The following is a 57671-nucleotide window of genomic DNA, read 5'->3' on the forward strand; positions in this document are numbered from 1 at the left end:
TTCCCCACTGCTGCCTCCCGTAGGAGTCTGGGCCGTGTCTCAGTCCCAGTGTGGCCGGTCGCCCTCTCAGGCCGGCTACCCGTCGTCGCCTTGGTAGGCCATCACCCCACCAACAAGCTGATAGGCCGCGGGCCCATCCCGAGCCGATAAATCTTTCCACACCACCAGATGCCCGGCAATGTCATATCCGGCATTAGCCCCGGTTTCCCGAGGTTATTCCAGAGCTCGGGGCAGGTTGCCCACGTGTTACTCACCCGTTCGCCGCTGAGAGCCGAAGCTCCCCGCTCGACTTGCATGTGTTAAGCACGCCGCCAGCGTTCGTCCTGAGCCAGGATCAAACTCTCCATCAATGCATTGAGAGCGCCGATRCAAAAACATCGACAGACCCCGACATCGACAGCAGACCCTCACAGGCCCACCACCGTGTCCAAAGGAAYCCCTCACAACCCAACCAGACAGCCACCCCACCACGTGGGACACCACCCAGCCAGGCCATGAACGGGGTAAAACAATTGGCACTGACAATCGGCACGCTGTTGAGTTCTCAAGGAGCAGGCGCTACTGAGTAGACGTCGCAAGACGTCGCCCTCAGGCGGCTTGCTGGCTTCTTACAAAATTCTGGAGGATGCTCGTCAGTTACTCCCCAGACGGGGGCTGCCGTACATCTGCCACACGCGCCCCTCGGGGGGGCAGTCACCGACCGCATCCGTGGTACTCGGCGGATCCGGTGTCTCGCTGACAGAGAGAACATTACGGGTGGATGACGGGGGACGTCAAATCAATCCCTTACCAAGATATGTGATGTACGTCACACCTTCTCAAGACCAGTTCGTTGTGATCTTCTGATATGGGACGCTTGATGGTCTGGGCCGGAAGACTGACACCCGGAACACGGGCCAGAGCATCACCGGGTCGACTCACCTGGGTCGACGCGGCGGCCGCGGGCCGCTGACCGTCGCCTCGCCAGCGAGCCAGAATCGCCAGGGCCATTCGGTCGCCACCCGAATCCCCGCCCGGGGGCCGCGGCGGACCCGGCCGCCGGAGATACCGGGCGGGCCGGGAGGACGGATCCCCCGGCCCCCGGCCAGTGCCACCGTGACCGGCCCCGGGCCGGTGATCGTGGTTCCGCTCAATGCGCCGGTCACGGCGAGCGCCCGTCCCAACCGGCCGGGGCCACGCGCCAGGTCCGCCTCGACCAGGCGCGGGAAACGGCCCGCCACGAGGTCACGACCCGCCACGACCTCTCCGGAGCGCAGGAGCACGGCCGACGCCGAACCGACCGGTCCGCACACTACGTTCAGACACCAGTGGACGCCGTAACTGAGGTAGACGTAGGCCCGTCCCGGCGGTCCGAACATGACGGCCGCGCGCGGCGTCGGGCCGCGGTAGGCGTGCGAGGCGGGATCGTCCAGCCCCCCGTACGCCTCGACCTCGGTGATCCGAACGGCGACCGGCCCGTGCCAGACCGTCGCACCAAGAAGAGCCGGTGCGACGGCCAGAACGGGCCGGTCATAGAAGTCCACCCCGTCCGGCGCGGCACCGTCCGTCGGTGCCATGCCGGGCGAGGATTCGGGTAGTGCCGTCAGCCCACCGCCCAGGCCTGGTCCCGGTCCAGCACCGGACGCAACGCGGCGATCTGCTCGCGGACCCGGTCGGGAGCGGTCCCGCCGGGGGCCGAGCGGGCCTCCAGCGCTCCCCGCACCGACAGCACCTCGCGCACGTCCGGGGTGAGCAGGGGGTTGATCATACCGAGATCGTCGTCCGACACCTCGTCGAGATCGACGTCGTGGGCCACGCACCACGACACGAACTGGCCGACCGCCTCGTGCGCCTGACGAAACGGCACCCCTCGGCGCACCAGGTACTCGGCGACATCCGTGGCCAGCGCGAAGCCGTCGGGCGCCGCGGCGACGAGCCGCTCGCGACGGACCCGCATGGTCGCAACCGTGCCGGTCAGCGCGGGCAACACCAGCAGCAGGGTGTCGACCGCGTCGAAGACCGGCTCCTTGTCCTCCTGCAGATCGCGGTCGTAGGCGAGCGGCAGTCCCTTGAGGGTGGCCAGGAAACCGGTCAGATCCCCGATGAGCCGGCCGGACTTCCCCCGGGCCAGCTCCGCGACGTCCGGGTTCTTCTTCTGCGGCATGATCGAGCTACCGGTCGCGAAGGCGTCGTCCAGTTCGACCCAGCCGAACTCCCTCGTCGTCCAGAGCACGATCTCCTCGCCGAGCCGCGACAGGTGCACCCCGATCAGGGCCGCCACGAACAGGAACTCGGCGGCGAAGTCCCGGTCGGAGACCGCGTCGAGGGAGTTGGCGAACGCCCGGTCGAACCCCAGCTCCGCGGCCACCCCCTGCGGGTCGAGCGGCAGCGAGGAACCGGCCAGTGCCCCGGCCCCCAGGGCGCTCACCGACGCCCGGACGTCCCAGTCGCGCAACCGGTCGATGTCCCGGACGAACGCCTGCACGTGTGCCAGCAGCTGATGACCGAAGGAGATCGGCTGGGCGTGCTGCAGGTGGGTCATCCCGGGGGCCGGGGTGTCGACGTGCTGCTCGGCAAGCACGACCAGCGCGTGGGACAACTCGGTCAGCCGCGCGGCCACCTCGCGGGCCGAGTCCCGCAGGTAGAGCCGCAGGTCGGTGGCGACCTGGTCGTTGCGGCTCCGGCCGGCCCGCAGCTTTCCGCCCAGCGTTCCGAGCCGTTCGAGCAGACCACGTTCGAGGGCGGTGTGGACGTCCTCGTCCTCGACGGTCGGGCGGAACCGGCCCTGGGCGACCGCGTCGGAGAGCTCGTCCAGGGCGGCGAGCATCGCCGCGAGCTCGTCGGCGTCGAGCAACCCGGCCCGGTGCAGGACCCGGGCGTGCGACTTCGACGCGAGCAGATCGTAGGGCGCCAGCCGCCAGTCGAACTGGACGCTTATCGACAGCCGGGCGAGCGCCTCCGCCGGGCCGCCGGCGAAGCGCCCGCCCCACAGCCGCATCGGCGCCCCGTCACCGGGCGCCCCGTCACCGGGCCCTCTGCGCGTCGTGTCGTTCCCGCCGGGCGGGTGCGTCGCGGTCACGGGTTCAGCCGCTGCTCGCGCGCCGCCCAGACCTTCGTCGGCAGACCCCAGAGCTCGATGAACCCGCGGGCGTCGCGCTGGTCGAACTGGTCGCCGGCGTCGTAGGTGGCCAGTGCGTGGTCGTACAGACTGGCCGGGCTGCGCCGGCCGACGACCTGGGCGACGCCACCCACGAGCCGGATCCGCACCTCCCCGGACACTCCGGCGCTGGCGGAGTCGACGAAGGCGTCCAACGCGCTCTTCAGCGGCGAGTACCACAGACCGTCGTAGACGATCTCACCCCACCGCTGGTCGAYGCCCCGCTTGAACCGGGCGACGTCCCGCTCAAGCGTGAGGTCCTCGAGGTCCCGGTGGGCCGTTAGCAGSGTGATCGCCGCCGGGCACTCGTAGATCTCCCGGCTCTTGATGCCGACGAGCCGGTCCTCGATCAGGTCGATCCGGCCCACGCCGTGGGCGCCCGCCCGGACGTTGAGCTCGGCGACGAGATCGGCGAGCGGGAGGGAGCGCCCGTCCAACCCCACCGGGACACCGTCGATGAACGAGATGGTCACCTCGTCGGGGATCCGCGCGACGGTGGGGTCCGCGGAGTAGACGAAGACATCCTCCGGCGGCTGGGCCCACGGGTCCTCGAGGACGCCGCACTCGGCGGTGCGGCCCCACAGGTTCTGGTCGATGGAATACGGCGATTTCTTCGACACGTCGATCGRCAGGCCGCGTTCCTCCGCGAAGGCGATCGCCTTGTCCCGGGTCATCCCCGAGTCGCGCACCGGGGCGAGCACGCTCAGCCCGGGGGCGAGCGCCGCCACCCCGACCTCGAAGCGCACCTGGTCGTTGCCCTTGCCGGTGCAGCCGTGCGCGATGGCGTCCGCCCCGTGCTCGCGGGCCGCGGCGACCAGATGCCTGACGATGACGGGTCGCGACAGGGACGAGATCAACGGATACCGGTCCATGTAGAGCGCATTGCTCTTAATCGCCGGAGCGACGAAGGACTCGGCGAACTCCTCACGGGCGTCGACGACGATCGACTCGACCGCGCCACAGGTGAGGGCGCGCTGCCGGATGGCCTCGAGGTCCTCGCCGCCCTGGCCGACGTCAACCGCCAGCGCGACGACGTCGGCGCCGGTCTCGGCGCCGATCCAACCGATGGCCACGGACGTGTCGAGGCCGCCCGAGTAGGCAAGCACGACGCGTTCGGTCACAGTACTTATCTCCTTATGTCGTTTTATATCAGAATCATGTTGAATTATTGAAAATCACGCCAGGCTGGTTAAAGAAAAACCGATGAGTGCTATTTTTAGCAAAAATTAGCGCTATGTTCATCAAGGATGCCGGGAAGGCCGGTTCACGGCGTCGCCGGCGCACCGCTACGCATCCTGGTCTGGCACGGCGGACGATCCCGTCGACGCTCCCCGCGCCCGGCCGTCGGCGAGCCACAGGAGATGAGCGGCGAGTGCCGGACCCCTCGGACCAGCATGCCCTCCCTGACCAGCGGGATCTCCCGGACCGACCGAACTCTCCGGACGGACCGAGCTCTCCGGACGGACCAGGGCCTCGGCTGCGGGAGCCGACCGGCAGACGACGAGCACCGTGTCATCCCCCGCGATCGTGCCCATGACCCCCGGAAGCGCCTCCCGGTCGAGCACCGAGGCGAACAGCTGCGCGGCGCCCGACGGTGTGCGCAGCACGACCAGGTCGCCGTTGGCCTCCGCGGAGACCAGCAGTTCCTCGCAGAGCCGGGTGAGCGACAACCGGACGATCTCCGCCGGCGCGAGGTTCGCCTCGACCGCGTAGACCAAGCCGCCGTCCGGACCGCGCACCTTGGTCGCCCCGATGTCCTCCAGATCACGGGACAGGGTTGCCTGGGTAACCTGGACGCCCTCGGCGGCCAGCAGACGCGCGAGCTCGGTCTGTGAACGCACGCCGCGCTGACCGATCAACGCCGCCAGCCGAGCCTGGCGGGCGTGCTTGGTCAACGGCGCGGCACGCGCGGCCTCCGCGCCTGCTTCCGAGGTCATCGCCCGGTGCCCCCCACCGACGATGCGCCCCCCACCGACGATGCGCCCCCCACCCCGGACGCGCTTCCGGCGGTGCCGGTCGGACCGACGCCCTCGGACAGCAGGATCGACAGCAGGGCCTTCTGGGCGTGCAGCCGGTTCTCGGCCTGGTCGAACACGACCGAACGGGGTCCGTCGATCACCGACGTGGTGATCTCGAGCTCCCGATGCGCGGGCAGGCAGTGCATGACGATCACGTCGGGCGAAGCGGCCTCGACGGCCTTCTCGTCGAGGCGGTACGGCTGGAACACCAACGCGCGGCTGTCCGACTCACTCTCCTGACCCATCGACGCCCACACGTCGGTGTAAAGCACGTCTGCCCCGGCGGCGGCCTCCAGCGCGTCGTGCATCACCAGCGCCTCCCCCCCGGTCACCATGCCGATCTCATTGGCGTGCCGCACCACCTGCTCGAACGGCTCATAGCCGGGCGGCGAGGCCACGTGCACCCGCATGCCGGCCGACGCGCCGGCGAGCAGCAGCGAGTGCGCGACGTTGTTGCCGTCGCCCAGGTAGGTCAGGGTCAGCCCGGCCAGGCGGCCCCGCCGCTCCCGGATCGTCTGCAGGTCGGCCAGGGCCTGGCAGGGATGGGCGTGGTCGGACAGCGCATTGATCACCGGAACGGTGGCCGCCGCCGCCAGCCGCTCCAGCCGCTCCWGCGCGAAGGTACGCACGACGATCGCGTCGACGTACCGGCTCAGCACGGCGGCGGTGTCCTCGATGGTCTCCCCCCGGCCAAGCTGCGCGCTCGCCGCGTCGATCACCACCGGGTGGCCGCCGAGCTCAGCGACGCCCACGTCGAACGACAGTCGGGTGCGCGTCGACGGCTTCTCGAACAGCAGCGCCACCGAGCGCCCGGCGAGCGGACGCTCCGTCAGCCGGGTGACGCGGCGGCGTGCCTTGAACCCGTCGGCGAGGTCGAGCAGAGCGGTCTGCTCCGCGGGGGTCAGGTCGGTGTCGAGAAGGAAGTGTCGGACCGTCATGCGCTGACCCTAGAGCCCGGGGCTGACGCGGACTGCGCCGACGCGGACTGCGCCGACGGAACCCGGGCGGCGAGCGCGTCGCCGACGATGCCGGGCAGGGCCGCGACGAAGGCGTCCACCTCGGCGGCGGTGAGGATCAGCGGTGGGGCGAGCCGGATGGCGTCGGGGGCGACGGCGTTCACCAGGTAACCGGCCTCGCGGGCGGCCTTCTCCACCGCCGGCGCGAACGGGCCGTCGAGCTCGATCGCCCGCCACAGCCCCTGTCCCCGGACCCCCGCCACGCCGGGCACGCCCGCCGCCCGGATCGCCGCGSCCAGCCGCTCCCCGAGCCGCGACGCGTGTTCAAGCAGGCCCTCGGCGGCGATCGTGTCGAGCACCGCGAGCGCCGCCGCGCAGACGATCGGGCCGCCGCCGAAGGTGCTGCCATGATCCCCCGGGCGCAACAGCGTCCCCGCCGCGCCGATGCCGACGCAGGCGCCGACGGGCAGGCCACCGCCGAGTCCCTTGGCCAGGGTGATCACGTCGGGCAGCACGCCCTCGGCCTGGTGAGCGAACCACGAGCCGGTCCGGCCGATGCCGCTCTGTACCTCGTCCAGGACCAGCAGCGCGCCGGCGGAGTCACAGACAGCCCGCGCGGCGGCGAGGTAGCCGGTCGGCGGCGGCACGACACCGCCTTCACCGAGGGTCGGTTCCAGGAACACCGCCGCGGTCGCCTCGCTGACGGCGGCGCGCAGGGCCGCGCCGTCTCCATAGGGCACGAACCGGACGCCGGGCAGCAGTGGCTCGAACGGTGCCCGCTTGGCCGGCTGACCGGTAATGGACAGCGCGCCCAGGGTCCGACCGTGGAACGAGCCCTCGGTGGCGATAATCTCCGGACGGCCGGTCCGGCGGGCGATCTTGATTGCTGCCTCGTTGGCCTCCGCCCCCGAGTTGCAGAAAAAGACCTTCGCCCCCTCGGGCGGAAGCCCGGGGCTCGGCGCGCCGACCCGCAGCAGCTCGACGAGCCGTTCGGCCAGCAGCACCTGAGGCTCGTTGGCATAGAGGTTCGACACGTGGCCGAGAGCGCCGAGCTGGCCGACGACGGCGTCCCGGACCGCCGGGTGGCAGTGACCGAGCACGCTGACGGCTACCCCGCCGACCAGGTCGAGATATTCGCGGCCGTCATGGTCCCACACCCGGCTGCCGGCCCCCCGGGCCAGGGAGATCGCGGGTCGGCCGTAGGTCGCCATCACGACGGCGTCCCGCCGGGCGATCAGATCGGCGTCCTTAGCGATCTCGGCGTTCACTGGGTTCACTGGGTTCACTGGGTTCTCAGCGATCTCGGCGTTCATGGCGTTCCTCCGGTCGGTTCGCCGGCCGGAACGATCCCGGCCGGGCGCGCGGCGGGTGCGGGGGGCGTACCCGGCTCAGGCGAGGTGCCCGACTCGGCCATGATCAAGGTGCCGATGCYATCGTCGGTGAAGATCTCCAGGAGCACCGCGTGCGGCACCCGTCCGTCGAGCACGTGCGCCTGCGGAACACCGCCACGCACCGCCCGCCGGCAGGCCTCCATCTTGGGAATCATGCCGGCGGTGAGCGAGGGGAGGAGCTGTTCGAGCTCGGTGATGCTCAGCTCACTGATCACCTCGTCGCTCGCCGGCCAGTCCGCGTAGAGGCCCTCGACGTCGGTCAGGACGACGAGCTTCGTAGCCCCGAGCGCGACGGCGAGTTCGGCGGCGGCRGTGTCGGCGTTGACGTTGTAGACCCCGCCGTCGACGCCGCGGGCGACCGACGCGACCACCGGCACCTTCCCGGAGCCGAGCAGGGCGTTGATCGTCTCCGGTCGGACCTCGACGATGTCGCCGACCAGGCCGACGTCGACCTCCCGGCCATCGACGATCGCCGGGYGGCGCCGCGCGGTGAAGAGGTTGGCGTCCTCACCGGACAGCCCKACGGCGAACGGGCCGTGGTCGTTGACGAGCCCCACGACGTCCCGATTGACCTGGCCGAGCAGGACCATCCGCACGACGTCCATGGTCTGTGGGGTGGTGACCCGCAGGCCGCCGACGAACGTTGAGGGGACACCGAGGCGCTCCAGATGCGCGGTGATCTGCGGACCGCCGCCGTGCACGACGACCACCCGCAGCCCCGAGTGGCGCAGGAACACGACGTCGGCGGCGAAGGCCTCGCGCAGCGCCGGCTCCGTCATCGCGTTGCCGCCGTACTTGACGACGATGGTCGCGCCCTGGAACCGCGACAGCCACGGGAGCGCCTCGATGAGGACCTGGGTCTTCGCGAGCGCCGCATGGCCGCGGGCGGTGGCGGCCGGGCCCCGCCCGGTGCCCCCGCCCGGGGCGGCGTCGCYGGTGCTGCCGGTGCTGCCGGTGCTGCCGTGCCCACCGTTCGAAGGCGGCGGCGTCCGGGTCGGGGCGTTCATGTCGAGTACGCCGAGTTCTCGTAGACGTACCCGTCGGTCAGGTCGTTCGTCCAGACGGTGACCTCGGCATCGCCGGCGTGCAGATCGACGCCGATGCGCACCTCACGGCCGGACAGGTCGACGAGGTCGCGGTCCTCGCCGGGGGCCCCGGCCCGGCAGACCCGCACCTCGTTGATGGACACGTCCAGCGCGTCGGGCTCGAAGACGGCCTTCGTGGTGCCGATCGCGGCGAGCACCCGTCCCCAGTTCGGGTCCTTGCCGTACAGAGCGCACTTGAGCAGGTTGTTGCGGGCGACGGCCCGGCCGACCTCCAGCCCGTCGTCCTCGGTCGCGGCTCCGGTCACGGTGATGGCGATGGTCTTCGTCGAACCCTCGGCATCGCCGAGCATCTGCTGGGCGAGGTCGATGCACACCTCGGTGACCAGCCCCGTCAGCTCCGCCTCGGGCAGGCTCACCCCGGCGGCGCCCGAGGYCAGCAGCAGCACGGTGTCGTTGGTGGACAGGCAGCCGTCGGAATCGACCCGCTCGAAGCTGACCCGCGAGGACGCCCGGATCACCCGATCGAGGGTGGCGGCGTCCGCGACGGCGTCGGTGGTGACCACCACGAGCATCGTCGCGAGCGACGGCGCCAGCATCGCCGCGCCCTTACCCATCCCGCCGATGGTGACACCCGGGGTCGTTGACGAGGTGCGGACCGCGGCCTTCGCGACGGTGTCGGTGGTGCGGATCGCCTCCGCAGCCGCGGCGCCGGCGGTGTCGGTGTCAGCGAGGTCCGCCACCGCCTTGGTGGCGCCGGCGAGCAGGTTGTCCATGGGCAGGCGGACGCCGATGAGACCGGTCGAGCAGACCGCGACGTCGCCGGCACCGAGGCCGAGCGCCCCGGCGACGTGCTCGGCCGTGGCATGGGTATCGGCGAATCCGGCCGGACCGGTGCAGGCGTTCGCCCCGCCGGAGTTGAGGATGACGGCGCKCAGCCGGCCGTCGGCGAGGACCTGGYGGGTCCAGAGCACCGGAGCCGCCTGAACCCGGTTGGCGGTGAAGATCCCGGCGGCGGCGTCGGACGGCCCGTCGTTGACGACGAGCGCCACGTCCGGACGGCCGGACGGCTTCAACCCGGCCGCCACTCCGGCGGCGCGGAAGCCCCGTGGGGCGGTAACGCTCAACTCAACCCTCTCCTGTCTCCTGGCCGCGTTGCTGATCGATGTTGCTGATCGATGCTCCCGCGTCCTTACCGACCTACCGATCTACCGACCGATCTACCGACCTACCGATCTACCGGGCCGAAAACGGTCAGGGGGCGATGCCCTGAGCGGTCAGCCCGGCGGTCTCGGGCAGGCCGAGCATCAGGTTGGCGCACTGCAGCGCCTGGCCGGCCGCGCCCTTGCCGAGGTTGTCGATCGCGGTGACGACGATCGCCCGGCCGGTCTCCGGGTCGAAGGTCCCTTGCACATGAACGGCGTTCCCGCCGAGCGTCGCCGCGGTGTGCGGCCAGCGCCCCGGCGGCAGCACCCGGACGAACGGCTCCCCCGCGTAGGCGGCCCGCAGCGTCTCGTACACGGCGTCCGCGTCGGTGCCCGGGGTGGCCCGGCCGGTGCTGGTCGCGAGGATGCCGCGGGGAAGCGGGGCGAGCACCGGGGTGAAGGACACCGTCACGGTCATACCGGCGGCCCGGGAGAGGGTCTGCGTGATCTCGGGTCTGTGCTGGTGGGTGCCCACCTTGTAGGCGGTCAGGTCACCCATCACCTCGCTGCCGAGCAGGTTCACCGTGGCCGAGCGCCCCGCGCCGGACGTGCCGCTCGCCGCGACAACGACCAGGTCGGCGGGCTCCACGAGGCCGCCGACCAGCAGCGGCACGAGCCCGAGAGAGGTCGCCGTGGGATAGCAGCCCGGAATCGCCACTCGCCGGCTCGCGGCGATCTCCGCCCGTGCCCAGGGGAGCTCGGGCAGGCCGTAGGTCCAGGTCCCGGCGTGCTCCCCCCCGTAGGCGCGCCGCCACGCCTCCGGGTCGACGAGCCGATGATCGGCACCCAGATCGGCGACCCGCACGGTGTCGGGCAGGGTGGCCGCCACCGCGGCCGACTGACCGTGCGGCAGCGCCAGGAAAACGATGTCCGCGTCGGTCCCGGCCAGCGCGGCCGCGTCCGTGAACACCCGGCCCTCCAGGTCGGGCAGGTGGGGATGCACCTCCGTCACCGGCAGGCCGGCGGACGCGTTCGCGGCCAGCGCACCGATCTTGATTTCGGGATGGGCGAGGAGCAGGCGCAGCAGCTCTCCGCCGCCGTACCCACTCGCCCCCGCAACTGCTACCGTCACACCCATGATTGCAATTTTATACACGCCAACTCATGATCATGCAATGATGCTGGCGTAACCCGTCTCGGCCTCAGGCGCGCAGGGACGCGCCGGTAAGCTCCGCCGCCCGGGCGACCGCCGCGTCCCGCACCGCGTTCGCCTCGGCGGCCGTCAGCGTCCGGTCCCCGGCGCGCAGCCGCAGGCCGAAGGCCAGCGAGCGCTGACCGACCCCGACCTGGGCGCCCTCGAAGACGTCGAAGAGGGTCAGGGACTCCAGCAGGTCACCGGCTCCGGCCCGCAGTGCCGCCGTCACATCGGCGACCGGCACCTCGATCGGCACGACGAGCGCCACATCCCGGTCGGCGGGCGGATAGGTGGAGATCGTCGGCGCGATCATCGGCGGCGCCGCCGACGCGACCTCGATCAGGGCATCGAGGTCCAGTTCCATCGCGCCGGCCCGAGGCGGAAGCCCGACGTCGCTGAGCACCCGGGGGTGCAGCTCACCCGCGTGGCCCACGACCCGGCCGTCGATCGAGAGCTCCGCGAGGCGGCCCGGGTGCCAGGGCATGACATTGCCGGCTCTGACCGTGAGGGTCACGCCCACCGCCTCGGCGACCACGTGCGCGGCGTCCACCGCGTCCGCCCAGTCCGCGTCCCGGGCCGGCGTGGACCAGCCACCTGGCTCACGGCGCCCGGTGAGGAGCGCGGCGACGTGGCGGGGCTGGCCGGGCAGGGTCGAGTCCAGAGCGGCGATCTCCGCGGCGGAGGGCCGACGATCCACCGGCGGGGTGACGACGTCCGTCGGGATCCGTTCGCGTTCCCGGAACACCAGACCGCTCTCGAACAGGGCGAGATCGCGCTGCCCCCGGCCGATGTTGCGCACGGCCGCCGCGATCAGTCCGGGTAGCAGGGTCGTCCGCAGGTAGCCGGCGTCCTCGGCGATCGGGTTCGCGATCCGGACCGCCGCACGCCGCGGGTCGGCCGCGGCCAGGCTGAGCGCGTCGGCGGCGTCCTCGGGTACGAACGGCAGGGTAAGCACCTCGGCGAACCCCGCATGGGCCAGCGCCCGGCCCACCGCGCGGTGCATCCGCTGCGCGGCGGTGAGCCCGCGCCCCGCGGGCAGCGACGGCAGGGTCACCGGGATGGTGTCGTACCCCTCCAGCCGCATGATCTCCTCGACGAGATCGGCGGGCCGGGTCAGGTCGGGACGCCAGGACGGCGGCGTCGCGATCAGAACACCGGGCAGGTCCYCGGTCGCCGACCCGTCAGCCACCGCGCAGCCGACGTCGACGAGCCGGCGCCGCACCACCTCGGCGGGGTAGGGCCGGCCGGCGAGGCGTTCCGGTTCCGTCAGCGGCAGGGTCACCGGCGCCGGGGCGGGGCGGTGGTCCAGGTCGGTCACGCCGGGCTCGGGACGGGCGGCGGCGAGCTCGGCGAGCAGGTCGACGGCCAGCGCCGCGGCGACCGGCGCGAGTGCCGGGTCGACGCCGCGTTCGAAACGCCGCGACGCCTCCGAGGACAGCCGGTGCCGGCGGGCGGTGCGGGCCACCGTGATCGGGTCGAAGTGCGCAGCCTCGAGGACGATGTCGGTGGTCGTCGCGGACACCTCCGTGCTGGCCCCGCCCATCACCCCGGCGAGCGCGATCGGACCGGTGTCGTCGGCGATGACCAGATCCTCGGGGTCGAGAGTGCGGTCGACCCCGTCGAGGGTGCGCAGCGTCTCTCCGGCGACGGCCCGGCGCACAATGATCGCGCCGGCCAGCTTCGCCCGGTCGAAGGCGTGCAACGGCTGGCCGAGGCCCAGCAGCACGGCGTTGGTGACGTCGACCGGCACCGAGATTGACCGCATCCCGGACAGCGACAGCCGCCGCTGCCACCCCAGCGGGGTGGTGGYCCGCGAGTCGACCCCGGTCACCACCCGGGCGACGTAGCGGTCACACGCCGCGGTGTCCTCGACGACGACCGGATAGGCCTCCCTGGCGGGCCCCGGGACGGCTGCCGGGTCCGCCGGCGCGCCCGGGTCCGTGAACGGCAGCGCGAAGGCGGTCGCCGCCTCCCGGGCGATCCCCCGCACCGACAGACCGTAGCCCCGGTCCGGGGTGACCGCGATGTCAAGCACCTCGTCGGCGAGATCGAGCAGCTCGGCGACGTCGGCGCCGATCGGCGCCCGCGGCGCGAGCACCAGGATGCCGTCGGACTCCTCGCCGAGGCCCAGTTCCCGGGCCGAGCAGATCATCCCCTCGCTGACATGGCCGTAGGTCCTCCGCGCGGTGATCTCGAACCCGCCGGGCAGCACGGCGCCGGGCAGCGCGACCGCCACCCGGTCGCCGACGGCGAAGTTGTGCGCCCCGCAGATGACGCCGCGCACGCCCTCGCCCCTGGATCCGGCGCTCTCGGCTCCGGCATCCTCGGCTCCGGCGCTCTCGGCGACCCGGACCTGGCACCAGCGGACGGCCTTCTTCTTCGTCTCGACGATCTCGAAGTCGACGATCTCCCCGACGACCACGCCGGAGAACTCGCCCCCGACGCTACGCAGTCCCTCGACCTCGAAACCGGCCCGGATCAACGCGTCGGCGACGGCCCGCGTGGGCGGCAGCCCCGCCACATACTCCCGCAGCCAGGACATCACGATCAGCATGGGTCAGTCCTCGATTCCGAACGGCAGGCTGAACCGGACGTCACCGTCGACGAAATCGCGGATCTCCCGGATGCCATGGCGGACCATCGCGGCCCGTTCCAGCCCCATCCCGAACGCGAAACCGCTGTACCGGGTCGGGTCGACCCCCGCGGCCCGCAGGACGTGCGGGTCGACCATGCCGCAGCCGCCGGCCTCGATCCAGCCCTCGTCCGAACAGACCCGACAGGGCTGGCGGGCCGCCTCCCCGCGGCAGGCGAAGCACTGCACGTCCAGTTCCGCGGACGGCTCGGTGAACGGGAAGAACGACGGGCGCAGCCGCGTCGACAGGCCCGCCCCGAACAACGCCTGGGCGAAGACCTCCAGGGTGCCGCGCAGGTCCGCCATGGTGATGCCCCTGTCCACGGCCAGACCTTCGAGCTGGCCGAAGACCGGCGAGTGCGTCGCATCGATGGTGTCGTTGCGGTATGTCCGCCCCGGGCACACGACGTACACGGGCAGCGGGCGGTTCAGCAGGGAGCGGATCTGCACCGGGGAGGTGTGGGTACGCAGCACCCGGCCCGCCCCGGTCGGCGCGACGTAGAGCGTGTCGTGCTCGCTGYGGGCCGGGTGATCGGGCGCCATGTTCAGGGCCTCGAAGTTGAACCAGTCGTGTTCGACCTCGGGTCCCTCGGCGACCTCGTAGCCCATCGCCACGAACACGTCGGCAAGCCGGTCGGACAGGGCGGTCAGCGGGTGGCGGGCACCACGGCGGCGGCGGTCGACGGGCAGGGTCACGTCGACCCGTTCCTCGCGCAGCACCCGGGCGTCGCGTTCGGCGGTGAGTTCGGCCAGCCGGGCGTCGTAGGCGGCCTGTACGGCCGTGCGGGCGGCGTTGTGCCGGCGACCGGCGTCGGCACGCTCCGCACGGGGCAGGGCACCGAGCTCCCGGCGGGCCAGCACCAGCGGTGCGGAGGCACCCTGGATGTGGGCGGTACGGACGGCTGCCAGCGCGTCGAGATCGGCGGCGGCGCGGATCGACTCCCGCGCCGCGTTGACGGCCGCGTCGAGCTGATCGGGGTCGAGGGCGTGGACCCGGGACGGGTCGACAGTCTCTCCAGGGGCGGGCACGATGCTCATCCTCGTCATCGGGTGAAAAGCAGGGTCATCCCGGCGGGAAGCCGGGGTCGTCCGGCCTGCGGCGGGGTTCGTCCGGTCCTGGGGTGTCCGGTCCTGGGGCGGCGGCGCGCGCCTGGCCGCCCGGGGCGCCCACCGGTCGGTTCGCGGTGCTCGGCGTCAGCCGAACACCGGGCCACCGGCGGGCACGAAAAATCGGAACTCGGCGCCGCCACCCGGGGCCCGGCCGACCGAGATGGTGCCGCCGTGCGCCTCGATCAGCGCCTTGGCGATGTAGAGCCCGAGGCCGGTGCCGTTCCCGCGGCTGGCGCCCCGCCAGAACTTCGTGAACACGCGCGCGGCGTTCGATTCGGACACGCCTTCACCCTCGTCGGCCACGCTTACCTCCGTGCCGCTGTCCCTGCCACGCAGCAGTACCGTCACAGTACCCGCACCATGCCGCAGGGCGTTGTCGACGAGGTTGTGCAGTACCTGTTCAATCTTGTCCGGATCGACCCACATCTCGGGCAGTTCGCCCTCCTCGCGGATGAAGAACCGGTCGGCGCCCGCCGCGCCCGAGGCCACCTTGCCGTCCACCACCGAACGCACCCGGGCGGGCAGGTCGACGATCTGCTTGCGGACCTGGATGCGTCCGGAGTCGATCCGAKAGACGTCCAGCACCTCGGTGAGCAGGCGCGTGACCCGGTCGGCGTCGGTGTTGACCGTGTTCAGCATGAGCTTCTTCTGCTCGTCGGTGAACCGGTCCCACTTGGCGAGCAGCGTCGCGGTGAATCCCTTCACACTGGTCAGCGGCGAGCGCAGCTCGTGCGCCACGGTCGCGACCAGGTCCGCCCGGTTGCGTTCCAGCCGCTCGCGGCTGAGGGTGTCGCGCAGGGACAGCGACACCCGCACCAGCCGACCGGCGACCCGGTTGAACCGCACCGTGACGTGGAAGTCACGGTCGTGGACTGGACCCGCGTAGGTCAGGCGCCGCTCCGGCTGCCCGGTGACCCGCGGCAGGTTCCGGCTGGCTGTAGAGCACTCCCACCAGTCGTTGCCCCGCTCGTCCAGCAACGGGAGGACCTCGGTCAGATGCCGGCCGATCGCGGACGGTCCATCCACCCCGGTGAGCTTCGCCGCCGCCCGGTTGAACACCTCGACGACGCCGGCGGCGTCGGTCACGATCACCGAATCCGGTAGCAGGTCGAAGGCGGCGGCAGGCAGTGGGCCGTCCTGCGCGGCCGACACGGCTGAATCGGTGGCATCGGGCGCGCAGCCGGGGCCGGAGGGCGGCACCTGCCCGGATGGCGACGTGACAATGTTCATCACCGTCGACCACCTCCTCCGGTGCCGTCAGTACCGGACCTGCCCGTTCTCTGCGCCCGCGCCGACGCGTAAAGGCACAGGGCGGACGCAACCGCAAGATTCAGGGACTCGGCCTGACCGTACACCGGTACCCGCAGAACCGCGTCCGCGGCGGCCAGAGTAGCCGAAGCCAGCCCATGTGCCTCGTTACCGAACAGCCACGCCGTCGGYCCGTCGAGCTCACCGGCCGCGACGGCGGTGTCAATGTCGCGATCCGCGGCTCCGGACGTCGCCACGATGCGGCAACCCCGGGCCCGCAGCCGGTCCAGCACCCCGRCCAAGGCTGGTTCCACGATCACCGGGAGGTGAAAGTGGCTGCCGGCCGAGGAGCGCACGCACTTGCCCCCGAAGGGGTCGACACCGCTCCCGGTGAAGACGACGGCGTCCGCTCCGGCCGCGTCCGCGCTGCGGATCACCGTGCCGGCGTTACCCGGATCGCCCGCGCCGATGCACACCGCGACCAGCCGGGGGGCGTGCAGGTCGGCGAGCCGATGAGCGGGCAGGGCCGCGACCGCGACGAGGCCCTGGGGGGTCACCGTCTCCGACAGCGACGCCACGGCCTCGTCCGTCACGACCCGGACCGGCACCCGGACCGCCCTCAGCAACTCCTCGTGCCGGGGAGTCGCAGAGACTCCGACGAACACCTCAAGCAGCTCGCCGACGGCCAATGCCGCGCCCACCGCCTGCACCCCCTCGACCAGGAACCTGCCCTGCTCGCGCCGGGCCGCGGGCCGCTTGAGGCGACGCGCGGCGCCGACCCGCCCGGAGCGCGCTCCGGCGATCGGCGCCGGCCCCGGCGAAGGGGCGTCCGGCGAAGGGGCGTCGGTCGTGGAGGACACGCGGGAGGCGGGCACGGGCCGACGTCGCGACGGGCTCAGGCGGCGGTGGGCTCCGGCGCCGCCGCCAGCGCGGCCCGTGCCACCTCGACCAGGGCGGTGAACGCGACCGCGTCGTTGACCGCGAGGTCGGCCAGGATCTTGCGGTCGACTTCGACGCCGGACAGCTTCAGACCCTGCACGAAGCGGTTGTAGGTCAGACCGTTCGCCCGCGCCGCCGCGTTGATCCGAGTGATCCACAGCTGCCGGAAGTCGCCCTTGCGCGCGCGGCGGTCCCGGTAGGAGTAGGTCATCGAGTGGAGCATCTGCTCCTTGGCCTTGCGGTAGAGCCGCGAGCGCTGGCCCCGGTAGCCGCTGGCCTGCTCGAGGACCGTACGGCGCTTCTTCTGGGCGTTGACCGCCCGCTTCACGCGTGCCATGAGGGCACCTGTCTCCTTCGTTCGGGTGCGTCCGGCGGCCCGGGCCGGAGTCGGCCGCCAACGGCGGGCCGACCGCGACCGGCGGGCCCGCCGCAGTCGGGGCCGGAGTCGTCAGCGGGCCACGGTCAGCGGGCGAGCAGGCGCTTGACGCGTCGGTTGTCCGCCTTCGTCAACGGCACCACGCCATCCAGTCTGCGGGTGAGGCGGCTGGTCTTGTGCTCCAGGTAGTGGCGGCGGTTGGCCCGCTGGCGCAGCACCTTGCCGGAGCCGGTGACCCGGAACCGCTTGCTCGCACCGCTGTGGGACTTCTGTTTGGGCATGTTGACATCCTGACGGGTTACGTGGGTGATCGAACAACCGGCGTGGCGAGATCCGGAACCGGTGGCGGCGCCACCGCGCGGACTGCCCGCCCTCGAGTCAGACGTGGCCGGCCGGTTCCGGCACCCGCTGCGGCTTCGAGCCCTTGTGCGGGGCCATGACCATGGTCATGTTCCGGCCGTCCTGCTTGGGCTGAGCCTCGACATAACCAAGGTCGGCCACGTCGGCGGACAGCCGTTGGAGCAGGCGGATGCCGAGCTCGGGCCGGGACTGCTCCCGACCGCGGAACATGATCGTAATCTTGACCTTGTCGCCGGCCCGCAGGAAACGCACGACGTGACCCTTCTTGGTCTCGTAGTCGTGCGGATCGATCTTCGGCCGCAGCTTCATTTCCTTGATGACGGTCTGGACCTGGTTCTTCCGAGCCTCCCGACGCTTCTGGTCGGACTCGTACTTGAACTTTCCGTAGTCCATCAGCTTGCAGACCGGGGGACGAGCGGTCGGCGCGACCTCGACGAGGTCGAGATCGACCTCCTGCGCCATACGCATGGCCTCACCGATCGAGACGATGCCGATCTGCTCACCCTCCGCGCCGACGAGGCGAACCTCGGGGACGCGAATCCGGTCGTTGATACGGGACTCTGTGCTGATGTGTTTCCTCCGTTGCTCGACGCGCGGGCATGACCTCACCGCAGCGGAGCACCGAGCCTGGTACACCAGGCTCCCGGCCGACGACCGCGGAAACGGCTCGGCCGACCGGCGACCCGGCCACCGCGGCCCCCAGCCGGAACTCCGGCCTGAGGACCTGCTGACGTCCCGGGGTGGCGACATCAGTGCTGACATCGGGTGGAGGGCGAACCCCCGCTTGGTCCTGCCGATCAGGCTCCGCGCCGTGCCCTGGCTGCCTGGAAACGGCAACGCCAGCGGACGGAACAAAACCAGCCGGCAGGCGGTCTGCGGCCCAGCGTAGCACCAGACCGGGCGACACGACGATCACATCATCGTCCGGGCGCTCCGAAAGGGCCGGCGGCGCTCACCTCGCGAACCGCACCGGCCATCGGCGCGTCGGGCGCAGGCCCCGCCCCAGATGGCGGCGCACCGCCTCGGCCTCCCGCGCGCTCACGAGCAGCACGGCCGGGCCCGAGGCCCGCTCCTGCTCCCGCGCCGGGRCCGGGGCCGGGGCCGGATCGGTGGCGAGCAGCCGGGACAACCGCCGGGCAAGCAACTCCCCGGACCGCGCGTCCGCATCTCCGCCCTGACGTACCGCGACGGCGAGCACCGGGCGTGGGGCGCCGGCACCCGGGAGGAGCAGTTCCGCCGGCCACACCTCGACCCGCTCAGTCACGGTCCGCAACGCCTCCCGAACCCGCCGCCGGGATAACGGACCATCCGGATCGGACGGACGGCGCAGGGCGGTCACCCTCAGCTTGTCGAGGTCCGCGGCTTCGGTCACGCGCGGCGTGTCGAGGGTTCCGGACGGCGCGTCGGAGCCGGATCCGCCGGGCACCGGCGCGGGACCGCCCGGGCCGACGTCCAGACTGGCCGAGCGCGGACCGGCCACGTCRATCACCACCGCTCCGAGCCCCAGCCGGACCGCCTCCGTGCAGGCGTCCACCGCGGCGACCGGAACCGGCCGGGCCGAGGAGCGCCAGGCGGTGAGCGCGCTGACGCTGGAGAAGATCGGTAGCGCGGTCGCGCCGGACGGGGTGCGCAGGGTCGTCAGCGCCATCTCGCTGGTCTTGTCCGCACCGGTGACGGCGTCGGCGGCGGTGAGCCGAGCCTCGACTCCGACGAAGACCCGGGCCTGGCGCAGCGCGGCGGTCAGAACGGCGGGGTCGACCGGGTTGGCGGCGAGCGCTCGGGTGAGCGACTCGTCGGCGCGGCCGTCATCGCCCTGACCAGACGGAGTCAGCAGATCGCGTGCCATTCTCGCCAGCCTAGGGCCCAGGCGGCGCGGCGGGCCGGTACCGGATCGGGTCCGTGGCGTTCACCATGGCCCGGACGGGCCCGGGCCATGGTTGAGGGCCCCGACCGGGGGCTGCGATGGCGGGCCGGGCCAGCACGGTGGCCGGTTGCGACCCGGGAAGCGGGGCGGTGGCGACCGCCCCGGCGAGACGCTGGAAGGCAAACCTGGTCCGGCGACGCAGGCGGTACCAGCTGATCGGACGGCTGTCGGCGAGCGCCGCGTCGAACGGCACCGGCACCGTCATGTAGGCCCGGTCCTCGAGATGTTCGAGACGCAGCCGCGCCCCGCGGCTCAACCGGGAGGGATACGTCTCGACGACGGCCACGATGACGGTGGCAGCGAGATCTGGCCGACCGGCCGCGGTCAACGCGCTCAACGCGTCGTCCGCACCGGCGATCTCCGTCTCGCCGGCCCGGATCGTCAACACGACGAGGTCCGCCCGCGCCAGCAGGGTGGCCGGCACCGGCTGGCTCCACCCCGGTGGGGCGTCCGCGACGACGACCGGATACCAGTGTCCGAGCAGGTCGAGTGCCCACGCCAGCTCCTCGGGAAGCAACCCCGGCCCGGTAAGATCACGCAGTCCGGCCAGCACCTCCAGGCCACCGGAGCCGTCGGAGGCGACAAACCGGCGCACGTCCTCCAACGAGGACACCGGTGGCCGCGCCGTGGCCAGCTCCCGCAACCCCACGCCCGGTGACATGAGGCCGACCCGGTGCGCAAGCAGCCCGGACTGGTCCGGGGATGCGTCCACGGCCATCACCCGATGACCGTGGTGCTCCGCGATCGCCAGTCCCAGACCCGCGGCGACCGTCGTCCGGCCGCCTCCGCCACCGAATCCCCCAACCAGCACCCGCCGCCCACCGGCCCGCGCCCGCGCGACCGACGAACCGCCCGTTCCCGCGACGGCCGGGACCACCGCCCGACYACCGGACGGCGTCACCGCGGCCACCGCCGCCCGGACGGGCAGGGAAGGGGCCAAGCCGGACCGCCGCGCCGGCAGGTTCGCGGGGACCGGGATGGACCAGGCTGGCTCCAGACCAGGCGTTTCGACCGCCTGTCGGCCGACCGTGGGTCCGCCCAAGGAGTCGGCGTCGGGCCACGCCTCCGGCACCGGCCAACCCGGGTCAGCCGCCGCGGACGGGGGAAGCCGCCCGGATACGGGCCCGGCACCGGGCGAGCCGTCGGGGGGCGGCGCGGTGGCGGCCCGGGAAACGGGGACGACCGGCGTTCCATCCGGGAGGTTCACCGGCTGCCCGGCCGCGGGGACCAGCACCGCGATGTTCTCCCAGGTCTCCCCGGGCGGCGGGACGGCCGGGAGCGGTGGGGAAACCGCCGGGGGCGGCGGCGCACCGGGCGGTGGATCCGGTGGCGTCGGGTACGGGTCCACCGGGTACGGATCCGGACCGGTCGGGTCCGGGTCCGGCGGCCCGGCCGCCGACGTCGCGGCGGCGAGGTCGGGCGTCCACCCCGCTCCGCCGGACACGGTGAGCGAGGCACCGGGCCAGGCGGAGCTCGGGCCGGGCGGCGCGGTCAATGGAAGGCCCACGGGGGGCGCGCTCCGGCCCGGCGGGAGCAGTGGCGCGGGCGGCGGGAGCAGTGGCGCGGGCGGCGGGGCCGGTGGCACGGGGGTGGGCGGCGGGGCTGCCGTGCTCCCGCGCCCCCCGGAGGGGCCCCCTGTCCGACCGGTAGCGGGCTCCGAACGGGTCCCGCCCGGACGTGATCGGGCGGGACGACGGGTAACCAGCGCGTTATGGGGCGCCTGAGGCTCGGTCAGTCGTAGGCCAAGCAGCGAGATGGGGCGCGCGTCCCCGCCACCACCCGGTTCGGTCGCGTCGGGATCCCGCCGGCCGGGGCCGGCCGCGACCCGTTCCCCGGCCTCCGGATTCCCCCCGACCGGGCCGGTCGACGCCGACGCCTCGTCACCGTTCCAACTCCCACCGTGACTTACCATCCGCGCCACCCCCGCCCCCATGTGTGCCGGCCGACGGGACCTCCGCCGATCCCACCGCGAAGTATGACGCCAGAGCGCAAGGGCACCGATACGACGTGAGACCACAGTCTCGTGTAACCGGCCGTCCCGACAAGAGCACCGGACTGATCGGGACAGCCGGAATCAGAGCCACGAGCAGCGAACACACGACCGGCACACCCGATCCACTTCGAATCGCCATGTGACGGCAACACCATACCGAGAGCATGTCACGCGGACGGATCGGCCTCGCACCGTGTGTGTGAACTCCTGATGCGGAACGTTTCGGTCGGTGACGGCGTGGGAGCTCAGCCGGCGAGTTCCAGATCGCGCAGCACCGCGGCGGTGTCCAGCGCGGCCAGGGTCGCCTCCCGGCCCTTGTCCTCGCTGGACCCGGGCAGCCCGGCGCGGTCCCGGGCCTGCTCGACGGTGTCGCAGGTGAGCACGCCGAAGCCGACGGGGACGCGGGCGTCGAGGGTGACGCGGGCGAGCCCCGCGGTGACGAACTGACAGACGTAGTCGAAGTGGGGGGTGCCGCCCCGGATGACGACACCGAGGGCGACGACGGCGTCATGCCGCGCAGCCAACGCGGCGGCGATCACGGGAAGCTCGACCGCACCGGAGACCCGCACGACGGCGGGTGCCGCCGCGAGGCCCGCGTCCTTCGCGGCGCGCAGCGCGCCAGCGAGCAGCGCATCGGTGATCTCGGCGTGCCACCGGGTGGCGACCACCGCCAACCGCATGCCCGCGACGGGCGGAAGCACCTCCGCGGGAGCCCCGAGGCCGCTCACAGACCCTCCCCCTCGGCACAGTCGACCCCGGCGGACGTACCCGGGCCCGCGACGGCCGTGCAGCCGGAGGTGACGGGTACCCTCGGCGCCCTCGGCGCCMCCGGGATCCAGCGCGAGCCGGCCGGCTCGTCCTCGCCCACGGCCCTAGGCAGATCGGACAGGCCGGGTGGAMCCGGAAGGCCGGGCGGACCCGGAAGGCCGGGCGGACCGGGAATGCTGGGCAGACCGGGAATGCTGGGCAGACCGGGAATGACGTGTCCCATCCGGTCCCGCTTGGTGGTCAGGTAGCGCAGGTTCTCCGGCGTCTGGGTGACCGGCATCCCGATGAGTTCGACGATGCGCAGGCCGTAGCCCTCCAGCCCGGCCCGCTTCGTCGGATTGTTGGACAGCAGCCGGATGCCGCGCACGCCGAGGTCGACCAGGATCTGGGCCCCGGTGCCGTAGTCACGGGCGTCGGCCGGCAGACCCAGYGCGAGGTTGGCGTCGACGGTGTCGTGGCCGGCGTCCTGCAGCTGGTAGGCCCGCAGCTTGTGCATCAGGCCGATGCCCCGGCCCTCGTGGCCCCGCATGTAGAGCACCACTCCGCGTCCCTCGGTCGCGATTATGCGCAGTGCCGCGTCGAGCTGGGTTCCGCAGTCGCAGCGCCGGGAGCCGAAGACGTCCCCGGTGAGGCATTCGCTGTGCACCCGGACCAGCACGTCCGCGCCGTCACCGAGCTCGCCGCGGATCAGCGCGATGTGTTCGACRCCGTCGAGGATGTTGCGGAACCCGACCGCCCGGAACGCCCCGTAACGCGTCGGAAGCGACGCCTCCGCGACCCGCACCACCTGCTTCTCGGTCCGCCGACGGTAAGCGATGAGATCGGCGATGGAGATCAGCAGCAGCCCGTGCTCGCGGGCGAACTCGGCGAGCCGGGGAAGCCGGGCCATCGTCCCGTCGTCGTTCACGATCTCGCAGATCGCACCGGCCGGCCRCAGCCCGGCGAGCCGGGCCAGGTCGACCGCGGCCTCGGTGTGGCCGGGGCGGCGCAGCACCCCGCCGTCCTTGGCCCGCAGCGGGAAGATGTGGCCCGGCCGGCTCAGGTCGCCGGGCGTGGTCCGCGGGTCGGCCAGCAACCGGATGGTGCGGGCCCGGTCGGCGGCGGAGATCCCGGTGGAGACGCCGTCGCGGGCGTCCACGGTGATGGTGAACGCGGTGCCCATCCGCTCCGTGTTGTGCGGGACCATCTGGTCCAGTTCGAGCCGGTCGGTGTCGGCGGCGTCCATCGGCACGCAGATCACACCGGAGGTGTACCGCGTCATGAACGCGACCAGCTCGGGTGTCGCGGCCTCCGCCGCGAAGATCAGATCACCCTCGTTCTCCCGGTCGGCGTCGTCGACGACGACGAGCGGGCGGCCGGCGGCGATCTCGGCGAGCGCGTCCTCGATGGCGGCGAACCGCACGTCGGCGTAGCCGGCGGGAAGGGCACCGGCGGGAAGGGTGGCCGTCGAGGAGGCGCCGGCCGCGGATGTCGTCATCGGTGTCGTCCGTTCGGTTCGATGGGGCCGGCATGCAGCTTCTCGACGTACTTGGCCAGCACGTCGACCTCGATGTTGACCAGGGAACCCGGCGCACGGCGACCCAGCGTGGTCAGTTCGAGCGTGGTGGGGATCAGGCTGACCGTGAAGGTGGCCGGTGAGTCGCCACCGGCCGGCGAGATGTCGACGACGGTCAGGCTCACCCCGTCCACCGTCACCGAGCCCTTCGCCACGAGGTAGCGGTCGAGCCCCTCGGGGAGCGCGACGCGCACGAACTCCCAGCCCTCACCGGGCTGCCGGTCGAGGACCGTGCCGACGCCGTCGACGTGCCCCTGGACCAGGTGGCCTCCCAGCCGGTCCGCCAGCCGGACGGGACGTTCGAGATTCACCCGGTCACCGACGGCGAGCTTCCCAAGAGAGGAACGCACCAGCGTCTCTCGCATCACGTCAGCAGTGAACGCCGACGGGCCGTCCGTTGTRCCGGGTGGGCCGGGTGGGCCGCCGGCCGTACCGGTCTCGGCGCCCCCGTCGAGCCCCGGGCGGGCGAAGGAAGTCACCGTGAGACAGACACCGTTGACGGCGATGGACGCGCCGTGACTCACATCACCCAGAACCGTCTGACAGGCGATGGTGAGTGCCGCCGACTCCGACCGCGCATCCACCGCGGTCACCACGCCAAGTTCTTCAACGATGCCGGTAAACATCCGACCCGTGCCCCTCGCTCCCGGGCACCCGCACCCTGGGCGAGGAAAAACCACGCGGGACCACGCCGGCACGCTCACGCCGACACGCGCCCGCGAGCGGTCAACGACCACCGCGGGCACTCGGCCCGCGCGCGTCCTCCCATCCGGACTTTCACCGTCGGTCCCGGAATTCCACCGGGTCAGCCGTCCCAGTACCTGCGGACGGGTCGCGGACTGTCACCGCCGGTTCGGAATTTCACCGACCCCGGAGCGCGCGTGCTGCTGGTTGTACTGCCTCAAGTCTGGCATATGAAGCCGCCGGACGCCGGTGAAGCCACCGGACGCGGTCACGCCGGCCCGACCGCCGAGCGTGGCGCGGGCGGGGACAGCYGGGGCGCCGCCCGCAGCGCCTGCTCACGCAGCCGCTCGACGGCCTGGCCCGGATCGGCCGCCCCGAAGACGGCCGTGCCGGCGACGAACACGTCCACACCCGCCACCGCGGCCCGCTCGATCGTCCCGGCGTTGACCCCRCCGTCGATCTGCAGCCACAGGTCCAGCCCACGGGCGTCGAGCAGGCGCCGGGCGGCCTCGATCTTCGGCAACACCTCGGTCATGAACGTCTGACCGCCGAAACCCGGCTCGATGGTCATCAGCAGCAGCAGGTCGAACCGGTGCAGGTCGTCGAGATAGTGCTCGACCGGGGTGTTCGGCTTCACAGCGAGGCCGGTGCGGGCCCCGGCCGCCCGGATCGCCCTGGTGGTGCGGGGCAGGTCGGACACGGCCTCGGCGTGAATGGTGACGTTCGCCGCGCCGCGCTCGGCGTACCCGGCCGCCCAGCGGTCGGGATCGTCGATCATGAGATGGCAGTCAAGCGGAGTATCCGTCACCGCGCGCAGGGCCGTCACCGTGTCCGGCGCGAACGCCAGGTTCGGGACGAAGTGGTAGTCCATCACGTCGACGTGCAGCCAGTCGGCCTGCCCCTCGACCGCCAGGGCCGCGTCGGCGATCCGGCCGAAGTCGGCGGCGAGCAGGCTGGGGTAGATCTGCGCGGTGGCCATTTCGCGAGGGTATCGGCTCCCGGGTCCGACGCCTCAGCTGTCGACCCGGCGCAGCAGGGCGACGAACATCGCATCCGTGCCATGGAGATGCGGCCAGAGCTGGACGAACGGGCCGTCACCGAGCCGGTCGACCTCCGGCAGGGTCAGGCGGGCATCGAGGATGGAGGTGTCGGCGCGTTGTCCGGCCACGCCACGCACCACCTCGACGGTCTCGGCCGGGTGCGGGGAACAGGTCGCGTACGCCACCACCCCGCCCGGGCGGACCAGGTCGAGCGCGGCGACGAGCAGCGCACGCTGGAGCGGGACGAGCGCGGCCACATCGGCCGAGGTCCGCCGCCACCGGGCCTCCGGCCGGCGCCGCAGTGCTCCGAGGCCGGTGCAGGGGACGTCGACCAGCACCCGGTCGGCTCCATCGGGCCGCAGCGGCACCGCCCGGCCGTCGGCGCGCACCGTCCAGGCCCGCGCCGCGTCGCCCAGGGACCGGGCCACCATGGCCGCCCGGGTCGCCCGGGGCTCGACCGCGATCAGGGCCGGCCTGTCCGGTGGACCCGGCCTGTCCGGCAGACCCGGCCCGTCCGATGGGGCGGAGCCGCCGAGCAGCGCGGCGAGCAGGGCCGCCTTCCCGCCGGGGCCCGCGCACAGGTCGACGGTCAGCCCGAGGTCACGGCCCACCGTCGCCGCGCGGGCCAGGGCCAGGGTGACGAGCTGGCTGCCCTCGTCCTGCACGGCGGCCGCGCCCGCGGCCACGGCGGGCAACCCCGCCGGGTCCCCGCCGTCGAGGCGTACCGCATACGGCGAGTAGGGGCCGACTCGGGCGGTCAGACCTGCCTGCGCGGCCTCGGCGAGCAGCCGGTCACGGTCGACCCGGCCCGGACGGGCGACCAGGTGTACCGCGGGTCGGACGTCGTCTGCCTCCAGCGCGGCGCGGGTCGCCGTGAGGTCGCCGGCCAGGGCCTCCGCGACGACCTCGACGATCCAGCGGGGATGCGTCGTCACGACCGCCAGGTGACCGACAGGGTCGACGTCGAACCGCGGTGCGGACAGCATCGTGGCGAGATCGCCGCCGGTCTCGGCCACCCGGGCGGCCACCCGACGCAGCACGGCGTTCGCGAAGCGGACCGGGCGCTCGCCACTCGTCGTGCGGACCAGCTCGACGGTGCTGGCCACGGCCGCGTGGGCCGGGACCCTGGTCCGCAGCAGCTGGTAGGCGCCCAGGCGCAGCGCGTCGCGCACCGGCGGGTCGATGGTGTGGACGGGTCGACTCGTCGCCGTGTCGAGCACCCCGTCGAGGGTGCCCTGCGCACGCAGGGAGCCGTAGGCGAGCTCCGTGACGAACCCGCGGTCCCGGGCGGACAGCCCGCTGCCCGCCAACAGGGACGGCAGCAGCAGGTTGGCGTAGGAGCCGCGCTCGTCCACCGCCCGCAGCACCTCCCAGGCCAGCAACCGCGGCCGGTCGACGCTTGACGCTGGCCGGGGCCCACGGGTGCCCGGCGAACCGGCCGATCTCACGACGTTCCTCCACTGACCGGCATCGCGCCGATCGCGCCGAGGGTCTCCCCCTTGGCGATCCGGACCCCGCGGGCCCAGGCCGCGGCCGCCATCGGGCCTCGCCCCTCGGGACGCACCTCACCGAGGAGCACCGGGCTCGTGCCCGTGCCGACCGCCACGTCCCCGCCGGGGAGCACCATGATCTGCCCCGCCGGCAGCCCCCCCGCCGGCAGCCCGGCGGGCAGCGCTACCGGCCCGGCCGGCCGACCGGACACCGCACCGAGGCGCACCGGACCGATCTTGAGCCGCCGGTCGCGAAACGTCGTCCAGGCTCCCGGCGCGGGAGTGGYGGCCCTCGCCAGCCGATCCACCGCGATCGCCGGCTTCGTCCAGTCGATCCGGGCCTCCTCGGCGGTCAGCTTCGGCGCGAAGGAGATCCCCTCGGCGGGCTGGGCCACGGGCCGCACCGTCCCGTCGGCGATGCCGTCCATCACCGCGACCAGCAGCCCGGCGCCGGCCTCGGCGAGCCGGTCCAGCAGGTCACCGGAGGTGTCCGTCGGCCGAACCCGCTCGGTGAGGACACCGTAGACCGGACCGGAGTCCATCGCCGGTTCGATCTGGAAGACGCTCGCGCCGGTCAGGTCGTCCCCGGCGAGCAGGGTGCGCTGCACCGGAGCCGCCCCGCGGTAGGCCGGCAGCAGGGAGAAGTGCAGGTTCACCCAACCGTGGCGGGGAATGGCGAGCGCCGCGGGCGGTAGCAACGCGCCGTAGGCCACCACCGGGCAGCAGTCGGGCGCGAGGCCAGCGAGCGTGGCCAGGAACTCCGGGTCCCGGGGCCGGTCCGGGCTGAGCACCGGGATGCCGGCCTCGTCGGCCAGGACGTGGACGGGGGGCGGCTTCACCTTCCGCCCCCGCCCGGAGGGCCGATCGGGCCGGGTGACAACCGCGACCACGTCATGGCGCGGGCTGTCGATCAACGCCCGCAGGCTGGGCAGAGCCACCGCCGGGGTACCGGCGAAAACAAGACGCATACGCGAAGCACCGATCCGTCGCGACGTCATTGCCGACGCCGTGACCGTCTCCGGGGGTCATCGATCCGAGGTGTCCGACCGGGCCGGGAGCATCCCGCCGTTCTCCGGCCGGGGAGTATGGGCTGACGTCCACAGGCCTGTCGCCGCCGACGACCGTACCCCGCCGACGCTCGGAGGTGGCGGACGGCCGCGGTCCGGACCGGGCCCGCGGCCGAAGATCATGATCCATGACGCGTACCCGGGCCGTGGTATGCGGGGCCACGCCATGCGGTGCGAACCAGACCATGCCGGCGCTACCCGAGGATCAGGGGATCGAGCTGGATCCGTAACCGGCCGGTGGTTCGCCGGGTCGCGAGGACGCCGCGAGCGGATCGCAGCGAGGCCGCGAGGGCCGCACCGCGCTCGCGCCGGACCCGGATCAGGACCCGTTCGATCTCCTCGGGGCCGGAGGTGGCGCCGTCGGGGCCGCGCCGCCCGGCACCCACGGCAGACGAATCGCCCTGGTTCGCGCCGTCGGGAACGGCCCGCGCGGACGGTGCGGGGGGCAGCGGTACCGGCCCGAGCACATCGGCGCCGTCGGGAAGCTCGACGGCGGCCAGCAGCTCCGCGACCGCCGCGGCGGTGCCCGCTACGGACGCCATCCGGGTCGCCGGCGGGAACCCCAGCTCCGCCCGCTCGTCGGCTTCCCGGGCAACGAACGTGCCGGGATCCCAACGGACGAGCGCCTGGACCGGCCCTAGTCCGGCATCGGCCGCGACGATGACCCGCCCCCCGCGAGCGGCGGGCCGGGCGAGCGCGGCGGCGGYGGTCCACCGGCGCAGAGTCTCCTCCCCCGCGCGCAGGTCGGGACGGCCCAGCAGAGCCCAGCCGTCGAGGAGCAGCACCGCCCCGTAGCCGCCGTCCGCCACGGGCTCCGCCCCCGGGGTCGAGATGACAAGGGCCGGTTCTGCGGGCACGGTGGCGAGCACCCCGCCMCGGCCGGAGGTGCGGACCGGAACGCCCGGAAAGGCCCGCCCCAGTTCCTCCGCCGTGCGACGATCTCCCGTTACCGAGGCGCGCAGCCGCGGGCCCGAACAGGACGGGCAGTGCCAGACCGCCGCGGCGACCGGACGGCCGCACCACCGGCAGGAGAGCGCACCGCCGCCCGCCGCCCGGCCCAGCGGCCCCTGACAGTGCGGGCACCGGGCGGGCCGTCGGCAGTCCGCGCAGGCCAGTGACGGCTGGTATCCCCTCCTCGGCACCTGGACCAGTACCGGCAGACCGGCCGCCAGCGCATCCCGGGCGGTCCGCACCGCGAGGGAGGGCAGCCTCGCCGCCCGGGCGGCGGGGTCACGGGCGTGTTCGAGGTCGGAGCCGGTGGCCTCGACCCGGGGAGCCAGCGCGCGCACCTGCTCCCGGGGCGGCACCACCGGGTGCGCCCACCCCGTGCGCACCAGCGCCTCGGCATCCGTCGACGGGCAGAACCCGCCGATCACGAGCGCGCACCCCTGGAGCCGGGAGCGCAGGACGGCGACGTCTCGGGCGTGCGGGTACGGGGCCAACGGCTCGGCATGCAGGTCGTCACCGTCATCCCACACCACCACCAGGCCAAGCTCGGCCACGGGCGCGAACATCGCCGCGCGGGTACCCACCACCGCCCGCGCCTGTCCGCGGCTGACCGCGAGGAACGCGCGATATCGCCGGGCCGGGCCGAGATCGGCCCGCAGTGCGACGGTGGTCTCCCGACCGACCGCGGCGACCATCGCCGCCTCGACCCGGTCGACATCACGATGATCGGGTACGACGACGAGTACGCCGCGACCGGACACCGCCGTGGCGGCGGCCGCGGCGGCGATCATCTCCGGCCAGGCGGGGCCGGGCGGGGCCCACCAGACCGCCCTTGGTGACCTGCCCGCCGCCAGGGCGGTGAGCAGCGACGGCCCCGTGGGATAGCGGCCCCACTCGCCGGGTTCCGGCGGCACGGCCTCAAGCCCCGGTGAGAYAGCCGCAGGCCCCGGCGAAACGACCTCGGGCCTCGGTGAGGCGGCCTCCGCCCGGCCGTGGCGGGGAGGCACGGCGAGCCGGAGGACGTCGGCCAGCGTGCCGGCGTAACGATCGGCAACCGCGCGGGCGAGTTTCGCGACGGGCTCGGACAGCACAGGCTCCGGCGAGATCGACCGGGCCAGCGGCGCAAGCTGACCGGAATGGTCGGAACTCTCGCGACGCTCCAGCACGAACCCGTCGACCAGCCGGCCCGCGAACCGGACCCGGACCCGGGATCCCGGCACCGCCAGGTCAGCCAGGTCCGCCGGCACGAGGTAGTCGAAGGGACGGTCGAGATGGGCGAGCGCAGTGTCGACGGCAACCCGCGCCACCGGCAGCCGCGCGGCGAGCGGCCGCGGCGAACCGGAACCCGCGGAGCGCGAAACCCCCGACCGGGCACCCCCCGGCCCGGCCGCTGCCCGGCCGGCCGCTGCCCGGCCGACCTCTGCCCGGCCGACCTCTGCCCGGCCGACCTCTGACGGGCTGAGGCCGGGGAGGGTGCCGGGGTGCTCGGTCATGACGGCATTCGTACCAGCCGCCTACGACATCCTCCATCCCCGTTCCCTCGCCGGAACAGCGACCGGCGGGACAGGGGCCCCGGGAGGGGCCGGGGAGATCCCACGGGGGCCGAGGGAGGAGCGTCGGGTCAGCCCTTGACGGCGCGCTGGAGAGCCTCGGCGCGTGCGGTGGACTCCCAGGTGAAATCGAGCTCGGGGCGACCGAAGTGGCCGTAGGCGGCCGTCTGGGCGTAGACCGGCCGCAGCAGGTCCAGATCCCGGATGATCGCGGCGGGACGGAGGTCGAACACGCTCGTCACCGCGTCCTGGATCTGGATGTCCGGGACGGTTCCGGTGCCGAAGGTCTCCACGAACAGGCCGACCGGCTGCGCCTTGCCGATCGCGTACGCCACCTGGACCTCGCAGCGGCTGGCGAGACCCGCGGCGACGACGTTCTTGGCGACCCAGCGCATCGCGTACGCGGCGGAGCGGTCGACCTTGGATGGGTCCTTGCCGGAGAAGGCACCACCGCCGTGGCGGGCGTAACCGCCGTAGGTGTCGACGATGATCTTACGGCCGGTCAGGCCGGCGTCACCCATCGGGCCGCCGATCTCGAACCGGCCGGTCGGGTTGACCAGCAGCCGGCGACCCTCGGTGGCGATCTCGAGCAGGGCCAGCTCCGGCTCGACGACGTACTCGGCGATGTCCGGCGCGAGCAGGGTGTCCAGGTCGATGTCGGCGGCGTGCTGCGAGGAGACGACGACCGTGTCGAGCCGGGCCGGCTTCCCGTCGACGTACTCGATGGTCACCTGGGTCTTGCCGTCCGGGCGCAGGTAGCCGATCTGGCCCTCCTTGCGGACCGCGGACAGCCGCCTGGCGAGGCGGTGCGCCAGCGCGATCGGCAGCGGCATGAGCTCGGGGGTCTCGTCGCAGGCGAACCCGAACATCAGGCCCTGGTCGCCGGCGCCCTGCCGGTCGAACTCGTCGTCGGCGGAACCCTCGACGCGAGTCTCGTGCGCCGTGTCGACGCCCTGGGCGATGTCCGGGGACTGCGCGCCGATCGACACGCTGACGCCGCAGGACGCGCCGTCGAAGCCCTTCTTGGAGGAGTCGTAACCGATCTCCAGGATGCGCTCGCGGACGACGGAGGCGATGTCGACGTAGGTCTTCGTGRTGACCTCGCCGGCGACGTGGACCTGACCCGTCGTGATGAGCGTCTCCACGGCGACCCGGCTCTTCGGGTCATCCTTGATCATGGCATCGAGAATCGAGTCGCTGATCTGATCGGCGATCTTGTCCGGATGCCCCTCGGTGACGGACTCGGACGTGAACAGGCGCGTCGCCACTGGACTAACCCCCTGGGTGATCCGGCTGATTCCGACGAAGCTTACCGAGGTGCCGCGAGGGGTACACGTAGCGCCTCCGCGGGCGTTCCATCGGTCCGATCGGCCGTGAGGCCGACCACGAGGTCGAGGATCCGATGCGCGAGGAGGTCCTTGCTCGTGTGCTCGATCGCCGTCTCGCCACCGCGGGGGTCCAGTACCACGGCGGCGTTGTGTTCCACCTCGAATCCGAGGCCGGCGCCGACCTCGTTGACCACGAGCAGGTCGACCGGCTTGCGCGCCAGTTTGGCCCGGGCGTGGTCGAGTACCCCACCGCCGGGACCGCCGGTCTCGGCCGCGAAACCGACGAGGACCTGACGGGGCCGGCGGTTCGCCAGCAGCTCGGCCAACACGTCGGGATTCGCCACGAGCGGGATGGAGCCCGGGGCCGCGGACTCCTTCTTGATCTTGTAGGCCTGCGGCGCCCCGGGGCGGAAGTCAGCGACCGCGGCCGCCATGACGACCACGTCCGCCGAGGGCGCGACCTCGTGGACCCGATCGCGCAGCTGCGCCGCGGAGGTGACCGGGATCGTGCGGGCGCCGGCGACCTCGGGCAGCGCGACGTTCGCCGCCACCACCGTGACGGAGGCTCCCCGCACCACGGCAGCCCTGGCCACGGCGTACCCCTGACGGCCGCTCGAGGCGTTGCCGAGGAACCGGACGGGGTCGAGGTACTCCCGGGTGCCGCCGGCCGTGACCAGGACATGCCGGCCGGCAAGATCGGGCCGCACCCCGGCCGCACCCCGGGCCAGCACCGCCATGCCGAGCGCGGCGATCTCCGCTGGCTCTGGCAGGCGACCCGGACCCGAGTCGGCGCCGGTCAGCCGGCCCACCGCCGGCTCAACCACCACCGCTCCCCGCGCCCGCAGGGTCGCCACGTTCGCCCGGGTGGCCGGGTGCTGCCACATCTCGGTGTGCATCGCCGGCGCGTAGACGACCGGGCAGGTCGCCGTCAGCAGGGTGCCGGTGAGCAGGTCGTCGGCGCGCCCGGCGGCCGCGCGGGCCATCAGGTCCGCGGTGGCTGGCGCGACGAGGACGAGGTCGGCCTCGCGGCCGATCCGGACATGGGCGACCTCGTCCGCATCGTCCCACACGTCCGTGGTGACCGGGTTTCCCGACAGCGCAGCCCAAGTCGTCGCGCCGACGAACCGCAGCGCCGACGGCGTGGGCACCACCCGGACCTCGTGGCCGGACTCGGTGAACCGGCGGAGCACCTCCACCGCCTTGTAGGCGGCGATGCCGCCCGCCACACCGAGCACGACCCGGGGACGCCGAGGGTCGGACAACCCGGTGCCGGAGCGCTCCGCATCGGGCATCTCGGTCATCGTCCTACATCAGGAGACCGGCGGGAGGCTGTCGGCGACGGTCTCGTGGGTGAGCAGGCCGGCGTTGATCTCACGCAACGCGATCGACAGCGGCTTCTCCTGCGCGTTGGTCGTCTCGACCAGCGGGCCGACGTACTCCAGCAGACCCTCGCCGAGCTGCGAGTAGTAGGCGTTGATCTGACGAGCTCGCTTCGCCGCGTAGATGACCAGGCTGTACTTCGAGTCGGTCGCCTCGAGGAGCTCGTCGATGGGGGGGTTGGTGATGCCTTCGGGATGGGCGGCGGTACCGGCCACGATGTCCTTCCGGAATGGGACGTCCAAGGCGGCTGCGCCGTCCGGACAGTGCGGAGCGCAGGCTACGCGGGGGCAGGGCGGGCTGCGCGGAGGAGGCTGTACGGCATGTGGGCTGTACGGAGATGCCGGCTGCGCGGGCGAYCGGTGGGCCGGACCTACGAGCCGATCATCAATGCTACCAAGCGGGCTGCCGCRGACCGCACGTCGTCGTTCACGATCACGTCGTCGAACTCCGTCTCGGCCGCGAGTTCGATGCGCGCCCGGTCCAGCCTGCGGGCGATGACCTCGGGTGACTCGGTCCCCCGACCGGTCAGCCGACGGACGAGCTCGTCGAAGGTGGGCGGGGCGAGGAAGACGAAACGGGCCTGTGGCATCGCCGAGCGCACCTGCCGGGCGCCCAGCAGCTCGATCTCCAGCAGGCAGGGCACACCCGCGGCGAGCCTTTCGAGAAGCGGACGGCGGGGGGTGCCGTAGGCGTGTCCGGCAAACATCGCGTGCTCGACGAACTCCCCGGCCTTGACCATCCGGGCGAACTCCTCGGCGTCGACGAAGTGGTACTCGACACCGTCAGTCTCACCCGGACGCGGTGGCCGCGTGGTGGCGCTGACCGAGACCCAGACCTCGGGGTGACGTTCCCGGACTGCCGCGACGACGGTGTCCTTCCCGACTCCGGACGGCCCGGACAGCACTGTAAGACCCATGGGCACCACGATAGGACCTCTCAGTCAGTCGGCGCGCACCCGGTCATCAGTCCCCAGAGGACACGAGGACGGGACTKGTTTCCCGGGGACGGCCGGATCGGGGGAGGTTAAAGAAATGCCGCCCCCCGATCCGACCGGAAGGAAGGGCAACATCGCCGGAAGAATGTGAGTGACGCCACCCTCCCGTCAACGCCGCTACCCGCCGTAACCATGATCCGGGCTGGCGGAGTGGTTTTCCCACTCCACCGGATCAGGCCATGCCGAACTCCTCGAGGAGTGCGGCACGCTGCTTGGCGCCGAGTCCTCGCAGTCGGCGGGTCGGACTGATCCCGAGCCGTTCCCGGATCTTCTGGGCGCGTACGCGCCCCACTCCGGGAAGCGACTCAAGAACAGCCGAAACCTTCATCTTGCCGACGACCTCATCAGCCTCGGCCTGTTCCAGGACGGCGGCCAGCGTGGTCTCCGCCTTCTTCAACCGCTCCTTGAGTTCCGCACGCTGCTTACGAGCCAACGCTGCTTTCTCGAGGGCGGCGGCCCTCTGCTCGGGCGTTAGGGGCGGCAGGGGCACGGGTACGCCTCCTCAATTCGGTGATCGCGCCGCGCAAACTAGCGAGGAAGGGACTCCTCAGTCCAGCCTTGGCCATAACACTCTGATGCGAACATATTGTCAGCACAAGAGAAGGCTTTGACGGACGAAAGGGGTGGCCCACTCGTGCCGCACCCTTTCGGTCTACGGCGGCCCCACCGTACCGCTTCGTACCGCACCAGGACGAACACACCCTGGTCCCATCGGCGTCACAGCAGGTCAGCAGCCCTGCCGGCAGCGCTGAGACCTGCGGCGATGGCCCTCGCGGCGACCCCGGGGTCGGGCGCACCGGTGATCGGGCGACCCACCACGACCAGGTCAGAACCCCCCACAAGGGCAGCTTCCGGCGTCGCGGTTCGGGCCTGATCGCCGGTTTCCGACCCCGCCGGTCGCACGCCTGGAGTGATGAGAGTCACATTGCTACCAAGCTCCATACGGACCATTCGAACCTCCCGCGGACTGCACACCAGGGTGCGCGCACCGGCTTCGACCGCAAGCACGGCGAGCCTGCGGACGGCGTCGGAAGGGGGTCCGGCGAGCCCGATCGCGCTGAGCGCCGCCACATCCAGCGAGGTGAGTACGGTCACGACGGCTACCTCGACATCCGGGGCCGCCTCGATCGCCGCACGTATCATCGCCGCCCCCCCAGCCGCATGCACGGTCACGAAACGAGGGCCCAACGGGGTGATTGAGCGCATTCCCCCGGCGACCGTGGCGGGAATGTCGTGCAGTTTGAGATCGAGGAACAACTCCGGGGCACTCCCGGTGCCGCCCGCGGCGACCGCCGCGCCGCCGGCCCCGGCGAGCACGCCGGCCGCGCGCAGCGCCGTCACGATTGCCGGGCCCTCCCGGTAGAACAGCTCCAGACCGATCTTCAGCACGGCCACGGTGGGGGCGACCGCGGCGGCCCAGCGCAGCGCGGTCGCGGCGTCCGGGGCATCCAGCGCGACCGCCAGCGGCGCCCGGCCCCGCGGCGGGGTGAAGCGGGGCGCGGCCGCGCTCCTCCCGCCGGAGCTCCTCCGGCCGGCGCTCATCCGCTCCTCCTGGCCGCCGGTCCGAACACGGCGGACTCAGGCGCCGCGGACTCAGACGCCGCGGACTCAGACGCCGCGGACTCAGACGCCGCAGAGCCGGAGGATTCGGGCGGCGAGCCGCCCGGTTGTCCCCCGCCCCACGCCTGCCGCAGCGCCGCGTGGTATTCCTGCAACGATCGGACCCCCAGCTCCCCCCGTACCAGCGCTTCCACGCCCTGCACGCAGGCCGCCGCACCCTGGATCGTGGTGATGCACGGAACCCCGGCACTCACGCAGGCTGTGCGGATCTCATAGCCGTCCAGGCGCGGGCCGACGCCCCACGGGGTGTTGATGACGAGGTCGATCTGCCCGGATGTGATCATCTCGACACAGTCGAGTAGCCCCTCGGTGGGGGCCCAGTGCTTGCCGAGGACGACCGCCTTGACCCCGTTGCGCCGCAACACGTCCGCGGTCCCCTCGGTGGCGTAGACGACGAAACCGAGATCCGCGAGCCGCTTGATCGGAAAAACCATCGCCCGTTTGTCCCGGTTGGCCACGGAGACGAACACCCGGCCGTAGGTGGGCAGCGAGGCGTACGCGGCGGCCTGGGACTTGGCGTACGCCGTGCCGAAGCCGTCGTCGATGCCCATCACCTCACCGGTCGACTTCATCTCCGGCCCGAGGACGGTGTCGACGCCGCGGCCACCGGCGTCACGGAAGCGCCCGAAGGGCAGCACGGCCTCCTTGACCGAGATGTGCGAGTCCAGCGGCAGGGTGCCACCGTCGCCGGAGCGCGGCAGCAGGCCCTCGGCCCGCAGCTCGTCGATGGTCGCGCCGAGCATCACCCGGGCGGCGGCCTTGGCCAGCGGCACCGTGGTGGCCTTGGAGACGAACGGCACGGTCCGCGACGCCCGGGGATTGGCCTCCAGGACGTAGAGCACATCGGACTGCAGGGCGTACTGGACGTTGAGCAGACCCCGCACCCCGACGCCCTTCGCGATCGCCTCGGTGGACGTCCGGATACGGTCGAGCTCCGAACGGCCCAGCGTGATCGGCGGCAGGGCGCAGGCCGAGTCGCCCGAGTGGACCCCGGCCTCCTCGATGTGCTCCATCACCCCGGCGAGGTAGAGCGTCTCCCCGTCGTAGAGGGCGTCAACGTCGATCTCCACCGCGTCGTCGAGGAACCGGTCGACGAGCACCGGATGTTCCGGGGAGATGGCGGTGGCCCGATCGATGTAGTCGCGCAGCATCGTGTCGTCGTAGACGATCTCCATGCCACGCCCGCCGAGCACGTAGGACGGCCGCACCAGCACCGGGTACCCGATCCGCTCGGCCACCGTGCGCGCCTCGGCGAAGGAGGTCGCCACCCCGTGCGGCGGCGAGGGCAGGCCCGCCCGGGCCAGCACACGCCCGAACAGCCCACGGTCCTCGGCCAGATGGATCGCCTTGGGCGGGGTGCCCACGACGGGCACGCCCGCCTCGGCGAGCGCCGCGGCGATGCCGAGGGGGGTCTGCCCGCCGAGCTGGACGATTACCCCGGCGAGCGGCCCGGCCTGCTGCTCGGCGTGGACGACCTCAAGCACGTCCTCGACCGTCAACGGCTCGACGTAGAGCCGGTCGGCGGTGTCGTAATCGGTGGACACCGTCTCCGGGTTGCAGTTGACCATGACGGTCTCATAGCCGGCGTCGGAAAGCGCCATCACCGCATGACAACAGGCGTAGTCGAACTCGATGCCCTGGCCGATGCGGTTGGGCCCGCTGCCGAGCACGATCACCCGCGGCCGTTTGCTCGGCGCGACCTCGGTCTCGGCGTCGTAGGCGGRGTAGTGGTACGGGGTCTCGGAGGCGAACTCCGCCGCGCAGGTGTCGACGGTCTTGAACACCGGCCGGATGCCGGTGCGGTGGCGGAACGCCCGGACCACGTCCTCGGAGGTGCCGAGGATCTCGGCGAGCTGGACGTCGGAGAACCCGGCTCGCTTGGCCCGCCGGATGCCCGCCGGATTGCGGCTGATCATCGCCGCGGTCTCGTTGAGGAAGACGAGCTGGTCGACGAACCACGGGTCGATCCCGGTGACCCGGGTGACCTCGTCGGGATCCGCGCCGGCAAGYAGCGCCTGCTGGACGGTACGCAACCGGCCGTCGTGGGGAACCCGCGCGGCTTCCAGCAGGTCGGCGGCGTCCGCCTCGGGCGGGACGAAGGAGAACACCGAGCCCGGGGCCTCCATCGAGCGCAGCGCCTTCTGCAGCGCCTCGGCGAAGCTGCGGCCAACCCCCATCGCCTCGCCGACGGACTTCATCGTCGTCGTGAGCGTCGGGTCGGCACCGGGGAACTTCTCGAACGCGAACCGCGGCACCTTCACCACGACGTAGTCCAGCGCCGGCTCGAAGGCCGCGGGCGTGGTGCGGGTGATGTCGTTGGKGATCTCGTCAAGGGTGTATCCGAGCGCGAGCTTCGCCGAGATCTTCGCGATCGGGAAGYCGGTCGCCTTCGACGCCAGCGCCGAGGACCGCGACACCCGGGGGTTCATCTCGATGACCACCTRCCGGCCCGTCGCAGGGTCGACGGCGAACTGGATGTTGCAGCCGCCGGCGTCGACGCCGACGGCCCGCATCACCGCGATCGCCATGTCCCGCATGCGCTGGTACTCGCGGTCGGTCAGGGTCATCGCCGGCGCCACCGTGATCGAGTCGCCGGTGTGCACCCCCATCGGGTCGACGTTCTCGATCGAGCAGACCACGACCACGTTGTCCGCGCGGTCGCGCATCAGCTCGAGCTCGTACTCCTTCCAGCCGAGGACCGACTCCTCCACCAGCACCTCGGTCGACGGGCTCGCGGCCAGTCCGTCCGCCGCCATCCGGCGCAACTCGCCGGAATCATGGGCGAAGCCGCTGCCGGCGCCGCCGAGGGTGAAGCTGGGTCGCACGACCACCGGGTAGGAGAACTCCTCCCCGGCGGTCAGGCACTCGGCGACGGTGTGGCAGATGGCGCTGCGCGCGGTCTCGCCGCCGACCGCGGCGACGATGTCCTTGAACGCCTGACGGTCCTCCCCGGCGCGGATCGCGTCGATATTCGCGCCGATCAGACGGACCTCGAAGCGGTCCAGGACACCGGCGTCGTGCAGGGCGACGGCGGTGTTCAGCGCGGTCTGGCCACCCATGGTGGCCAGGATCGCGTCGGGCCGCTCCCGTTCGATGATCTTCGCGACGATGTCCGAGGTGATCGGCTCGACGTAGGTCGCGTCCGCGATCTCCGGATCGGTCATGATTGTCGCCGGGTTGCTGTTGACCAGGATGACCCGCAGGCCCTCCGCGCGCAGCACCCGGCAGGCCTGGGTACCCGAGTAGTCGAACTCGCACGCCTGGCCGATCACGATCGGCCCGGAGCCGAGGACCAGGACGCTKCTCAGATCCTCATGCTTCGGCATGACCGGCCTCCCGCACAGATCGCTCACTCCGCTCCCGGCCACCCTCCCGGGTGTCCGCCATCAAAGCGCGGAACCGCTCGAACAACGGGGAGGCATCATGCGGCCCCGGCGCGGCCTCCGGATGGAACTGCACGCTGAAGGCCGGCACGTCCAGACACTCCAATCCCTCGACGACGTTGTCGTTGAGGCCGCGGTGGCTGACCACCACCCGGCCGAACGGGGTGTCGGTCACCCCGGTGAGCGGCGCCCGCACGGCGAAGCCGTGGTTCTGGCTGGTGACCGCGATCCGCCCGGTCGCCATATCCCCGACCGGCTGGTTCACGCCGCGGTGGCCGTAGGTGAGCTTGTACGTCTCGAAGCCAAGAGCGCGGGCCAGCAGCTGGTGCCCGAAACAGATCCCGAACACCGGGACACCGGCCCGCAGCACCGTCYGCAGCGCGTCAACCGCATAGTCCGCCGCCGCCGGATCGCCGGGACCGTTCGACAGGAACACCCCGTCCGGTTCCAGCGCCAGCAGCTGTTCGCCGGTGGTGCGGGCCGRCAGCACATGCACCTCGCAGCCCAGCGCGGCCATGGCGGCCGGCGTCGCGCGCTTGATGCCGAGATCGAGCGCGGCGACCTTGAACAGCGCGGCGCCCGCCACCGCCTCCACCACATAGGGGGTAGGGGTGGAGACCCGGGGCGCGAGATCCGCGCCGAGCATCTCCGGGGAGGCGCGGACCCGGTCGAGCAGGGCGTCGAGCGCCGCCGCCCGCTCGCCGTCCGCGCCGGAACCCGGGCCCGGGCCGACCGGGCCACCGTCGGCGTCGGCGTCGGCGTCGGCGTCGAGCACGCTGCTGATCCCGCACCGCATCGAGCCGAGCTCACGCAGGTGACGGGTCAGCGCCCGGGTGTCGATCCCGCTGATCCCCACCACACCGGCCGCGGCCAGCTCGTCGTCGAGCGTGCCCCGGGCGCGCCAGTTGGAGGCCCGCCGGGCGGGGTCACGCACGACGAACCCGGCGACCTGGATCCGCTCGGACTCGTAGTCCTCGTCGTTGACGCCGGTGTTGCCGATGTGCGGGGCGGTCATGATGACGACTTGGCCGTGGAACGACGGATCGCTCAGCGTCTCCTGGTAGCCGGTCATCCCGGTGGAGAACACGGCCTCGCCGAAGGTCTCGCCGATCGCCCCGTACGCCTCGCCGACGAAGCTGCGACCGTCCTCCAGCATCAGGACCGCTCGCGTCGGCGTCGTGGTGGGAGTGCTCACCGATCCTCCTTCAGCCTGTTGACCTCACCGAGCGGTGAGGTCAACGGGTCGACCGACGACCAGCCGGGGTCAGACTGATCAAGCTGTTCCGGGTCCACCCACCCGGGGTCCGATTCCGGATCCGCCGGCCACTGATCGGGATGACGCCGCTCGGGGTGGCGCGGGTCGGAGCGGCGCGGGTCGGGGTGACCCTCATCCTGGTGTCGCCGATCGGGGAGTCGCTGGTCCGAGCGCCACCGCTCCGCGTAGAGCCGCCGGTCGGCGGGCACCGCCCGCTCGCCGCGGGCCTGGGCCCGCTCCCCCCGGGAACGCAGCCGAGGGCCGGTCCGGATCGCCGGCATCTCCTCGGTCGGTTGTCCGGAACCCGGCCGCTGCCCGGACCGGCCCACCGGCCCGGGGCCGGGCGCGACGGCCCGGGGCCGGATCCGCGGGCGGATCCGCGGTACCGCGTGCGGCGAGGTGACGTCGCCCGGTGCCAGATGCGCGGGCGGGGGGCCGATCAGGTCGTGGACGGCGCGCACCACCTTGGGCTGGCGGGCACGGTCCTCACCGCGGAAACCGGTCTCCAACTCGTGCCCGCCGAACGACCACGCGATGACGATCAGACGCCCGGGGGCGGAGACCTTGCCGGCGTGCGCCCGCTCCAGGCGGGCACCGCGGACGGCCTCGCGCGGGATCCAGAACGCCTCGCCGGGGCGGTCCACCCGCACCCCGGTCTCGTACACGCTGACGTAGCCGCCGGCCCGCCCGCCCAGCCCGCGGGCGGCGATCCATTCCAGCCAGTGCCCGGCGTCGACGGTGCCGAGGTACATCCCGCGCAGCGGAGCGGCGAACACCGTGCCTGGTTCCGCCGGCGGGACGGGCAGCTCGGGAAGGTCCTCCTCCTGACGCTCGGCCCGGTTGCGCCACGCCCGTCGCATCGAACCGACCGCCGCGACGAACACCAGCAACAGGCCAAGCAGGAGAAGCAGGTGCAGCCCCAGGCGATCCGGCGCCCGGTCCAGGGCGACGGCGGGCCCGGCGGCCGACAGGGCGGCGCGCGAAACAGTCATACGATCTTCCCGTCGAGCACGGTGGGCCGTCCCCGCAGGAACGTGGCGCGGATCGTTCCCGGCAGCGACCGGCCCGCATAGGGCGTGTTGCGGCTGCGGCTGGCGAGCGCGTCCGGCTCGACCATCCGCCACGGCGCCGGGTCAAGCAGGGTGACGGTCGCGGGCGCGCCCACTGCTATGGAACTCCACACCTCGGCCGCGGTTCGCGGCAGGCCACCGATCCTTGCCGGGGCCAGTGCCATCCGCTCGGCGACCCCGGCCCAGTCCAGCCGGCCCGGGATGACCATCGTCTCGATGACCACCGACAGCGCCGTCTCGAGACCGAGCATGCCGGGACGCGCGGCGGCCCACTCCGTCTCCTTGTCCTCCAGCGCGTGCGGAGCGTGGTCGGTGGCGACGCAGTCGATCGTGCCGTCGGCGAGCCCGGCGCGCAGCGCGGCGACGTCCTCGGCGGTGCGCAGCGGCGGGTTKACCTTGTAGACCGGGTCGAACGAGCAGACCAGGTCGTCGGTGAGCAGCAGGTGGTGCGGGGTCACCTCGGCGGTGACGTTCCAGCCCTTCGCCTTGGCCCACCGGATGATCTCTACCGATCCGGCGGTGGAGACRTGACAGACGTGCAGTCGGGAGCCGACGTGCCCGGCCAGCAGCGCGTCCCGGGCGATGATCGCCTCCTCGGCGACCGCGGGCCACCCCGGCAGCCCCAGCCTGGCAGCCACCGTGCCCTCGTTCATCTGGGCGTTCTCGGTCAGCCGCGGTTCCTGCGCATGCTGGGCGATCACCCCATCGAACGCCTTGACGTACTCCAGCGCCCGGCGCATGAGCAGCGCGTCCGACACGCAGTGCCCGTCGTCGGAGAAGACCCGCACGCCCGCCGCGGAGGAGGCCATGGCGCCGAGTTCGGCGAGCCGCTCGCCGGCAAGTCCGACGGTGACCGCGCCGACCGGCCGGACATCGCAGTGACCCGCGTCCAGGCCGAGCCGCCACACCTGCTCGACGACCCCCGCGGTGTCGGCGACCGGATTGGTGTTCGCCATCGCGAACACGGTGGTGTAGCCACCGAGGGCCGCGGCGCGGGTGCCGGAGGCGACCGTCTCGGCGTCCTCCCGGCCGGGTTCCCGCAGGTGGGTGTGCAGGTCGACCAGGCCGGGGAGCAGGATCAGCCCGTCCGTGTCCAGCACGGTGGTGCCGGCGGGCAGTCCCCCGGCCCCGGCGTGCGTGGAGCCGGCCGGTCGCCAGGCGGCCACCACCCCGTCCGCGAGGACGACGTCGACGGGGTCCCCGCCGAGCGGGCGGACCCGCCGCAGGACCCAGGAGGTCCCCGCCGACCTCCCCACCGGCGTTTCCTCCGACGTTTCCGCCGCGGGCGTCGTCATGAGACCTCCCCGGAACCACCCAGCAGCAGGTACAGCACGGCCATCCGCACGCTCACCCCGTTCGCAACCTGTTCCACGACTGTCGACCGGGCGGAGTCGGCGACCCGAGAGGCGATCTCCATCCCGCGTACCATCGGGCCGGGATGCATCACCAGGGCGTGGTCGGGCAACATCTCCGCCCGGTCGGCATCCAGCCCGTAGCGCCGGCTGTACTCCCGTTCGGTCGGGAAGAAGGCCGCGGACATCCGCTCCCGCTGGACCCGCARCATCATCACCACGTCGCTCTTGGGCAGCACGGCGTCGAGGTTGTACGACACCTCGACCGGCCACGAGGAGATTCCGAGGGGCACCAACGTCGGCGGGGCCACGACGGTCACCGTCGCGCCCAGCGTGGCGAGCAGCCACACGTTCGATCGCGCCACCCGGGAATGCAGCACGTCGCCGACGATGGTGACGGCGAGGCCGTCGATCCGGCCGAGCCGGCGGCGCATGGTGAAGGCGTCGAGCAGGGCCTGGGTCGGGTGCTCGTGAGTGCCGTCTCCCGCGTTCACCACGCTGCCGCGTACCCAGGAGGCCAGTCGGTGCGGCGCGCCACTCGCGGCATGCCGGCAGACCACGGCGTCGGCACCCATCGCCTCAAGGGTCTGCGCCGTGTCCTTCAGACTTTCGCCCTTCGACACGCTTGACCCGCGCGCCGAAAAATTGATCACATCGGCCGACAGTCTCTTGGCGGCTACCTCGAAGGACGTACGGGTGCGGGTGGAGTCCTCGAAGAACAGGTTGACGACGGTGCGGCCCCGCAGGGTCGGCAGTTTGCGCACCGACGCCTCGGCGACCCGCGCCATCCGTTCGGCGGTGTCCAGCACCAGCAGCGCGTCGTCCCGGTCGAGATCCTCAGTCGACAGGAGATGGCGGTTCACGCCCGTCCCCCGAACCCGGCTTGTGCTCCCCACACGGCACTTCCCCCGATCATGGCTGGTTCCCGGGGGGCGCGTCGTCGGCGCCGTCCCCCCCGGCGGCCGAGAGGATCAGCACGCCGTCGGCGCCGTCGATCTCCCGCAGCCGGACTGCCACCGACTCCCGGCGCGAGGTCGGCATGTTCTTCCCGACGTAGTCGGCGCGGATCGGCAGCTCGCGATGGCCCCGGTCGACCAGGACCGCGAGCTGGACGGCACGCGGCCGGCCGTAGGCGGCCAAGGCGTCCAGCGCCGCCCGCACCGTGCGCCCGGAGTAGAGGACGTCGTCGACGAGGATCACCACGCGGCCGTCGACACCACCCTCGGGAATGTCGGTCACCTCGAGGGGACGCACGCCGCGCAGTCGCAGATCGTCGCGGTACATGGTCGGGTCAAGGGAGCCAACCGGGAGACGCAMCCCCTCGACGGCCTGCACCCGCTGTGCCAGCCGGTGCRCAAGGGGTACCCCTCGGGTGGGTACTCCGAGCAGGACGACCCCGGCGCCACCGGAGGTCTTCTCGAGAATCTGATGCGCCATCCGGCTGACGATCCGGGTGATGTCGTCTGCGGACAGTACTGCCCGGGCGGTGCCGGGACGGCGCGATGCGGGGTCGCTCGCGGCAGCCGGGGCCACGCGGCATCCCTCCTTCCCCGCCTCACGGGACGGTCCTTAAAGGAGTGGTCCCAGCGACGTTACCAGGGCCCTCAGGACGTGTGAGGATCTCGCCGCCGGACGCCGACGCCCCTGGCGCCCGGCGCGACGACGGGTCGCCCACCGGTCCGGACAGCGCGGGACGTTATTGCCGCGCCAACCACGCAGCATCATGTTGTCACTACTTGTCACTGGGTTCGATGCCGTCGCCACAGCGGTGGCGGCATCCGGAAGTTCCCACCGCTCAGGCGTAGGGCGCAACCAGAGGGCTACAGAAAGTGGTACAAAGAAAGAGGCGACACGACCCCCCGGGTGTCGAGCGTCAACCCGGCGGGCACTACTATCGGTAACCGCCGGCGGCACGAGCCCCGGTTCCAACTGATCGACCACGACAGGAGTGGGCACTCCGATGTCCGACTATGCGAAGGCGCTCGGTGCTCGGCTGCGCGCGATACGCACCCAGCAGGGGCTCTCGCTTCATGGCGTCGAGGAGAAGTCGCACGGTCGGTGGAAAGCCGTCGTCGTGGGTTCCTACGAACGTGGGGACCGCGCCGTCACCGTGCAGCGCCTCTCCGAGCTCGCGGAGTTCTACGGCGTTCCGGTGGGGGAGCTTCTTCCCGAGGGTTCCACCGTCGCTCCGCTGGAGCAGTCTCCTCGGATCGTTCTCGACCTCGAGCGTCTCTCCCAGGTTCCCAAGGAGCAGGGTGGTCCGCTCGCCCGGTACGCGGCGACCATTCAGAGCCAGCGCGGCGACTACAACGGCCGGGTGCTCTCGATCCGGTACGAGGACCTGCGCTCGCTCGCGGTGATCTACGACACCTCGCCGAGCAAGCTCACCGAGCAGCTCGTCTCTTGGGGCGTGCTGTCTCCGGAGCAGGGCGCGGACGCCGCGGCGACCGACGTCTAGCCTCGCTCCGGTRTCGCGGTACCGGTACCGCGATACCGGTACCACAATCCGCCGGCTCGCATCCGCGCCACCCGCGGCACACGTATCCGGGGAAGGACCCGGTACGTCGCCTGGGCGACGTACCGGGAACGCCGATCCCGGTTCCCTCCCGGCAACCGGGCAACCCCGGTGGACCGCCGCTACGACGGCTGGCCGGGAATTGAATCCACCGCCGATCCCCGTCCGGTCGACTCGGCCGGGGTGGCCAGGCCCTTTCCCTCGACCAGACTCGCGAGCAGCCCGTTGACAAACGCCGGCGACCGGTGGGTGGAGAGGTTCTTCGCCAGTTCCACGGCTTCGTCGATGGCGACCCGATCCGGGACGTCGGGACGCCAGAGCAGTTCCAGCACGGCAATCCGCAGAATGTTGCGGTCGACCGGCGGCATCCGCTCCAACGTCCAACCCTCGGCGTACCGGGCGATCCGCTCKTCGATCTCCCCGCGGCGCTCGACGACCCCCTCGACCAGCTCGACGGCGTATTCCGACACCGGTGGATCGGACTGGGCCAGCCGGGCAGCGAGGATCTCCGGCACGGCGCTCGCGCGCACGTCCGCTTCGTAGAGGATGTCCAGCGCCCGTTTACGGGCTTTGGACCTGGCGCTCAGCTCGTCACCCGGCCCAGGTACCGGCCGTCACGCGTGTCGACCTTGACCTTTTCCCCACTGGTGATGAACAGCGGCACGTTGATGGTGGCGCCCGTCTCCAGGGTGGCCGGCTTCGTCCCGCCGGTCGAGCGATCGCCCTGCACCCCCGGGTCGGTCTGCGAAATGGTCAGCTCGACGCTGGCCGGCAGTTCGACATAGAGCGGGGCGCCGTCATGTAGCGCGACGGTGGCCACGGTGTTTTCCAGCATGTAGTCGGCCGTCCCACCGACGACATCCGGCGGGATCGGGATCTGATCGTAGGACTCGCTGTCCATGAAGACGAAATCGGCACCGTCCCGGTAGAGGTAGGTCATCTCGCGGCGGTCGACGGTCGCGACGTCAACCTTGACCCCGGCGTTGAAGGTGYGGTCGACGACCTTCCCGGTGAGCACGTTCTTCAGGGTCGTGCGGACGAACGCCCCACCCTTACCCGGCTTGACGTGCTGGAAGCCGACGACGTTCCACAACACCCCGTCGATGTCGAGCGTCATGCCGTTCTTCAGGTCGTTGGTGGTCGCCACTGCGCGCGTTCTCCGTTTCCATCGCCGTACGCCGACGGCGGGTGTGGTCGTTCCCCGGACCCTCGTGCGAGGACCGCGGTGCTCTCTCCCCAGGCCATCCCCAGGCTCCCCAGGCCATCCCCAGGCCGCTTCCATCCTCAGGCCGCTTCCGGACCCCGCCACCGGGCGAACGCACCGGGCGCGGACACCGGGCGCGGACGTGGCGGCGATCCTACAAACCGCCGCGACGAGTCTACCGACCCTCGGCGACAGTGGTGAACGCCGCGATCAGCAGGCCAGCGTCCGGATTGTCCAGGATGACGGTGCGGCCCTGCGCCTCGAGGCCGACGAAACGCATCCGCCGTCCCCGCGCCTTCTTGTCGACCCGCATCGCGTCGAGCAGCGCCGCCCACCGGTCGTCCCGGTAGGTCACCGGCAGGCCGATGCGGGTCAGCAGCTCACGGTGCCGGTCGGCGGTGGCGTCGTCGAGGCCGACGACGAGCCGGGACAGCTCCGCCGCGAACACCATGCCCACCGAGATCGCCGCGCCGTGCCGCCAGCTGAAGTGCTCGACCTTCTCGATGRCATGACCGAGGGTGTGACCATAGTTGAGGATCTCCCGCCGGCCGTCCTCCCGCGGATCGCCGGAGACCACCTCGGCCTTGACCCGGATGGACCGCTCGATCAGCTCGGGCAGATGCGCGGCGCCGGTCGGATCGGCGTCGAGCAGATCGAGGATCGCCGCGTCGGCGATGAAACCGGTCTTGACGACCTCGGCGAGCCCGGCGCGTACCTCGACGGCCGGCAGAGACTCCAGCGCCGCCAGATCGCACAGCACGCCGAGCGGCTGGTGGAAGGCCCCGACCAGGTTCTTGCCCGCGTCGATGTCGATGCCGGTCTTSCCGCCGACCGCCGCGTCGACCATGCCGAGCACGGTGGTCGGCACCTGGACGACGTCCACCCCGCGCAGCCAGCTCGCGGCGACGAACCCGGCCAGGTCTGTCACGGTGCCGCCGCCGAGGCCGATCACCATGTCGTCCCGGGTGAAGCCGATCCGGCCGAGCACGTCCCAGCAGAAGCCGGCGATCCGCAGCTGCTTGGCCTCCTCGCCGTCGGGCACCTCGATGGCGTGCGCCTCCACGCCCGCGTTCTCCCGCAGGTCGGCGACGACGGCGTCCGCGGTGGCCCGCAACGCCCCGGGATGGATCACCGCGGCGCGGGTCCGCCCGACGACGGTCTCGGCGAGCTCGCCGAGCAGGCCCACCCCGAGCACGACGTCGTAGGGACGCCCGCCGCCCGGCCGTACCGGGATCCGCACGATGTCGGAGGCCTTCACCTGCATACTCACCGTTTGCCCCCCGCAGCGTCCGCCGCCTCGTCCGGTTCGCTGCCCCCCGCGGCGTCCGCCGCCTCGTCCGGTTCGCTGCCCCCCGCGAGCAGCGGGCCCAGGGCCGCCGCCAGCAGGTCGGTCACCTCGTCCGGCTCGTGCCCCGCGGTGTCGATGACCACCGTCGCCACCTCGGCGTAGAGCGGCCGGCGCGCCCTGAGCAGGGCGGCGAGCCGCGTGCGGGGCCCCTCGACCAGCAGTGGACGGTCCCGGGCGAGGCCCACCCGCCGCACCGCGTCGGAAACTCCCACCTCAAGATAGACGACCCGGTGCCCGGCCAGCAGGGTCCGGTTCTCGGCGTCGAGCACCGCTCCCCCGCCAAGGGCCAGGACCCCCCGGTGATCCGCGAGCGCGGCCGCCACCGCCCGGCGCTCGGCCAGCCGGAAGTACTCCTCACCATGATCGAGAAAGATGTCCGCGACGGTGGTGCCGAGCGCCGCCTCGATGTCGGCGTCGGTGTCGCGGAAACCCACCCCCCACCGCCGCGCCAGCTGGGTGCCCACCGTCGTCTTCCCCGCTCCGGGCGCTCCGACCAGCACCACCATCGGCCCCGTCCAGGCCATCGGCCCCGTCCACGCGTCCGTCGCCGGCTCCCCCACGATGATCCTCTGTCTTCGCCGCCTGCCGATTCCCGCCGCCGATCAGCGGATGACCAGGGACTTCAGGTACCCCTCGTAATTACGCCGGGTCTCCTCCACCGAGTCCCCCCCGAACTTCTCCAGCGCCGCGTCGGCGAGCACGAGGGCGACCATCGCCTCCGTCACCACCCCGGCCGCGGGCACCGCGCACACGTCGGACCGCTGGTTGATCGCGACCGCCGCCTCGCCGGTGGACACGTCCACCGTGGACAACGGCCTGGTCAGCGAGGAGATCGGCTTCATCGCCACCCGCACGCGCAACGGCTCGCCCGTGGTCATGCCGCCCTCGACCCCGCCGGCCCGGTCAGTCGCCCGCCGCACCCGCCGGCTGCCGGCACCGGCCGGCTCGATCTCGTCGTGCGCCCCGGAACCCCGCCGCCGCGCGGTGGTGAAACCGTCCCCGAACTCGACGCCCTTGATCGCCTGAATGCCCATCAGCTCGCCCGCGATCCGGGCGTCGATGCGCCGGTCGCCGTGCACGTAGCTGCCGAGCCCGGGCGGGCAGCCGTACGCCAGCACCTCGACGATGCCGCCGAGGGTGTCCGCGTCGGCGTGGGCCACGTCGATCTCGGCGACCATCCGCACGCTGGTCGCCTGGTCGGCACAGCGGACCGGGTCCGCGTCCACCGCCGCCAGCGACGTCGGGGCGGGCACCCCCGGGGGCACCTCGACCGCGCCGATCGCGACGACATGCGAGATCACCTCGATGCCGTAGGCCTGCCGCAGCAGTGCCTTGGCCGCGGTGCCGAGCGCGACCCGCGCGGCGGTCTCCCGGGCGCTGGCGCGCTCCAGCACGGGCCGGGCGTCGTCGAACCCGTACTTCTGCATGCCGGCGAGATCGGCGTGGCCGGGCCGGGGCCGGGTCAGCGGGGCTGCGCGGCCCAGGCCCGCCAGCGCCGCCGGATCGACCGGGTCGGGCGACATGACCCGCTCCCACTTGGGCCACTCGGTGTTGCGGACGACCACGCTGACCGGGCCGCCGAGGGTGACGCCGTGGCGGACTCCACCGAGCAGCTCGACCTCGTCACGCTCGAAGCTCATCCGCGCGCCGCGACCGTGCCCGAGCCGGCGGCGGGCCAGYTCGGCGGAGATGTCGGAACTGGTCATCCGGATCCCGGCGGGCAGCCCCTCGACCGTCGCCACCAGGGCGGGACCATGGGACTCCCCCGCCGTCAGCCAACGCACCATGACCCCAGTCTTTCACGCTCACCGCCCCTGTCACGACCGCGCTCAGGCAGGACAACCGGAATCAAACGGAACTATCAGTATCAAGTAGGACAAACGAGATCAGCCGGCGCGACCGAGGACGGCGAGCAGCGTCCCGGCGAGCAGAAAGGGACCGTAGGCGATGCGGTCATGCCGGCCGACCCGGCCCGCCACGAGCAGCGCGCTCGCCCAGAGCCCCCCGAGGACGATGCCGGCGAACAGCCCGAACACCACACTCGGCCAGCCGAGCCAGCCCAGCGCACCGCCCAGCAGGCCGGACACCTTGACGTCCCCGCGCCCGAGCCCCGCCCTCGGCAGGCAATGCACCCCCAGGAAGATCACCCAGACGGCAGCCGCGGCCATCCCGGCGCGCAGCAGACGRCCGGGCTCGCCGGTGAGCAGCGCGGCGAGGCCGAACAGCCCGGCGAGCACCGGATAGGACGGCAGTACCAGATGGTCGGGCAGGCGGTGCACCCGAAGATCGATCACGGCCAGCCAGACCCCGACGACCGCCAGATACACATAGGCCGGCAACCAGCTCGGATGATCGTGCAGGGCGACGGTCACGGCCGCGGCGACCAGCACCGTCACGGCACCGAGCGCCGCCGCCCCGGGCGCCTCCCGGTGCGGGGCCTGCCCGGGCAGCGCCGGCACGCCGGCCACGATCCGGCGACCGAACGGCAGGGCGGCGAGCGCAGGAAGGGCGATCAACGTGCTGAGCGCGCCGCCCGGCACCACTCCCGGCACCGCTATCCGCCGGCAGGTCCACCGCGGCCGCGGGGACCGCTCCCCGCGAGACCGTGGCCGCCCGGCACGCCGACCTCCACCGCCGGGGGCCTGTTCCCCCGCGTCCGCTCGTCCAGCGCGGCCTGACCCGCGGCCAGCAGAACGCTGGTGGGAACCACCTGCCCGGTGAAGTGCTCGACCTGCCCCACGGCCTGGGCGGCGAGGATCTCCAGGCCACCTGCGACCCGGGCACCGGCCCGGTAGGCCGCGGCGGCCAGCGCCGTGGGCCAGGGATGATAGAGCAGTTCTACGAGCTGGCAGGCTGGCGGCCACGGTCCGGTGGCGAGCCCGTCGGTCGCGCCGGCGGGCGTGGTGGAGATGACCAGATCCGGACCGGCAGGCAGGCCCGCGGCCAGCAGCTCCCAGGGCAGCGCGGTGACCTCGACGCCCAGCCGCGACCCGATCTCCGCCACCTCCGCCACGGCGGCGGGCCGGCGGGCGACGACGCCGAGGCGGGTGCAGCCCGCCGCGGCGACCGCCGCGACCGCGGCGCGGGCCGTGCCACCGGCACCGAGTACGAGCGGCTGGCCTGGGACCGCGCCGCGCATCACCCGGCGCAGCGCCATGCCGATGCCGTCCACGTCGGTGTTGTAGCCACGCAACCGGCCGGCGGGCCCGACGACGACCGTGTTGACGGCGCCGATGACCGCCGCCGTCGCGTCCACCTCGTCGAGCAGGTCGAGCGCGACGGTCTTGAGCGGCATGGTCAGGGACAGCCCGACCCAGCCCGGATCCGTGCGGACCCGGGTGAGCATCGCGGCGAGCCCGGTCTCGTCGCAGTGCACGGCGGTGTACGTCACCGCGAGACCGAGCTTGGCGTAGGCGGCGGCATGCAGCAGCGGGGAGAGCGAATGGTCCACCGGTGCCCCGAGCACGGCGGCGCGGGTGGGGMCCGACGGYGGCGYGGTGGCCGCGAYGGTCGCCGGCGGTTCCATGGGCCGACGACGGCACTCAGGGGGCCGACGGCGGGCCGGGGTAGTGCCGGCGGGAACGATCTCCGGCACTACCGGGCCCTCCTCATGCTTGCGGGCCTCATGCTCGCGGCTTCCCTCGCACTACTCACGACCTCCTTCACGCCGGTACTGGGCCTCTGCCTGCTCCCACTCCCGCTCCGTGGTGGCGAAGACCGTCACCTTGCTCTGCGGCATGGAGACGAAATAGAACCACGATCCGTCGGCCGGTTCCAGTGCCGACCGCAGCGCCCAGACGCCGGGGTTGGAGATTGCGCCYGGCGGCAACCCTTTCACGGCCCGCGTGTTGTACGGGTTGTTCTGGGCGAGTTGTTCCTTGGTCAACGGCCCCTCGTACCCGTCCGTGGCGTAGCGGGTGGTCGAGTCCATGTCGAGYCGGCCAAATCTTCCCGATGTGTCCCTGAGCCGATTGTAGATCACCCGGGCCACCTTCGGACCCTCGTCGCGGTTGGCCACCTCCTTCTCGATGATCGAGGCGATGGTGACGATGTCCTTCGGCGGGACCCCGAGCGCGGCGGCCCTGCCCTCCAGATCGATCGCCGCGGTCTCCCGCTTGAAGCGGTCGACGAAGGAACGCAGCAACTGCTCGGGCGTGGCCCCGGGCACGAGGTCGTAGGTAGACGGGAAGAGATAGCCTTCCAGCAGGTTCGGCGGCGCGTAGGACGGCAGGCCCAGCTGGGCGGGGTTCTTCGCGATCGCCTCCAGGTCCGCCATCGACGTGCCCGGGAGGCGTTCATGCAGTGCTGTGAGGACCTCACGGACGGTCATGCCCTCTTTGATGACGAACTTGAACGGCGCGGACGAGGCAGGGTCGAGCAGGGCCTCGAGCGCCGCGGCGGCGCTCATCCTGGTGTGCAGACGGTAGGTGCCCGGCTGGATGCCCAGCGACTTCGGATTCGCGGTGGCGGCCTTGACGAACGCGGCGACACTCGCGGTCACGTTCGCGTCGTGCAGCTCCCCGGCGATCTCCCGGGTACTCGCCCCGGCCGGGATCTGGACCATCGCGATGCCCTCGCCGGAGCCGGAGTAGTCGGCGGGCTCGCCAGCCGAGATGTGCCCGACGACCTTCCCCACCCCGTAGATCCCCAGTCCCAGCAGGGCGGCGACCACGACAAGCACCGCGATGAGCTTCGGCAGCGCGCGACCGCGCCGGCCGCCGTCGGGACCGGGCTCGTCCCAGCCGCCGCCGTCGTCCCAGGCGCGGTGGTCCCAGTCGACCCCGGCACGGTCGTCCGGGTACTGATCATCGGCGTAGTGTTCATCCGAGTAACGATCACCGCGCTGGCGGGCCCGACGGCGACGCGAGTAGGGGTCCTCGTCGAGCATCTCGTCGAGGTCGCCGCCGGTCACCTCTCGTCCGACGGCGGGACAACACCGTCCGGAGCCCGGGGGCCGTCTCTCGGAGCCCGGACCACGCCGTCCGGACCCGCGGCCGGGGCGGCACACCCGATCACGCCGGGCGCGGCGCTCCCCCGGCGGCTRTCCAGGTCGTGCTGCAGGATCTGCACGGCTGCCTCCTGATCCACGAGACTCCGGCGGGCACGCGAACGAACGCCACGCTCGGCCATCCTGCGATGAGCCGCAACCGTGGTGAGCCGCTCGTCCACAAAACGCACGGGGACGGGTGCGATCCGCTCGGCGAGTACCTCGGCGTACTGCCGCACCAGCCGGACCGCCCGGCCTTCCTGCCCGGACATCTGTCTGGGCAGGCCGACCACGACCTCTACAGCCTGCCGCTCCCGGACGATGAGGACGAGCTGATCTATGTCCGCATTACCCCGTCTGTCCCTGGCCAGGGTAGTCACCGGAACCGCGAGCACGCCGCCCGGGTCGCTCGCGGCGACCCCGACCCGCACCGAGCCGACATCGACCCCGATCCGCACCCCGGGCCGAGAATCCCCGGGCCGAGAATCCCCGGGCCGGGAGCCCGAGCCGCTCACCGCGAGGCGTGCTCGGCCACCAGCCCCCGCAGCCTGGCGAACACCGCCGGCACCAGCTGTGGGTTCCCCCCGCCGCCCTGGGCCACGTCCGGCTTGCCGCCACCCTTGCCACCCAGGCTCGCCCAGGACTGCCGCACCAGGTCACCGGCGCGCAGCCCCCGGCCGCGCGCGGCGTCGTCGGTCACCACGACGATCGACGACCCGTCGGCCTTGGCCACGGCGACGACGGCGGGCCGCCCCGCCAGCCGCCCACGCACGTCCAGCGCCAGCAGCCGCACGTCGTCGGGGGCGGTGCCGGCGGGCACCTCGGCGGTGACCACGGCGACGCCAGCCACCTCCTCGGCACCCTCGGCCAGCGCCCCGGCCCCGGCGAGTACCGCGGCGGCCCGCAGTCGTTCCAGCTCCCGCTCGGCGTCGCGCAGCCGGCCGACGATGTCGGTGACCCGGTCCACCAGCTCATCCGGACGGGCCTTCAGCGCGGTGGACAGCTGCGACACCAGGAGATGCTCGCGCGCCAGGTAGCGGAAGGCGTCGAGGCCGACCAGCCCCTCGACTCGGCGGGTGCCCGCGGAGATCGACGCCTCCGACAGCAGCTTCACCGCGCCGAGCTGCGCGGAGCTCGCGACGTGCGTGCCACCGCACAGCTCGCGGGCGTAGTCGCCCACGTCGACGACCCGCACGGCGTCGCCGTACTTCTCGCCGAACAGCGCCATCGCGCCGAGCCGGCGGGCCTCCTCCTGCGTGGTTACGAAAGCCCGCACCGGCAGGTCACGCAGGGCAACCTCGTTGATCTCGTCCTCGACGTCGGCGAGCACCGACGGCGGCACCGCGCCGAGGGCGTGGAAGTCGAACCGCAGCCGGCCCGGGGAGTTCAGCGAACCGGCCTGGGTCGCGCCCTCGCCCAGCGCGCGACGGAACGCGGTGTGCACGAGATGGGTGGCGGTGTGCGACCGGGACACCGCGCGGCGACGATCGGCATCCACCTCCGCGAACACCTCCACGCCGAGCCGCAGCTCGCCGCCGAGCACCCGCACCCGGTGCAGGACCAGGTCGGGCACGGGCCGCTGGACGTCGAGCACCTCGACCTCGCCGCCGTCGAAACGCAGCCGACCGAGGTCGGGCTCCTGGCCGCCGCTCTCGGCGTAGAAGGGGGTCGCGTCGAGCACGACCCCGACCTCGGTGTCCTCCCCCGCCGCCGCCAGCCCCGCGCCGTCGGCGATGCCGACGAGGCCCACCACGCCGGAGGTCCGGCTGAGCTCCTCGTACCCGGTGAAGGTCGTCGGGCCGGAGCGGGCCAGGATCGGCCGGAACGCGGACAGGTCGACGTTGCCGATCCGCCGCGCGGCCCGGTCCGCCTTCGCGGCCTGCCGCTGGYGGTCCATCAGCCGGCGGAAACCCGCCTCGTCAACGGAAAGGCCCGCCTCAGCGGCCATCTCCAGTGTCAGGTCGATCGGGAAGCCGTAGGTGTCGTGCAGCTTGAAGGCCGCCTYGCCGCCCAGCGTGGTCGAGCCCAGGGATCGGGCCTGGCGCGCCGCGGTGTCGAAGATCGTGGTACCGGTGCGCAGCGTCTCGGCGAACGCCTGCTCCTCCGCGACGGCGACCCCGGTGATCGTCTCGGCATTGTCGAGCAGTTCGGGGTAGATCGTCCCCATCGCCGACCCGACGACCGCGAACAGCTCGCTCATCACCGGCTCGTGGGCACCGAGCAACCGGGCGTTACGGATCGCCCGGCRCAGCATGCGGCGCAGCACGTAGCCGCGCCCCTCGTTGGAGGGGACGACGCCGTCGGAGATCAGCATCGCGGCGGTGCGGGTGTGGTCGGCGATCACTCGCAACCGCACGTCATCGGCGGGGTCCGCGCCGTAGCGCCGCCCGGTCAGCCGGCCGGCGGCGTCGAGCACCGGCCGGGAGATGTCGATCTCGTAGAGGTTGTCGACACCCTGGAGGATGGTCGCCATCCGCTCCAGGCCCATCCCGGTGTCGATGTTGCGGGCCGGCAACTCACGCTCGATCGGATAGTCGTACCCGGCGCCCTCGCCCCGCTCGTACTGCATGAAGACGAGGTTCCAGACCTCGAGGTAGCGCTCCTCGTCCGCGATCGGACCGCCCTCACGGCCATAGGCGCAGCCGCGGTCGAAGTAGATCTCGCTGCACGGCCCGCACGGCCCGGGCACGCCCATCGACCAGAAGTTGTCCTCCTTGCCGCGGCGCTGGATGCGCTCGGCGGGCAGCAGCTTGCGCCAGATCCCCTCGGCCTCGTCGTCGTCGAGGTAGACCGTCGCCCACAGGTCGTCGGCCTTGAAGCCGAACCCTTCGGTGAGCAGCTCGAAGGCGAACGGGATCGCCTCGGCCTTGAAATAGTCGCCGAACGAGAAGTTGCCGCACATCTGGAAGAAGGAGGCGTGCCGCGCGGTGTGCCCGACATTCTCGATGTCGACCGTCCGGACACATTTCTGCACGCTGGCCGCCCGCGGCCACGGCGCCGGGAGATCCCCGAGAAAATAGGGCTTGAAAGGCACCATGCCGGCGTTGACCAGCAGCAACGTCGGATCCTGGGCCACCAGTGAGGCGCTCGGGACGACGGTGTGCCCGCGCCGGGCGAAGTGGTTGAGAAAGCGGCTACGGATCTCGGCCGTGTCCATCGGGTTCACGTCGTCCAGACTCGTGGGAAGAGGTTCGACATCCCGGGGTGGCGTGCTGTGGTCGGGCGCGCCTTCCGGGCTGCGGTGAGGGCGGGTGCCCCCGGCCCGCGGGCAAGGGAGTCCTCAGGGCCGCCGGGCGCCGGGGACGAGCCGCATCGTGCGTTCGGCGTCGTCGAGGTCAGCGGGGTAACGCGGCGCGCCGGAGCCGGCGACCCGCGCCGCGGCGTCCCGGGGCGGGGCAGCCCCGACCGCGTCGCCTCGATCCGCTTCGTCGCCTCGATCCGCTTCGTCCGGATCACCGTCGAGGCCGAGCGCGACACGGATCTCCTCCTCCCGCTCGGCCGCGGCCTCGCGCACGTCCGCGAGGAACTCCTGTACCGACTGTACGAGAGAGCCGGCCAGACTCGTCGGTGTCAGGGAGGCTGCGGCCTTAGCCACCTGGCGCACCACCACGACGCCGGCCGCCGCCCCGAAAGCGAGATAGAAGATCCTCGACATCTACCGGCCTCCCCGACGCCCGCCCGCCGCGCCGGCGGCCGTGGACACCGACGGGGTCTTCTCGCCCGCGGGCTGCGGGCCGCCGCGCCCGGCCGGCCGCCGCGCCGCCTTCTCGGCCTTCATCTGGGCCGTCACCCGGGACTCGACCTCCGAGCGGGTCCGCTTGGCCGCCGCCTTGCGCACGCCGTAGCTGAACGCCGCGACGCGCACCATCGGGCCGCCGAGCGTCGCCGCGAACAACGACGTCAGCGAGGAGACGTTGGTCGTGATCGACTGCACGTTCGCCGTGATCGCGTCGACCCGGTCGAGTTCCTTGTTGACATGCGAGAGCGCCAGATTGACCTCGTCGACCGTCGCGCCGGCCTGCCTGACCCGGGCGGTTYCCTCGTCGAGGGCGAGACCGGTCTGACGTACCCGGGCCGCGGCCTCATCGAAGATCTTACCGAGCTTGAGCAGGACGTAACAGCCGAAGAGGACGAGCACCGCGAACGCGCCCGACGCGATCAGGCCCGCGACCGCACCACCGGACATATGTGCTCCTGCCTCCATCGTCGTTGGGCCGGTCCCACCCCACCCGATTCGATCCGCCGTGCCGCGGGCGMCACCCAGCCGACGCTCCTGGAGTGACCTTACCGAGACGGCTACCGGGGCCACGGGTAGCCCCCACGAGAGGAGTCAGGACGGCGRGGAGGGCGGTGGGGAGGGCGGTGGGGACGAGCCCGGGGACGGCGGTGGGTCACCGCGCACGACGCCACGCAGCTCATGGACCCGATCGGCCGCGCGGCGCTCGAAGCCGTTACCGCTCGGCTGGTAGTAGTCGGTCGAGGTCAGCCCGTCCGGCGGGTACTGCTGACGCACGACGTTGCCGGGGGCCTCGTGCGGGTACCGGTAGCCCGCGCCGTGGCCGACCCGCCGCGCGCCGCGGTAGTGGGCGTCGCGCAGATGCGCGGGCACCGGTCCGGCCCGCCCGGCACGAACATCCGAGGTGGCGGCGTCGATCGCCCGGATCACC

The 57671-nt window shown here is 72.4% G+C and carries 51 protein-coding genes, 1 rRNA gene and 1 riboswitch (1 of these 53 running past the window's edge); of the genes, 1 reads left to right on the plus strand and 51 read right to left on the minus strand.

Features of this window, described 5'->3' with window-relative positions:
* From CcI156_RS17355 to pyrR, 38 genes are all read right to left on the minus strand, one after another.
* Positions 1-350 (minus strand): 16S ribosomal RNA (locus CcI156_RS17355); the annotation flags it as partial.
* 567 nt (positions 351-917) lie between these two features.
* Positions 918-1556, minus strand: a complete 639-nt coding sequence (locus CcI156_RS17360; RefSeq protein WP_011437552.1) for a DNA-3-methyladenine glycosylase — start codon at positions 1554-1556, stop codon at positions 918-920.
* 26 nt (positions 1557-1582) lie between these two features.
* Positions 1583-2977: an argininosuccinate lyase gene (argH, locus tag CcI156_RS17365; protein ID WP_011437553.1), complete on the minus strand. Its 1395-nt coding sequence runs from the start codon at positions 2975-2977 to the stop codon at positions 1583-1585.
* A 77-nt stretch (positions 2978-3054) separates the two neighbouring features.
* Positions 3055-4257, minus strand: coding sequence for an argininosuccinate synthase (locus tag CcI156_RS17370; protein WP_076806877.1), 1203 nt, complete (start codon positions 4255-4257; stop codon positions 3055-3057).
* Between the two features lie 165 nt (positions 4258-4422).
* Positions 4423-5073 (minus strand): arginine repressor, encoded by a 651-nt coding sequence (argR, locus tag CcI156_RS17375; protein ID WP_023841505.1) that lies wholly within the window; start codon positions 5071-5073, stop codon positions 4423-4425.
* Complete coding sequence (gene argF, locus CcI156_RS17380; RefSeq protein WP_076806879.1) at positions 5070-6092, minus strand: ornithine carbamoyltransferase; 1023 nt, start codon at positions 6090-6092, stop codon at positions 5070-5072. Before argF ends, argR begins: the two co-directional genes overlap by 4 nt.
* Entirely contained in the window at positions 6089-7423 is a 1335-nt protein-coding gene (locus tag CcI156_RS17385; protein WP_076806881.1) for an acetylornithine transaminase, read from the minus strand. Before CcI156_RS17385 ends, argF begins: the two co-directional genes overlap by 4 nt.
* Positions 7420-8508, minus strand: a complete 1089-nt coding sequence (gene argB / locus CcI156_RS17390) for an acetylglutamate kinase (protein ID WP_076806883.1) — start codon at positions 8506-8508, stop codon at positions 7420-7422. Before argB ends, CcI156_RS17385 begins: the two co-directional genes overlap by 4 nt.
* The gene (argJ, locus tag CcI156_RS17395) at positions 8505-9671 is read right to left on the minus strand and encodes a bifunctional glutamate N-acetyltransferase/amino-acid acetyltransferase ArgJ (RefSeq protein ID WP_076806885.1); all 1167 of its coding nucleotides are present in this window, start codon (positions 9669-9671) and stop codon (positions 8505-8507) included. Before argJ ends, argB begins: the two co-directional genes overlap by 4 nt.
* A gap of 127 nt (positions 9672-9798) precedes the next feature.
* Positions 9799-10827, minus strand: a complete 1029-nt coding sequence (argC, locus tag CcI156_RS17400; protein WP_011437560.1) for an N-acetyl-gamma-glutamyl-phosphate reductase — start codon at positions 10825-10827, stop codon at positions 9799-9801.
* A 64-nt stretch (positions 10828-10891) separates the two neighbouring features.
* A complete protein-coding gene (pheT, locus tag CcI156_RS17405) occupies positions 10892-13438 on the minus strand; it encodes a phenylalanine--tRNA ligase subunit beta (RefSeq protein ID WP_076806887.1) in 2547 nt (848 codons plus the stop codon).
* A gap of 3 nt (positions 13439-13441) precedes the next feature.
* Positions 13442-14545: a phenylalanine--tRNA ligase subunit alpha gene (gene pheS, locus CcI156_RS17410; RefSeq protein WP_076806925.1), complete on the minus strand. Its 1104-nt coding sequence runs from the start codon at positions 14543-14545 to the stop codon at positions 13442-13444.
* A gap of 165 nt (positions 14546-14710) precedes the next feature.
* On the minus strand, positions 14711-15856 hold the full coding sequence (locus CcI156_RS17415) for a PAS domain-containing sensor histidine kinase (protein WP_076806889.1): 1146 nt from the start codon (positions 15854-15856) through the stop codon (positions 14711-14713).
* The gene (locus CcI156_RS17420) at positions 15856-16749 is read right to left on the minus strand and encodes an RNA methyltransferase (RefSeq protein WP_254847487.1); all 894 of its coding nucleotides are present in this window, start codon (positions 16747-16749) and stop codon (positions 15856-15858) included. The genes CcI156_RS17415 and CcI156_RS17420 overlap by 1 nt, the downstream gene beginning before the upstream one ends.
* 20 nt (positions 16750-16769) lie before the next feature.
* A complete protein-coding gene (rplT, locus tag CcI156_RS17425; RefSeq protein WP_011437565.1) occupies positions 16770-17150 on the minus strand; it encodes a 50S ribosomal protein L20 in 381 nt (126 codons plus the stop codon).
* Between the two features lie 125 nt (positions 17151-17275).
* On the minus strand, positions 17276-17470 hold the full coding sequence (rpmI, locus tag CcI156_RS17430; RefSeq protein WP_011437566.1) for a 50S ribosomal protein L35: 195 nt from the start codon (positions 17468-17470) through the stop codon (positions 17276-17278).
* 97 nt (positions 17471-17567) lie between these two features.
* The gene (gene infC / locus CcI156_RS17435) at positions 17568-18158 is read right to left on the minus strand and encodes a translation initiation factor IF-3 (protein ID WP_070982428.1); all 591 of its coding nucleotides are present in this window, start codon (positions 18156-18158) and stop codon (positions 17568-17570) included.
* 343 nt (positions 18159-18501) lie between these two features.
* Positions 18502-19395, minus strand: coding sequence for an SseB family protein (locus tag CcI156_RS17440; RefSeq protein WP_076806891.1), 894 nt, complete (start codon positions 19393-19395; stop codon positions 18502-18504).
* A gap of 10 nt (positions 19396-19405) precedes the next feature.
* Positions 19406-20980: a hypothetical protein gene (locus tag CcI156_RS17445; RefSeq protein WP_175637614.1), complete on the minus strand. Its 1575-nt coding sequence runs from the start codon at positions 20978-20980 to the stop codon at positions 19406-19408.
* Positions 20981-21711: 731 nt separating this feature from the next.
* On the minus strand, positions 21712-22194 hold the full coding sequence (gene ribH, locus CcI156_RS17450; protein ID WP_011437570.1) for a 6,7-dimethyl-8-ribityllumazine synthase: 483 nt from the start codon (positions 22192-22194) through the stop codon (positions 21712-21714).
* Positions 22191-23711 carry a bifunctional 3,4-dihydroxy-2-butanone-4-phosphate synthase/GTP cyclohydrolase II gene (locus CcI156_RS17455; protein WP_076806895.1) on the minus strand — a complete coding sequence of 507 codons (1521 nt, stop codon included), beginning with the start codon at positions 23709-23711 and terminating at the stop codon, positions 22191-22193. Before CcI156_RS17455 ends, ribH begins: the two co-directional genes overlap by 4 nt.
* Positions 23708-24415, minus strand: a complete 708-nt coding sequence (locus tag CcI156_RS17460) for a riboflavin synthase (protein ID WP_023841500.1) — start codon at positions 24413-24415, stop codon at positions 23708-23710. Before CcI156_RS17460 ends, CcI156_RS17455 begins: the two co-directional genes overlap by 4 nt.
* 127 nt (positions 24416-24542) lie before the next feature.
* Positions 24543-24672: riboswitch (FMN riboswitch) on the minus strand.
* A 69-nt stretch (positions 24673-24741) separates the two neighbouring features.
* On the minus strand, positions 24742-25452 hold the full coding sequence (gene rpe, locus CcI156_RS17465) for a ribulose-phosphate 3-epimerase (RefSeq protein WP_076806897.1): 711 nt from the start codon (positions 25450-25452) through the stop codon (positions 24742-24744).
* 33 nt (positions 25453-25485) lie between these two features.
* Entirely contained in the window at positions 25486-26961 is a 1476-nt protein-coding gene (locus tag CcI156_RS17470) for an RsmB/NOP family class I SAM-dependent RNA methyltransferase (RefSeq protein ID WP_011437574.1), read from the minus strand.
* Positions 26958-27971 (minus strand): methionyl-tRNA formyltransferase, encoded by a 1014-nt coding sequence (gene fmt / locus CcI156_RS17475; RefSeq protein ID WP_076806899.1) that lies wholly within the window; start codon positions 27969-27971, stop codon positions 26958-26960. The genes CcI156_RS17470 and fmt overlap by 4 nt, the downstream gene beginning before the upstream one ends.
* A 293-nt stretch (positions 27972-28264) precedes the next feature.
* On the minus strand, positions 28265-30511 hold the full coding sequence (locus CcI156_RS17480) for a primosomal protein N' (protein WP_076806902.1): 2247 nt from the start codon (positions 30509-30511) through the stop codon (positions 28265-28267).
* Positions 30512-30639: 128 nt separating this feature from the next.
* Positions 30640-31836, minus strand: a complete 1197-nt coding sequence (metK, locus tag CcI156_RS17485) for a methionine adenosyltransferase (protein WP_076806904.1) — start codon at positions 31834-31836, stop codon at positions 30640-30642.
* Positions 31837-31877: 41 nt separating this feature from the next.
* Positions 31878-33188 carry a bifunctional phosphopantothenoylcysteine decarboxylase/phosphopantothenate--cysteine ligase CoaBC gene (gene coaBC / locus CcI156_RS17490; protein ID WP_011437578.1) on the minus strand — a complete coding sequence of 437 codons (1311 nt, stop codon included), beginning with the start codon at positions 33186-33188 and terminating at the stop codon, positions 31878-31880.
* A gap of 18 nt (positions 33189-33206) precedes the next feature.
* A complete protein-coding gene (gene rpoZ, locus CcI156_RS17495; protein ID WP_023841498.1) occupies positions 33207-33491 on the minus strand; it encodes a DNA-directed RNA polymerase subunit omega in 285 nt (94 codons plus the stop codon).
* A 155-nt stretch (positions 33492-33646) separates the two neighbouring features.
* Complete coding sequence (gene gmk / locus CcI156_RS17500) at positions 33647-34192, minus strand: guanylate kinase (protein WP_035733409.1); 546 nt, start codon at positions 34190-34192, stop codon at positions 33647-33649.
* A 250-nt stretch (positions 34193-34442) separates the two neighbouring features.
* Entirely contained in the window at positions 34443-34760 is a 318-nt protein-coding gene (gene mihF / locus CcI156_RS17505; protein WP_011437581.1) for an integration host factor, actinobacterial type, read from the minus strand.
* Positions 34761-34987: 227 nt separating this feature from the next.
* The gene (gene pyrF, locus CcI156_RS17510) at positions 34988-35812 is read right to left on the minus strand and encodes an orotidine-5'-phosphate decarboxylase (protein WP_011437582.1); all 825 of its coding nucleotides are present in this window, start codon (positions 35810-35812) and stop codon (positions 34988-34990) included.
* Positions 35809-39216 carry a carbamoyl-phosphate synthase large subunit gene (gene carB, locus CcI156_RS17515; RefSeq protein ID WP_076806906.1) on the minus strand — a complete coding sequence of 1136 codons (3408 nt, stop codon included), beginning with the start codon at positions 39214-39216 and terminating at the stop codon, positions 35809-35811. Before carB ends, pyrF begins: the two co-directional genes overlap by 4 nt.
* Complete coding sequence (gene carA / locus CcI156_RS17520; protein WP_175637615.1) at positions 39203-40429, minus strand: glutamine-hydrolyzing carbamoyl-phosphate synthase small subunit; 1227 nt, start codon at positions 40427-40429, stop codon at positions 39203-39205. Before carA ends, carB begins: the two co-directional genes overlap by 14 nt.
* Before the next feature lie 35 nt (positions 40430-40464).
* A complete protein-coding gene (locus CcI156_RS25050; protein WP_011437585.1) occupies positions 40465-41520 on the minus strand; it encodes a hypothetical protein in 1056 nt (351 codons plus the stop codon).
* Positions 41517-42893, minus strand: coding sequence for a dihydroorotase (locus CcI156_RS17530; protein ID WP_011437586.1), 1377 nt, complete (start codon positions 42891-42893; stop codon positions 41517-41519). Before CcI156_RS17530 ends, CcI156_RS25050 begins: the two co-directional genes overlap by 4 nt.
* Positions 42890-43813 carry an aspartate carbamoyltransferase catalytic subunit gene (locus CcI156_RS17535; RefSeq protein ID WP_023841496.1) on the minus strand — a complete coding sequence of 308 codons (924 nt, stop codon included), beginning with the start codon at positions 43811-43813 and terminating at the stop codon, positions 42890-42892. Before CcI156_RS17535 ends, CcI156_RS17530 begins: the two co-directional genes overlap by 4 nt.
* A gap of 49 nt (positions 43814-43862) precedes the next feature.
* Positions 43863-44483, minus strand: coding sequence for a bifunctional pyr operon transcriptional regulator/uracil phosphoribosyltransferase PyrR (gene pyrR / locus CcI156_RS17540; RefSeq protein ID WP_076806911.1), 621 nt, complete (start codon positions 44481-44483; stop codon positions 43863-43865).
* 427 nt (positions 44484-44910) lie between these two features.
* On the opposite strand from pyrR, the gene CcI156_RS17545 reads away from it, so the two are divergent.
* Positions 44911-45408, plus strand: coding sequence for a transcriptional regulator (locus CcI156_RS17545; RefSeq protein WP_011437589.1), 498 nt, complete (start codon positions 44911-44913; stop codon positions 45406-45408).
* Between the two features lie 179 nt (positions 45409-45587).
* Here CcI156_RS17545 and nusB read toward each other — a convergent pair whose 3' ends face one another.
* The 13 genes from nusB to CcI156_RS17610 form a co-directional block, all read right to left on the minus strand.
* Entirely contained in the window at positions 45588-45995 is a 408-nt protein-coding gene (nusB, locus tag CcI156_RS17550) for a transcription antitermination factor NusB (protein WP_254847488.1), read from the minus strand.
* Between the two features lie 53 nt (positions 45996-46048).
* Positions 46049-46612, minus strand: coding sequence for an elongation factor P (gene efp, locus CcI156_RS17555; RefSeq protein WP_076806916.1), 564 nt, complete (start codon positions 46610-46612; stop codon positions 46049-46051).
* 232 nt (positions 46613-46844) lie between these two features.
* The gene (gene aroB, locus CcI156_RS17560; protein ID WP_076806918.1) at positions 46845-47933 is read right to left on the minus strand and encodes a 3-dehydroquinate synthase; all 1089 of its coding nucleotides are present in this window, start codon (positions 47931-47933) and stop codon (positions 46845-46847) included.
* 2 nt (positions 47934-47935) lie between these two features.
* Complete coding sequence (locus CcI156_RS17565; protein ID WP_023841494.1) at positions 47936-48577, minus strand: shikimate kinase; 642 nt, start codon at positions 48575-48577, stop codon at positions 47936-47938.
* A 42-nt stretch (positions 48578-48619) separates the two neighbouring features.
* On the minus strand, positions 48620-49804 hold the full coding sequence (aroC, locus tag CcI156_RS17570; protein WP_011437594.1) for a chorismate synthase: 1185 nt from the start codon (positions 49802-49804) through the stop codon (positions 48620-48622).
* 99 nt (positions 49805-49903) lie between these two features.
* Positions 49904-50569 carry an A24 family peptidase gene (locus CcI156_RS17575; RefSeq protein ID WP_023841493.1) on the minus strand — a complete coding sequence of 222 codons (666 nt, stop codon included), beginning with the start codon at positions 50567-50569 and terminating at the stop codon, positions 49904-49906.
* Between the two features lie 2 nt (positions 50570-50571).
* Positions 50572-51543, minus strand: coding sequence for a shikimate dehydrogenase (locus CcI156_RS17580; protein ID WP_076806921.1), 972 nt, complete (start codon positions 51541-51543; stop codon positions 50572-50574).
* Between the two features lie 120 nt (positions 51544-51663).
* Positions 51664-52905, minus strand: a complete 1242-nt coding sequence (mltG, locus tag CcI156_RS17585) for an endolytic transglycosylase MltG (protein ID WP_011437597.1) — start codon at positions 52903-52905, stop codon at positions 51664-51666.
* Positions 52906-52925: 20 nt separating this feature from the next.
* Entirely contained in the window at positions 52926-53519 is a 594-nt protein-coding gene (gene ruvX / locus CcI156_RS17590; protein ID WP_023841491.1) for a Holliday junction resolvase RuvX, read from the minus strand.
* Positions 53516-56161: an alanine--tRNA ligase gene (alaS, locus tag CcI156_RS17595; RefSeq protein WP_076806930.1), complete on the minus strand. Its 2646-nt coding sequence runs from the start codon at positions 56159-56161 to the stop codon at positions 53516-53518. The genes ruvX and alaS overlap by 4 nt, the downstream gene beginning before the upstream one ends.
* 123 nt (positions 56162-56284) lie before the next feature.
* A complete protein-coding gene (locus CcI156_RS17600) occupies positions 56285-56659 on the minus strand; it encodes a hypothetical protein (protein ID WP_023841489.1) in 375 nt (124 codons plus the stop codon).
* Complete coding sequence (locus tag CcI156_RS17605) at positions 56660-57190, minus strand: DUF948 domain-containing protein (protein ID WP_076806923.1); 531 nt, start codon at positions 57188-57190, stop codon at positions 56660-56662.
* Positions 57191-57334: 144 nt separating this feature from the next.
* Positions 57335-57671, minus strand: partial view of a replication-associated recombination protein A gene (locus CcI156_RS17610; protein ID WP_076806932.1) — the 3' portion only. The gene runs 1085 nt beyond the window's last position; only the last 337 of its 1422 coding nucleotides appear in the window; the start codon falls outside the window, past its right edge — the gene reads right to left on this strand; it ends in the stop codon at positions 57335-57337.

Origin of the sequence: Frankia sp. CcI156 (assembly GCF_001983015.1) — a bacterium.
Classification (GTDB): domain Bacteria; phylum Actinomycetota; class Actinomycetes; order Frankiales; family Frankiaceae; genus Frankia; species Frankia casuarinae.

What these genes read in the sequence shown, in the direction of transcription:
- CcI156_RS17360 (WP_011437552.1), bottom strand. Translation starts at nt 1,556, where the DNA reads ATGGCACCGACGGACGGTGCCGCGCCGGACGGGGTGGACTTCTATGAC.
- CcI156_RS17600 (WP_023841489.1), bottom strand. Translation starts at nt 56,659, where the DNA reads ATGTCGAGGATCTTCTATCTCGCTTTCGGGGCGGCGGCCGGCGTCGTG.
- rplT (WP_011437565.1), bottom strand. Translation starts at nt 17,150, where the DNA reads ATGGCACGCGTGAAGCGGGCGGTCAACGCCCAGAAGAAGCGCCGTACG.
- rpmI (WP_011437566.1), bottom strand. Translation starts at nt 17,470, where the DNA reads ATGCCCAAACAGAAGTCCCACAGCGGTGCGAGCAAGCGGTTCCGGGTC.
- CcI156_RS25050 (WP_011437585.1), bottom strand. Translation starts at nt 41,520, where the DNA reads ATGACTGTTTCGCGCGCCGCCCTGTCGGCCGCCGGGCCCGCCGTCGCC.
- argH (WP_011437553.1), bottom strand. Translation starts at nt 2,977, where the DNA reads ATGCGGCTGTGGGGCGGGCGCTTCGCCGGCGGCCCGGCGGAGGCGCTC.
- coaBC (WP_011437578.1), bottom strand. Translation starts at nt 33,188, where the DNA reads ATGCCCGATGCGGAGCGCTCCGGCACCGGGTTGTCCGACCCTCGGCGT.
- argC (WP_011437560.1), bottom strand. Translation starts at nt 10,827, where the DNA reads ATGGGTGTGACGGTAGCAGTTGCGGGGGCGAGTGGGTACGGCGGCGGA.
- pyrF (WP_011437582.1), bottom strand. Translation starts at nt 35,812, where the DNA reads ATGAGCGCCGGCCGGAGGAGCTCCGGCGGGAGGAGCGCGGCCGCGCCC.
- argR (WP_023841505.1), bottom strand. Translation starts at nt 5,073, where the DNA reads ATGACCTCGGAAGCAGGCGCGGAGGCCGCGCGTGCCGCGCCGTTGACC.
- CcI156_RS17545 (WP_011437589.1), top strand. Translation starts at nt 44,911, where the DNA reads ATGTCCGACTATGCGAAGGCGCTCGGTGCTCGGCTGCGCGCGATACGC.